Source organism: Sorangium sp. So ce1014 (assembly GCF_051521505.1).
GTDB lineage: Bacteria > Myxococcota_A > Polyangia > Polyangiales > Polyangiaceae > Sorangium.
Genome location: NZ_CP150356.1, coordinates 1,440,157 through 1,497,827, shown reverse-complemented (window position 1 = coordinate 1,497,827; position 57,671 = coordinate 1,440,157). Strand labels below are relative to the sequence as shown.

Below are 57,671 nucleotides of genomic sequence, written 5' to 3'. Positions count from 1 at the left end.
CCTGCTCGCCCTCGCCGCACACGGCGCGCGCCGGGATCTGGCCGGAGCCGGACCAGGTCGATCCGTAGGACATCCAGGTCATCTGGACCTTCCCGGCGCCGCCGAGGTCGTGCGTCGCCCTCAGGAACACGTTGAAGCGCTCGAGCCGCTCCGGATTGAGGAACGGCCCGTCGTTCCGGTAGACCTCCGCCGCGGCCACCGCGCGCCAATCGTCGCCGAGATCCGGCGAGGCGATCACGAGGCCGCGCAGGATGCCGTACTGCCCCACGCTGAGCTGCGCGGTGCTCTCGTCGAGCTTCTCGGCGAAGCGGAGGTTGACGGCGCCCGCCGTGCCGAAATCGCCGATGCTCGCGTAATAAGGCCCCTTGTAGCCGTCGAGCCCTGTCACGAGCTCCGGGATCATGAAGTAGAGGTCGGTGAAGCCGTGCCCGTGGCCGTGGCTGACCAGGTTGACGGGCACCCCGTCGACGAAGAAGGCGACGTCGGTCCCGTGGTCCGCGTCGAAGCCGCGCAGAAAATACTGGTTCGCCTTGCCGCCGCCGGCGTGCTGCACGGCGAAGAGCCCGGGGACCGCCTCGAGGAGGTCGCCCGGCCGGAGCCTCGGCCGGAGCTCGAGCTCGCGGTACCCGACCGAGACGCGCGAGGCGGCCTCGCTGCCCGGCTTCTCCGCCTGCACCGTGACCTCGAGCGCGCCCCCGTCCGCGGGCGCCTCCGGCGGCTCGACCTCGGCGCGCGCCGGCCGCGCGGTGGCCAGCAAGAGGGCCAGTGCGGCCATCCGACCGAGCGGATGGCGGTGTTCGTGACCGATCGTGACCGTCTCGCGGAGCATTCGTGTCCTCCTTCGCTGCCATCGCGCGGAGCGGCGGCGGGCCGCTCGTGTCGAGCTCCGCGAGGAGGAAAAGGCGAATCCGGCGCGATGCGCTGGACCGACCCTCGCCCCCACGGGCGACCAGGAGGCATCGCGGGGGGCGGTTCGGGATCCGGGACGTGCGCAGAGATGCACCGGCTCGGACCTAACCGCCTCCCTCGAGGCTCCCAGGTCGAACCGGCATCGGATGTCTCCCCGTCGCCGGGCGCTGGCAGGTCTTCGGGCTCGCGAGCGCTCCGGCCGGGCCGGGTTCCTACTGTCCACCGCTTCCCAGCCCTCGCGGGCCAGTGCTTCGTGGGAGGTCGTTCTCGCTTACCGCTGCGGGGCAGCCCCGGAATTTCACCGGGTTCCCTATTCAGCCTGGGCAGGCGCCCAGGCACCAGCGCGGGCGCACCCTACGGTGGCGCCCCTCCGGCTGTCAATCGCTCCCGCTCACCTCGCCCGCTCGGCTCGCAGCGCTCGCGTCGCGGGCGGGCCGAACGTTCGAGCTCTAGCGAGGATGGGCTCGCTCCTCCGTGGAACGCGTGCTAAACGGCCGCCGCTGTATATATGCCGCGTAATGACCTCCGCAATATCGCCATCGTCGCCCACGTCGACCACGGGAAGACGACCCTCGTCGATCACATGCTCCGCCAGTCGGGCGCCTTCCGGGAAAACGAGGTCGTGGCCGAGCGGGTCATGGACTCGAACGACCTCGAGCGGGAGCGCGGCATCACGATCCTCGCGAAGAACACGAGCATCCGGTACCGCGGGGTCAAGATCAACATCGTCGACACGCCCGGCCACTCCGACTTCGGCGGCGAGGTCGAGCGCACGCTGATGATGGCCGACGGGGCGCTGCTCCTCGTCGACGCCGCCGAGGGCCCGCTGCCGCAGACGCGGTTCGTGCTCTCGAAGTGCCTCCAGCGCGGCTTCCCGATCATCGTCGTCATCAACAAGATCGACCGGAGCGACGCGCGCGCCCACGAGGTGCTCTCCGAGGTGTTCGACCTCTTCTGCGATCTCGAGGCGAGCGACCCGCAGATGGACTTCTCGACGCTCTACGCGGTCGCGAAGTTCGGCCAGGCCAAGCGCGAGCTCGAGCACGAGGCCACGGACCTCGTGCCGCTCTTCGAGACGATCCTCGAGCGGGTCCCCGGCCCCTCCGGCGACCCCGACGGGCCGCTCCAGGTCATCGTCTGCAACACGACCCACGACGACTACGTGGGCCGGCTCGCGGTCGGCCGCGTGGTCCGGGGCACCGCCCGGTCCGGCGCCGACGTCGCGCTCCTCGGCGAGGACGGGCAGTCGCGCGGCTACGTGAAGATGCTCTACGCCTACGAGGGGCTGAAGCGGGTCTCGGTCGAGAGCGCCGTCGCGGGCGAGGTGGTCGCCATCGCGGGGCTCGATGCGGTCACGATCGGCGACACGATCGCGGATCCGGCGAGCCCCGAGGCGCTGCCGCGGATCGTGGTCGAGGAGCCGACGATCAAGATGAAGATCGGCGTGAACACGTCGACGTTCGCCGGCAAGAGCAAGCAGTCGAAGTACCTGACGAGCCGTCACCTGAAGGAGCGGCTCGAGCGCGAGGCGATGAAGAACCTCGCGATCCGGGTGGAGCCGACCGAGGTGCCCGACACGTTCGTGGTGCTCGGCCGCGGCGAGCTCCAGCTCGCGATCCTCGTGGAGACGATGCGGCGCGAGGGGTACGAGATGCAGCTCTCGAACCCCGAGGTCGTCACGCGCGAGATCAACGGCGAGGTGATGGAGCCGGTCGAGCTCGTGGTCGTGGACGCGCCGGACACCTACGTCGGCATCGTGACCGAGCGCCTCAGCGGCCGGCGCGGCCGGATGGTGAAGATGACGAACCCCGGCTTCGGGCGCGCGCGCCTCGAGTTCCGGGTGCCGTCGCGCGGGCTCATCGGCTTCCGTGGCGAGTTCCTGACGGCGACGCGCGGGACGGGCCTGCTCAACACGATGTTCGACGGCTGGGCGCCCTGGGGCGGCCCGATGATGCGCCGCCCGACCGGCGCCATCGTCGCCGATCGCATCGGCGTGGCGACCCCGTACGCGCTGCACCACCTCCAGCCGCGCGGGATGTTCTTCATCGTCCCCGGCGTCGAGGTCTACGAGGGGATGATCATCGGCGAGCACAACCGGCCGAACGACACCGACGTCAACGTGATCAAGGAGAAGAAGCTCTCCAACGTGCGCAACCACGGCAAGGACGAGAACGTCCTCCTGGCCAGCCCGCGGCTGCTCACGATCGAGACGGCGATGGAGTGGATCGACGGCGACGAGCTCGTCGAGGTCACGCCCGACGCGGTGCGCGTCCGCAAGAAGGTGCTCGCGTGCAACCGCCGGGAGCGCCGCGAGGACGCGATCGAGCAGTCGCAGGCGGTGGAGTGATCGGCCGGGGGCGCCCGGCGGCGAGCGCCCCTCCCCTGCCCGCCTGGGTGTAGGCTCCCGGGGATGAGAACGACGCTGCTTTCAGCGCGGTTGGCTTCGCTCGTCGCCCTCGCGGGGGCGAGCGCCTGCGGCGGGAGCGTGGTGGTCGACGGCTCCCCGGACGGCGACGACGGCTCCGGGGGCGCGAGCGCGACGTCGAGCGCGAACGCGACGTCGCGCCAGAGCGCGGGCGTGGGCCCGCAGACGGCGAGCTCCAGCGGGACGGGCTCGGCCGAGTCCGTGAGGCCTCGTGCGATTTCTTCTGCGAGATCTTCGATGACACGGCGTGCCGGGAGCCCGGCTGTCGCGAGGCCTGCGTCGATCTGCTCTCCGAGCCGCGCCCCTGCAACGACCTGACCGCGCCGTACTTCGACTGCATGGGCGGGATCGTCCGCATCGGGTCGTTCATGACCTGCGAGGAGATCTCGGCGTGGCTCGATCCGCTCTTCGAGTGCCTGGGCTCCCGCGAGTCGGCGTGCGACACCGATTTCGTGCACATGGACTGCGCGCCTGCCTTCGAGGCGCACAGGGCCTGTCAGCTCGGCCAGGGCCGGTAGCCGGGGGCGCGCGTCACCGGGTCTCGCGCGGCCGCGCGCCGGGCCGCAGGGCGCCGCGCAGCGGCCCGAGGGCGTCGATGACGAACGCGACGAGCGCCTTGACGCGCGGCACCCCGCGTGTGTCGCGGTGCACCCCGAGCCACAGCGCGCGCTCGGGCGGCGGCGACGGCGGCGAGAGCAGGCGCAGCCCCGCCGTCGCGTCGCCCAGGGTGCGCGGCAGGCAGACGAGCCCGACGCCGGCGGCCCCCATGGTGGCCTGGGTCTCGCGGCCGTTGGTGCGGGCGGCGACGCGGGCTTTCGAGGCGACGGCGCGCAGCCATGACAGATCGGCGATGGCCGGCGGCTCGTCGTTCATCGTGACGAGGGCGTGGCCCTCGCACTGCCGGTCCCAGTCCGGCAGGCCGCGCTCGGCGAGGTAGGCCTCCGAGGCGTAGAGGCCGAAGGCGATCCGCGCGACCTCGCGCTGGAAGACCTCCTGGTGCTCGAACGCGGCGGGGCGAAGGGCGATGTCCGCCTCCCGCCGCGGGAGGCTGAGCCAGCGCGCATCCGCGATGAGGTCGACGGAGATGGCGGGGTGGCGCGCGAGGAAGGGAACGAGCAGCGGCCCGAGGACGCGGACGGCGAGCCACTCGGACGCGGTGACGCGGAGGTGGCCTCTCAGGCCTGCGTCGCGGCCGGAGGCGGCGCGCTCGGCGGCGAGCGCGCCCTGCTCCATGCGCTCGGCGTGGCCGAGCACGGTCTCGCCCGCGGCCGAGAGCGCGAACCCCGACGGCGAGCGCTGAAAGAGCTTCGCCCCGAGGCGCCGCTCGAACGCGTCGATGCGCCGCCCCACGGTCGGCTGGGTGACCTTGAGCGCGCGCGCGGCGGCCGAGAGGTTGCCGTGCCGCGCGACGGCGAGGAAGTAGCGCAGATCGTCCCAGTCGAGCATGACTCCCGCGCGCGGGGCGCGGCGGCCCGGGAGCGCGCCGCGCCATGCAAGGATGCATGGCGAGTATACGGCGATGGCGGATCGCCGGGCAACGGCGGAGCGCGCATGCTCTCCTCCACGCATTCGCGCGCTCGTCTCCGGCGCGTCTTCGCGTGCCCTGGCGCATAGTCGCCTCCTCTCCGCGTGGTTCCGCGTGGTTCCGCGTGGTTCCGCGTGATTCCACGTAATTTCGCGCGCTTCACATCGGATGATCCGATCGAGGACAGCATGCATTCGAGTCGTCGTGAATTCCTCAACCGCGTGGCCGGGACCGCCGCGACAGGCATCCTGGGCTCGGCCCCGCCGGCCATGACCGCCTCGTGCGTCGCCGAGCGCTGGCCGGCGCCGCCGCGGCCGGCGGCGGGCCCGAAGATCAGGGCCATCGCCTTTGACGCCTTTCCGATCCTCGATCCGCGGCCGATCGCCGCGCTCGCCGAGGAGCTCTGTCCGGGCAAGGGAGCCCTGCTGAGCGAGGCCTGGCGCACCCGGCAATTCGAGTACACGTGGCTCCGGGTCGCGGCCCGCGAGTACGCCGATTTCTGGCAGGTGACGGCGGACGCGCTGGCGTTCGCCGAGCGGGCGCTGCGGCTCGATCTCGGCGAGGACAAGCGGGCGCGGCTCCTCGGGGCGTATCTCGATCTCGAGGCGTGGCCGGACGTGCCGCCGGCGCTCGAATCGCTGCGGCGCGCGGGCATCCGGCTCTCGTTCCTGTCCAACTTCACGCCGCGGATGCTCGACGCCGCGATCGAGCGCTCCGGCCTGGGAGGCCTGTTCGATCACGTGCTCAGCACCGACCGGGCGCGGACGTACAAGCCGGATCCTCGCGCGTACCGGATGGCGCTCGACGCGCTCGGCCTCGATCGCGAGGAGATCCTCTTCGTGCCGTTCGCCGGCTGGGACGCCGCGGGCGCCCGGTGGTTTGGCTATCCCACGTTCTGGGTCAACCGCATGGGCCTGCCGGCCGAGGAGCTGGGCGTGAGCGCCGACGCGATGGGAGCGACCCTGACCGATCTGGTGGACTTCGTGACGGCGGGGGCGTGAACGACATCAGGGCGATGGCGGAGGAAGGTCGGCCCGCTCTCTGCAAACCACCCTGGCGCGCCCTTCGGCGCTGTCTCGGCGGCCGCGGGCGGCGCCGGCGAGCGCGAGCCCGAGCAGCGCCGCCTGGGCGAGGCAAGTCTCCAGCGCGGGGTAGATCCCCAGCGCGGCGAACCGAGGGAGGGGCAGCCCGTGGACCGGCAACAGCCCGCAGAGCTGGAAGGCGGCCACGCCGCGGCCGGCGAGCGGCACGCACAGCAGACAGGCGAGCCAGCCCGGAAAAGCCGCCCGGCGGAGCGCGGCCGTCCGTCTCACGCGGGTGGCCAGCGCCGCGCCGACGACGAGCAGCGCAAGCGCGACCAGGACACCGGCCACGGCGGGCGGCGCGACGGAGAGGGACACCCCGAGCGCCGCACCGAACCCCGAGAACGCCGCGCCAAAGCCGGCCAGCAGCGCGGTCGCGAACACGAACGCTCGGTCGTCCCGCGACGGATCGGGCGAACGCGCCTGCCGCGCGTCGCGCCGCCAGCCGAGCACCGCCGCGCCGGCGACGGCCGCGACCGCGAGCGAGGTCGTCGCGCCTGCCGCGAGCGTTCGCCAGAAGCCGGCCATGTGCCGCAGCGCCGCCGCGTCCCACGCGGCGAACGCGAGCAGCAGCGCCGCGCCCGACGCGACGTGGACGACACGCCTGCTCCGGGACGACGCGCCGGCGGCGAGCGCGGCGAGGAAGAGCGCCGCCGCGGCGAGCTCGCGCAGCAACAGGCGGCTCGAGACCTCGGCGACGAGCCGATCCGGCGCGCGCCCGGATCGCGCGAGCGCCACCTCGGCATAGGTCGCGTCGCGCAGGAGCGTCGCCGTACCGGCGTCCAGCGCCTCCGTCGTCGCGCCGGCCGAGAGCGCCGCTCTCAGGGCGAAGGCGCCGTCGCCGAGGTCGTTCGCGAGCGCCTCCTTCACGGTGGCGACGCTCGCCTCGGCCGCGTCGATGCCGTCGAGCTGGGCCGTGTCGAGCGCCTCGCGCGCGTCGACGGTCCGGCCCTCGCGCAGCGCGGCGCGCCCCCGGTCGAGGGCGGCGCGCGCGATGGAGAGGGGGTGCGACGCAGCCTCGGGACCGTAGGCGACGCGCCGCCGGAGCTCCGCGAGGAGCGCCCCGTGCCGCTCGGCGGGGATCCCGCGCGCCGAGAGCTCGACGCGGAGGTCCGCGTCGGAGCGGACCGCGAGCTCGACAACGGAGTAGTCCGGCCGATCGAGCGGCTGCGGGGCGGCGCCGGGCTGCGGGTGGTGGAGGGCGGCGACGTGGAACGCGAGGTCCCAGCGCTCGCGGGCGGAGAGAAAGGTGAACGGCACCATGGCCGTGCCATTGACGCCGAATCGAACGGCGGACTCGACACCCACCGGCGCGAGCTGCTCGGCGATGACCGCATCGTGGAAGTTCGCCGGGTGCGGGACCAGGCTCGCCGCCCGCCGCGTATCGGCGTGCCCCGTCGGGCCATGGCAGATGGCGCAGTTCTCCTGGTAGAGGGCCGCGCCGCGCTCCGCGTCGGGCCGCGAAAGCGGCGCCTCCGCCAGCCGGAAGCCGGCGGCGACCCGGTCGCGCGCGGCCCTGGCCGACAGGGCCACCTGATCCGCAGAGACCTTTGCCTCGACGAGCGCGCGCACGCCGGCGATGCCCTGCGCGAGGTCGCCCGCCCCGCTTTCCAGCGCGGACGGCTGGATGCGGGTGGCGATGTGGATCGCCTCGCCGAGCAGCGCCAGCTGCTCATCGTACTCGATGGTGCTCGTGACGGCGCCGTTCGCCACGCAGCCGCCATAGTCCATGGCGACATAGCCGAGCATGTGAATGAGGCGGCGCGCCTCGACCTCGGCCGGCTCCCCCACGTCCGCCAGCGCTGGTCGCTCGCCGACGAGCAGGACGGCGGCGACGATGGCCATCACCGTGGCCGCGCGGGCCGCCGCCGTCATGCGCCAAGACTCCGCCCGGAGAAAGAGAAATCGGAGCGACACATTCCCCTCACACAATCGAAATAGGTTTCATGGTAGCTTCCCGCGATTGTGCCGCGACCTCTTTGCTCGACGACAATGGTTTGAGGTCCTCCAGAATGTGCTCGCGCCGTGGGGCGCTACGGGTCGCTTTACCGCCTGGCAAGGAGCAAGAAGCCTGTGAAGGTTGACCTGCCGCTGCCGCTCGAGGCAACCCCGCGGCGAAGCCCCGGGGCCCATCCTCCAGGCGAAAGCAAGCCGACGCAACAGGGCGCAGGCCCACGGAAGCCCGATCGTCAGCACCGGATGACCGGGTGACCGGGTGACCGGGTGACCGGGTGACCGGGTGACCGGGTGACCGGGTGACCGGGTGACCGGATGCGCGCTCGAGCGCGTCACGTCCGCTCAACAGGTACGACGGAATCGCGTCGTGCTCTAAACACGCCCCGACTTCCCTCCCGCGTCGTGCAGAGACCGGAGGTGGCGCCGCCGGGTCGGAGCTCTCCGATTTCCGATGATTGCTCAACTGTGTTTGCGATAAGGTGGTAGCGGCGCGTTCACGTCCGATGCGCTGATCGCGCACGGTCTCATGCGCGAAGCGATCGCCGGCGTGACCGCGCCAGGAAGGCGCTCGGCTCGCCTCGTGGCGGGCGTTCGCTGGAGGCAAAGCGGGATGAATCAGGACACACGGAGGGTGAAACAATGAAATTGAACCCCGGACATCTGGCCGCAGCGTCGGTCGCGGTGACGATGGCCTGGGCCGGCCAGGCGGCCGCTCAGTCGGTGGTGAGGCAGCCTTATCTGCAGTCGTTGACGCCCAGCTCGGTTTACGTCGTGTGGACGACCGACGCGGGCACGAACAGCCGCGTGCGCTACGGGACCGATCCAGCGGACCTGACGCAGGCGGTGGACCTCGGCGCGATCGTGACCCAGCACGAGGTGCTCATCGAGGGCCTCGCGCCGAACACCCGCTACTATTACAGCGTCGGCACATCGAGCGCGGTGCTGGCCGGCGGCTCCTCCTCCTTCTACTTCGAGACCGCGCCGCCCGTGACCGCGCCGAAGAAGTTCCGGGCCTGGATCATCGGCGACACCGGCTACAGCGGCAGCGCGCCCTGGGCGACGCGGGACGCGATGCTCAACGCCGTCGGCGCGTACCGTCCCAACCTGTTCCTGCACATGGGGGACATGGCCTACAACTTCGGCACCACCGACGAGTTCACCAACGGCTTCTTCACTCAGTATGCCGCGATCCTTCGCAACACCGTCGTGTGGCCGACGTTCGGCAACCACGAGGGCCTGAGCTCCGACTCGCCGACGCAGACCGGTCCTTACTACACGGCCTACGTGCTCCCCGCTGCCGGGCAGGCCGGCGGGGTCCCCTCCGGGACGGAGGCTTACTACTCCTACGACTACGCGAACGTCCACTTCGTCGTCCTCGACGGCTACGGCTCCTCGCGTTATTCGACCGGCGCGATGGCGGCCTGGCTCACTGCCGATCTCGCCGCGACGGACCAGGACTGGATCGTCGCGTACATGCATTTTCCCATGTACACGAAGGGCACCCACGACTCCGACGAGGACTGGCTGATCATCGAGCACCGGGAGTACCTCGCGCCCATCCTGGATGCGGGCGGGGTCGACCTGGTGCTCGCCGGCCATTCGCACAACTACGAGCGCTCGTTCCTCGTGGACGGCGCGTACGACACGCCGACCACGGCGGACGGGCACATCATCGACGGGCACGACGGCAAGCCGCTCGGCGACGGCCCCTACGTGAAGCTCCCCGGAAAAGGGAGCCACGAGGGGGCGGTCCACGTCGTCGCCGGCCACGGCACCTACGTGGGCGGCTCGGGAGGCCACCCGCTCATGTATTTCAGCGAGCAGCAGAGCGGCTCGTGCCTCCTCGACGTCGAGGACAACCGGCTCACGCTGTCCAACATCCGCTACGATGGCGTGATCAGCGATCGCTTCGCCATCGTGAAGGGGATCGCCCTCGACGTCGCTGCGCCCGACGGCGGAGAGCGCCTGCCGCCGGGCGGCATCTACCCGATCCGCTGGGCGACGTCGGGGAACATTCCCACCGTGCGGATCGAGTACACGACCGACGACGGCGCGACCTGGACCACGATCGCGAGCAACGTCGCCAACACGGGCCGCTACAACTGGACGGTCCCCTCCGTCGACACGACGAGGGCCCTCGTGCGCGTCTCCGACGGCGAGAACGCGCTGCTCTCCGACGAGAGCAACGCCGGCTTCACGATCCAGAGCGCTCCCCGCACGGCGATCTACTTCGGCGATTACTGGGTTTACGACGACCTGGGCGTCGATCGGGGCACCGCCTGGCGAAGCCTCGCGTTCGATGACTCCTCGTGGCAGGGAGGCTGGGGACAGCTCGGCTACGGCGACGGCGGGGAGAGCACGACCCTCTACCAGGCCACGCCGTCGTACCCCACCGCCTACTTCCGCAAGATCATCCCGATCGACGGGCCCGTCGCGCAGGCGACCCTGAAGCTGATCCATGACGACGGCATCCTCGTCTGGCTCAACGGCGCCCAGGTGGCCTCGAAGCGCGCGACCGGCACGGCCTACGCTGACTATGCAGCAGCGGAGTCACGCGAGGACGAGCTCACCACGGTGACGCTCTCCCCGAGCTCGTTCGTGGTCGGAAGCAACATCATCGCCGTGATGGTCAAGCAGTCGGCCCCCAACTCGACCGACCTGTCCTTCGACATGGAGCTGACGCTCACCTACGCGCCGCCCGGCGGCGGCAGCAGCACGAGCAGCAGCAGCAGCAGCAGCGCGAGCAGCAGCACCGCGAGCAGCAGCACCGCGTCCAGTACGAGCGCGTCCAGCACCAGCGCTTCCAGCGCGAGCAGCAGCAGCACCAGCGCGTCCAGCACCAGCGCTTCCAGCGCGAGCAGCAGCAGCTCGAGCACAGGCAGCGTCATGATGGGCAGCTCGATGAGCGCGAGCAGCGCGGGGTCGGGCGGGGCTGGCGGCGCCGGCGGCGCCGGCTCGGGAGGTACGCCCGTGTGCAGGACCGTGCAGCGCGGCGTCTTCGGCACGGTCTGGGACGCGACGCTCTGGTCGGGCTCGCCGACCTACACGGACGGGGCGTACTTGTCGTTCTACACCGGCGGCGGCGGTACCGGGGGCTTCCGTGCGGCGCTGCTCTGGTTCGACCTCTCGTTCATCCCCGCAGGCGCGCCGGTCTTCTCGGCCACCTTGACGATCAATCAGGTGTACAAGATGCCGCTGACCACCGTTCGCCTCCACGAGGCCCTCGCGCCCTGGGGCGAGACGACCGTGAGCTGGTCCAGCTACAATCAGAGCTGGGATTCGCTCAGCTTCGCGTCGATCATCTCCGGCAATGGCACCGGCGATCGGACCGCCGATCTCACGGACCTGGTAGAGGACTGGGTGAACGGCGTCCCGAATTACGGGCTCGTGCTGGAAGAGGACGCGACGGCTTCCACGCAATGGCGGGCCAGCGAAGACTCCACGGCGTCGCGCCGCCCGCGCCTCGAGGTCTGCTACGCCGAGTGACCGCGCCCGCGCTCTCCTTCCGCTCCCCCGGCGCGCGCGGCCTTCCGGTGGGTGTGGCCGCGCCCCAGGGTGAAGGGGCACCGCTCGCCCGCACCCCGCGTGTCGACCCGCCCCCTCGCGAGGCCGCGCCGGCGCGTCGCGACCTCCCCGCGCCCCCTCCGAGGCCGTCCCGCTCGGTTCCAGATCGACCCGTCCCCCCTCCGAGGCCGCGCCGGCACGTCGCGACCTCTCCGCGCCCCCTCCGAGGCCGTCCCGCTCGGTTCCAGATCGACCCGTCCCCCCTCCGAGGCCGCGCCGGCACGTCGCGACCTCCCCGCACCCCCCTCCGAGGCCGCGCCGGCACGTCGCGACCTCTCCGCGCCCCCCTCCGAGGCCGCGCCGGCACGTCGCGACCTCCCCGCGCCCCCCTCCGAGGCCGCGCCGGCACGTCGCGACCTCCCCGCACCCCCCTCCGAGGCCGCGCCGGCACGTCGCGACCTCCCCGCGCCCCCCTCGCGAGGCCGTCCGGCCCGGTCCGAGCTAGAGCCGCTCCCCCTCGCCAGGAGCGCCGAGGCTGAGGCATCCCCTCAAATCCTTCGGAAAATTTACAGGGAGGGGGAGGCGGGGAGGGAAATCTTCAAGGCGGACGCTACCGCAGGAGGGTCACCTTGCCGGCATGCCGATGGCGCGCGCCGGGCGGCGTCCTCGTCACATCCCGGGGCCGTCGTCGCTCTTCGCCAGCGTCGCGGCGTTGGCCTTCACCTGCTCGGGAGTCAACGGCGTGCCGTACACCGCGGCATACTGGATCGAGCCGAGAAAAGCGCGCCCGCCGCTCCGCCTGTTGCCGAGCACGAGATACCACGTCGGCTCCGCCCACGTGAAGACGTAGTCGGCGGGCGGCCGCGCCTGCATCACGTTCGTTCGCGCGTCGCCGTTCACGTAGAGATCGACGACGCCGTCGGCGGCGTTCAGCACGACGTGCAGGACGCATGGCCGCTCTATCTCCTCGGCGGGAATGAACCACTGCCCCACGAACTGCGCCTGGGAGCCGACGAAGATGTGGAACTGCAGCTCTCGGTTTCCCATCGCGTCGGGGTCGCCCGCGCTCAGCGAGTACTTCCCGAGCTCTCCGGTACCGGTCCCGACGTACAGAATGCGAGACGGCACGCCCTCGACCGCCGCGGCCGTCACGCTCACCACGGCCTCGAGCGTGAGCTCCGCCTTCGCGACGAGGAGCTTGCTCGGAGGCGTGGAGGTGGACGAAAACGCGGCCTCCACGCGCGCGTTGCCGCCGAGGGTCGACCAGTGGATGCCCACGCGCCCCGCCTCGCCCTCCAGCGTGAGCTTTTCTCCGTCCCGCACCACGTCGAGCGAGAGCCCCGGCTCCGGTCCCGAGTCGACGAGCCTGCCATCCGAGGCGTACGCGTCGAGGAAGTACCGCGCGATCAAGCCATCGTCGATGAGGCACGTCGAGATATGGCTCCCCGGCCCGGCGCAGCCCTCCTCCGGGGGCGCCACGCCGCAGCCGCCTCCCCCCTGCCCGCACGGCTCCACGCTGCCACCGGCGCTGCCGCTCGCTCCGCCCGTGCCGGGGACGACATCCTCGTAGCTGAAAAAGACGCAGCTACCTCCGGTGAGCGCGACAAGCGGGACGATCGGCGAGAGCGCCCAGCCCATCCATCTCCAAGACACGTTGCGCACCATCGGGAAGATCCCTCTCTTCGGAAACCTCACCAGCGCTTGCTGAGGACGAGCCCGCCCGGCATGGGGATCACCGACAGGCGGGTTGCCGTCGCGTCCCGCGCGTCGGGCTGCCCTGTCAGGAAGACGTACGCCACCGTGCCGAGCCCCGCCGCGCCCGCGGCCAGGAAGCTCCAGACCGCCGCGTTCGCGAGGTCTGCCTTGGCGTGTCCCAGGTCGTTGTACCCGCGCAGATCGAGCCCAGGGCAGCGCGCAGGGTCCGTGCAGGCGGGCCCCAGGAGGAGCTGCTGCGAGCTCGCCTTCTCGTTCGACATGAGCACGAACGCGGCGCCGAGCCCCGCCCCCACGGCGGTCGCGGCGAGCCCCGTGATCACGACCGCGGTGCTGCGCGAGCTCGGGCGCCCATCCGCCGCGTCGCCGCCCTCCTGGGCGCTGCCGTCGGCCGCGACCCGCCCAGGGCCGACCGGCTGCGGCTCGCCGCCCTCCCGGGCGCTGGCGTCGGCCGCGACCTGCCCAGGGCCGACCGGCTGCGGCTCGCCGCCCGCGCCGTGCTCGGGCCCGTCGTTCCAGATCCGCACCTTTCCGGCCGCCAGATCGATCTCGACCCGGGTCCTCATCCCCTCCTTGAGGACGATCTGCCTCGTCAGCCCGCGTCGTCCAGGCGCCCCCACGGCCAGCGTGTGGCTGCCCGGATCGCGCGCGACGGGCGTCGACGGCGGCACGTCCAACCCGTCGAGCGCCACCTGCGCGCCCCCCGAGCCCGCGCCCGTCACGGTGATCTCCACGGTGGGGATGCGCGACGCCACCGCCTCGAGCTCCGTCCTCGCCTCGGCCTGGGCCTGCTGGAACGCCTGCGAGGCGTCGGCCGAGAGCTGCTCGTCGACGATGAGCTGGTAGACCGAGCGCGCCTCGGTCAGGCGGCCGAGCTTGTGGCAGGAGCGCGCGACCATGATCAGGAAGGTCGGCGCATGCACCGTGGCCTCGGCGCGCCGGAAGGCCTGGAGCGCCTCCCGGTACCGGCGGGCCCGGTAGGCCGTCCACCCCTGGTTGGCGTACGTGACGGCCGCCTGTCGCGTCCTCGCCGACGGGGGCGGGGCCTGCGCCGACGCCCCCGCGCCGGCGAGCGTGACAAGGAGGAGCGTACCCATCACCGCGGCTCGGAAGCGCATTCCTGCTCTCTGGGGGCGCGGAGCCACCCGGCTAGAGTCCCCAGTCCGGCCCGCGCCCGCCGGACTTCTTGCGAGGAGCCGGTGGTGTCTTGCGCGGCGCCGGTTTCGGCGCGGCCCGAGCGGCGGCCGGGGACGTGGGGCGCGCGGGCGCGGCGCTCTGCGCCGCCGCCCCGGAGGGGACGGGCGATGCCTGCGCCGGCGCCGGGGAGGCGGCGTTCGGCGCGCCCGCGTCCGCGCCCGGGTCGAGCGGCAACGGGGCCGGCACCACCGCAGGCGCCGCCGCGGTGCGCGCCTCGGGGGCGCTCGGGCTGGCGGGGACCGCCGCGAGCCCGGCCGGCGCGTCGCTCGACGGCGCGGCGAGCGCGGGCGCCGAGTCGGCCGCGGACGCTCGGGTCCGGTCGCCGTCGGTCGAGGATCCGCTGAGCGCGGCGATGCCCAGGCCGACGCCCACGACGGCGATCGTCACCCCGATGGCGACGCGCCCCGCGGCCCGCGCGATGGCGGCGCGCGCCGTGTGCGGCGCCGACAGGTTGATCGCGTCGGTCAAGGTGCCCTGCGTCGAGGCGCGGACATCGTTCGGGTCCGAGCGCCGCTGGATGGGCATCGTCGTCAGCTGCCCGACCGGCGGGGTGCCGGGGTCGGCGAGCCCCGGCGCCCCGCCGGAGCCGCGCCCTGACCAGCCGGCGCCCAGCGAGGTGTCGCCCGCGAGCGAAAAGAACGGCGGCGCGCCCGCGACGCGCGCGAGCTCGTTGACCATCTCGCGCACGTTCTGGAACCGCTTGTCCCGATCGCGCGCCAGCGCCCGCATGAAGAACGCGTCGATGCCGCTGGGCAGCTCGGGGGCGATCTTCCTCGCCGACGGGACCGCGCCGAGGATGACCTTCGTGACCACGCGGCCGATCGCGTCGCCCGGGAACGGCAGCTGCCCCGTGAGCATCTTGAACAGGATGACCCCGAGCGACCAGAGATCGCTGCGCGCGTCCACGTCCCGTTCGCCATAGAACTGCTCCGGGCTCATGTAGTTGGGCGAGCCCATCACCTCGCCCGTGGCCGAGATGTCGGACGCGAGCGCCGCCGAGATGTCCTTCGCGATCCCGAAGTCGAGCAGCTTCACGATCTCGCCATCCTCGCCGTCGATGCGCGCCAGGAAGAAGTTGGCGGGCTTGAGGTCGCGGTGCACGAACCCCGCTTCATGGACGCTGCGGAGCGCCTTCCCGGCCTGGGCGATGATGTGCAGCGTCTCCGGGAGCGAGAGGCGGCCGCACCGCTGGAGGCGCTTGTTGAGATCCTCGCCTTGCAGGAGCTCCATGACGAGGTAGGGCACGTCATCCTCGAAGCCGAAGTCGTGGACCTGCACGATATGAGGACTCTTGAGCTGCGCGGCGGCGCGCGCCTCCCGCTCGAAGCGCGCGCGAAGCACCGGCAGCTCCGAGAACACGTCGCGCATGAACTTGACGGCGACGGGCGTGTCGAGCTGGACGTGCTGCGCCACCCAGATCGAGCCCATCCCGCCGTGCGACAGCTCTCTCTCCAGGCGAAATTTGCCGGCCAGAATGACGTCTTTCTCGAACTTCATACGCCAGCGCACCTCCCGAGGGGGGAACCGAGAGGATACCGGATCCCGGGCAGGACGCGAAGCTTCGCGTCGCGATCCGGCGCGGGGAGCAGTCCTCCACAGGACCGTCAGAAGGGGGCGGTATGCAAACGGGCGACACCGCGCCAGAGCGGGGCAACGGGGCCAGGACGACGCGCGCTGCGCCCGCAGGCGTGCCCGCGCCGGTCCGTACCCTGGGAAGGCGAGGCGACGCGCAGGACCTTCAGGAAGCAGCCAGGGGCACTGACGCGCCGCGACGCCACAGCCGCCGCAGCGGCGCAGTGGTGCGATAATGTGGCCCGCTGGCCGGCGCATTTCGGAGCGAGGCAGGTGCAATAGGCGCGCGGCCGGTGCGTCCTCCTCGGCGCGACACCCCAGCAGGAGACGGGCGATGGCGTGGGAGCTGCCGTATCCGGACGGCACCTTCGATCGCGTGGCGTCGAGCCTCATGTTCCACCACCTCGCCGCGGACGACAAGCGGCGGACGGCCGAGGAGATCCTCCGCGTGCTCCGCCCCGGCGGCGCGCTGCTCCTCGCCGACTTCGGGTCGCCGCGCAGCGCGCCGGGCCGCGCGGTCGTGGGCGCGCCAGGCGGCCGCGGCGGCGCGTTGCTCGGCCTCTCCGCCGCGGGTACAGTCGGTGACGCATGAGGGTCACGACGGTGCTCGAGCGCGAGGCCCTCTCGGTGCTCGACTACCGGTGCAGCGCCGGACCTGCCGACGCGCCGTTCGCCGAGCTGCACCGCGGCTTCTCGGTCTCCTACGTGCGCAAGGGCAGCTTCGGTTACCGCGTGCGAGGGGGGTCGTTCGAGCTCGTGGCCGGCTCGCTCCTGATCGGCCACCCCGGCGACGAGTACATGTGCACGCACGACCACATCCGCGGCGGCGACGAGTGCCTGTCCATCCACCTCGCGCCGGCGCTCGTCGAGGCGCTCGGCGCCCCGGCCGGGACCTTTCGGACCGGCGGCGTGCCGCCGCTGCCCGAGCTGATGGTGCTCGGCGAGCTCGCGCAGGCGGCCGCCGAGGGCAAGAGCGACATCGGCCTCGACGAGGCGGGGATGCTCCTCGCCGCCCGCTTCGTCGAGGTCGCCTCCGGGCGGGCGCGGAGGCCGCAGGAGGCCCTCCCGCGCGACCGCCGGCGCGCGGTGGAGGCGGCGGTCTGGATGGACGAGCACGCGCACGAGCCGATCGATCTCGAGGGCGCCGCGCGAGAGGTCGGGCTCAGCCCGTTCCACTTCCTGCGGCTGTTCGCGCGGGTGCTCGGCGTGACCCCGCACCAGTACCTGCTCCGCGCCCGCCTGCGCCGCGCGGCGCGCCTCCTGGCCGACGGCGCCCGGTCCATCACCGACATCGCGCTCGACGTCGGGTTCGGCGACCTCTCCAACTTCGTCCGCACCTTCCATCGCGCCGCCGGCGTCTCGCCCCGCGGCTTCCGCCGGGCGGCGCGGGGAGATCGCAAGATCTTCCAAGACCGGCTCGCCGCGCGCTCCTAGGATGGCCGCCGGACGCGGGCGCTCCGCCGCGCCGACCCCCCATGACGGCACACGGTTTCCTCCTCTTCGACACGGCGATCGGCCGGTGCGGCATCGCGTGGGGCACGCGCGGCATCACCCTCTTGCAGCTCCCGGAGGGGCGCGAGCAGGGCACGCGCGCGCGCCTGCTGGAGCGCGTCCCCGACGCCGCGCGCGAGGCGCCGCCCCCGCCCGACGTGCAGCGCGCGGTCGACGCGATCGTCGCGCTCCTCCGCGGCGAGGCGAGCGATCTGTCCGGCGTCGCGCTCGACCTGGAGCGCGTGCCGCCGTTCCACCGCCGCGTCTACGAGGTCGCGCGCACGATCCCGCCGGGCGCCACGCTGACCTACGGCGACATCGCGGCGCGGCTCGGGTCGCTCGGCGCGGCGCGCGCCGTGGGGCAAGCGCTCGGGCGCAACCCGTTCGCGATCCTCGTGCCGTGCCACCGCGTGCTCGCCGCCGGCGGCAAGGTCGGCGGCTTCTCGGCGAACGGCGGCGTCACGACGAAGCTCCGCCTCCTCGCGATCGAGAGCGCCCGGGCGGCCGGCGCGCTCCAGGCCGACGGCGGCGGCGGCGCCTTCGGCTTCGATCCGGCCGCCGCCGTCGAGCGCCTGCGCGCGTCCGACGCGGCCCTCGCGCGCGTCATCGATGCGGTCGGGCCCTTCGGGATGCGGCTCGACAGGACCTCGAGCCTCTTCGTCGCGCTCGCGGAGTCGATCGTCTACCAGCAGCTCACCGGCAAGGCCGCGGCGACAATCTTCGCGCGCGTGCGGGCGCTCTTCGCCCGCGCGCACGAGGGCCCCACGCCCGAGCAGATCCTGCGCGCCTCGGACGAGAAGCTCCGCGCCGCCGGCCTCTCGCGCGCGAAGCTCCTCTCGCTGCGCGACCTCGCGCGGAGGGCGCAGGACGGCGAGCTCCCCACGCTCGCCGAGGTCCACGGCATGGAGGACGAGGCGATCATCGAGCGCCTCACCCAGGTGCGCGGCATCGGCCGCTGGACGGTGGAGATGCTCCTCATGTTCCGCCTGGGCCGCCCCGACGTGCTGCCCGTGGACGACTACGGCATCCGCAAAGGTTTCGCGATCGCGTTCAAGCTGCCCGACCTGCCGGCGCGCAAGGACCTCGAGCGGCGCGGCGAGCGCTGGAGGCCGTACCGCACGGCGGCGAGCTGGTACCTCTGGCGCGCGGTGGATCTGGCGCGGGGCGATTGACCGGCGGCCTGCTCGCGCGCCGCTGCGGGGGCTCGCGGGCGGCGTCCCGAGCCGGCGCGGCGCGGCCGGGCGGCTCGCCCTGTCCCGGGAGAGCGGCCCTGCGTCGCGGTCGTCTGTCGGGCGCGCTCCGGCGCCGGGCGGCTGCAGAAACGCCACAGCGGGCTGTGCAGCATGGCGCGCGCCGGCGCGCGGGCCCTCGGGATGACACGCGACGGCTGGCCGGAGTCGAAGGTCGGGGTTAAGTTCTCGCCGGCCGCAGAGCGCCACGTGGAGCGCCGCACGACGTTGAACAAGCGGTTACAAGCGGTTGCCGTTCCGATGGCAACGAGAAGCTCACTGGAGGAGCAGGACAGTCATGTTGAAGAATCTCGAAGGGCAGCGCGTTCCGGATGTCACGTTTCGCACGCGGATCGACGGTCAGTGGAAGGACGTGACCACCAAGGACGTGTTCGCGGGCAAGAAGGTGGTGGTGTTCGCGCTGCCGGGCGCCTTCACGCCGACCTGCTCGAGCAGCCATGTGCCGCGCTACAACGAGCTCGCGGACGAGTTCAAGCGGCGCGGGGTGGACACGGTCGCGTGCGTGTCCGTGAACGATGCGTTCGTGATGGATGAGTGGTGCAAGAACCAGCACGCGGACAAGGTCCAGTTCCTGCCCGACGGGAACGGGGAGTTCACCGAGAAGATGGGCATGCTCGTCGACAAGGCGAACCTCGGGTTCGGCAAGCGCTCGTGGCGCTACTCGATGCTTGTCGACGACGGCGTGATCAAGAAGATGTTCATCGAGCCCGAGGTGGAGGGCGATCCCTTCGACGTGTCGGACGCCGACACGATGCTGAAGCACCTGGATCCGTCGTCGAAGGCGCCGCACGACGTGCTGCTGTTCACGAAGCCGGGGTGTAGCTACTGCACCAAGGCGAAGCGGCTCCTGGAGGAGCGGAATGTGCCCTACGAGGAGGTGGCCGCCTCGCCGCGCCGCCTGCGAGCCGTGAGCGGCAAGTCGTCGACGCCGCAGGTCTTCGTCGACGGAAAGTACATCGGCGGGGCCGACGATCTCGAAGCCTACCTCGCGAAGGCCTGATTCCCGACATCGCCCCTGAGGCCCGCTCGCACAAAAGGCCGCCAAGCCCCCTTCATCTCCCCCCATCTTGGCGGCCCCTCCCCTCCCCTCCCCCACTTCCGATCTGAACGGCGCCCCCTTCAGTCAGTGTACATCTGGTCGATTAGAGCGCGGAAGCGCTGCTCGATCACGTTGCGCTTCATCTTGAGCGTCGGCGTCATCTCGCCGTCCTGCACCGAGAACTCGCGGATGAGGACCGTGAACTTCTTGATCTGCTCGAAGCTGGCGAGCTCGGCGTTCAGCGCGTCGATGTGCACCTTCACCTGGCCGACCACCTCGGGGCTCGTGATCGCGGTGTCGCCGCTCAGGGCGCCGCCGCCCTTGAGCTCGGCGAGCTTCACCTCGGTCAGGGTGATCAGCGCCGAGAGGTACTTGCGGCCGTCGCCCACCATGCACACCTGACTGATGATCTCCGCCGCCTTGAGCTTCTCCTCGATCGGCAGCGGCGCGATCATCTTGCCGCCGGAGGTCTTGAGGATCTCCTTCTTGCGACCCCGGATCTTGAGCTGCCCGCGCTCGTTCCACTCGCCGAGATCGCCCGTGTGCAGCCAGCCGTCCTCGAGCGTCGCCGCGGTCGCCGCCTCGTCCTTGTGATAACCGACGAACACGTGCCGGCCGCGCGTCAGGATCTCGCCGTCCTCGGCCAGCTTGAACTCCATGCCAGGCACGGGCTTGCCCACCGTGCCCGCGCTCTCGACGCCCGGCTCGGTCATGCAGATGACGCCCGTCGACTCGGTCTGGCCGAAATCCTCGAGGATCTCGAGGCCCAGCGCGCGGAACCACGTCGAGATGTGCGGCGCGAGCGCCGCCGCGCCCGAGGCCAGGATCTCGGCCTTGCCCAGGCCGAGCGCGGCGCGCACCTTGCTCAGCACGAGCTTGTCGGCGAGCTTGAGCTGCAGGGCGTCGAGCGGGCTCGGCGCCCGCTTCGCGTACTTCGCCTCGGCCACGCGGGCGCCGACGGCGAGCGCCCACTCCGCGAGCTTCTTCTTGGCGCCCTTGCCGCCGCGCACCTTCGCCATCACGCCTTCCATCATCTTCTCCCAGAGCCGCGGCACGCAGAGCAAGAGCGTGGGCTGCACGTCGGGGAGCTCGACCGAGACGTTCTCGAACTTCGAGCAGAAATTGACGGTCGAACGCTGGGTGATACCGACCCCGACGTTCTGCAGCTTCTCGGCGATATGGCAGAGCGGGAGGAACGAGAACATCGAGCCATTCGCGAACGGCAGGCCCCAGTACTTCGCCGCGACGTCGGACGTGTAGGCCAGGTTGTCGTGCGAGAGCATCGCCCCCTTGGGGTTGCCCGTCGTGCCCGACGTGTAGATCAGGAACGCGCCGGCCGTGGGATCGATCTTCGCCAGGTAGTCGGCGTAGGTCTTCGCGCCCGGCCGCTGCGCGAGCGCGCGGCCCTCGGCCAGCGCCTGGTCATACGAGATCGCCTTCGGAGAGATCGACGTGTCGCCGTCGAAGACAAGGATCCACCGCACGCTGTCAGGGACAGCGACCTCGCCCTTCTCGCCGGAGATCTTCTGAAAATATTCCTTGTTTTGCACCGAGAGCAGCGTCGCCTCGGTGTGCGCCAGGATGTACTGGATGTCTTTCGCCGTGGAGTTCGGATAGAGCCCCGCCGACTTGCCCCCGACGAGCAGCGCCGCCAGATCGGCGTGCACCCACTGCGGGCAGTTGTACGAGAGAATCGCGCCGATCTGGCTCGCGTCGAAGCCCTTCGACTCGAGGAACAGCGCCAGATGGTGGACCCGGTCACGGAAGTCACGCGCGGTCAGCGCCTTCCATTCACCCTGGGATTTGTAGCGCTGGGCCGGCGCGTCAGGAGATTCATTGGCCCACTGATCCAGACGATGGAGAACGGTGCTCATGGCATCTTCCTGCGGCCCAGGGCCTCTCGGGGGTGATCGGAGCCCAGGATGCGGGACCCGCCGGGGCATTGTCAATCAGCCTCGAAGAGCCCGGGGAGGCCGCGCTTCACGGTGGCCGCCGTGCGCCACGACCTGATACGGTGCCGATACGGGACCTCACCTCGCGTAGCCCTCCATGCCGCATGTCCCCGAGCGCTTTCAGATCGTCCGGCGGCTCGGGGCAGGTGGCTTCGGGATCGTGTACGAGGCGCTCGACCGCGAGCGCGGCGAGCGCGTCGCCCTGAAGACGCTGGCGCGCGTGAGCGCATCGGCGCTGTACCGCTTCAAGAGGGAATTCCGGGCGCTGGCCGACATCGCGCACGACAACCTCGTCCGGCTCCACGACCTCGTCGGCAGCGGAGACGCGTGGTTCTTCACCATGGAGCTCGTCCACGGGGTCGACTGGCTCACGTACGTGCGCGGGCAGGACACCGCGGGCGGCGCCGCCCCGCCGCCCAGCCTGGCGAGCACCGCGCCGCCGGACGAGGGGATCGATCTCGACGCCACGCAGGAAGAGCTGGAACTGGAACTGGAAGGAGAGAGCGCGCGCTCTCCCGCATCCATCGATGTCCGCGCCGCCCGCCCGGGAGCGCGCGCCGATCTCGAGCGGGTGCGGTCGTCGCTCGTCCAGGTCGCGCGGGCGCTCGAGGCCGTGCACGAGGCGCGGCTCGTCCACCGCGATCTCAAGCCCTCGAACGTGCTCGTCACGCCCGAGGGGCGCGCCGTCGTCCTCGACTTCGGCATCGCCTCGCGCCTCTCGCACAGCGGGCAGAACGCGACCGACGCCGAGCAGCTCGTCGGGACGCCGCGCTACATGGCGCCGGAGCAGGTGGGCGCGCGCGCCGTCGCGCCGAGCGCCGACTTGTACGCCCTCGGCGTGATGCTCTTCGAGGCGCTGGCAGGCCGGCCGCCCTACACGGGGACGCCCCTCGAGGTCCTCGCCGAGAAGCAGCGATCCTCGCCCCCCCGGCTCCGCGACGTCGCTCCGTGGGCGCCGGACGACCTCGAGCGCCTCGCCGCCGATCTGCTGTGCGCGGCGCCCGAGCGGCGCCCCTCCGGCCCCGAGGTCATCCGCCGCCTCGGCGCGACGGGCGAGCCCGCGCCGGCGCCCCCGGCCCCGACGGCGGCTCCGGGCGGCCGCGGCGCGGGTGTCGCGGGCGCGGCGCGCGCGGCCGCTCCGATACGCGCGCGGCGCGCGCCGGAGCTCGACGCGATCGCCGGCGCGCTCGCGCGGGTGCGGGAGGACGGGCGGCCCGGCCTCGTCCTCGTCCAGGGCGCCGCCGGGGCGGAGGCGGAGAAGAGCGCGCTCGTGCGCGCCTTCCTCGACGGCAGCGCGGAGGACGCGCTCGTCCTGGAAAGCAGGTGCCACGAGCGCGAGCAGGTGCCGTTCAAGGCGCTCGACGGCGCGATCGACGCGCTCAGCCGCCACCTCGTGCGGACCCCGCCGCCGGACGCCGCCGCGCTCATGCCCCGCGGCGCCGCCGCGCTCGCCCGGGTCTTTCCCGTGCTCGCGCGCGTCCCGGCCGTGCGCGCCTCGCCGCGGAGCGCCGCCGACGACGAGAGCGAGCCGCGCCTCCGGGCGCGCGCGTCGGCCGCGCTCCGCGACCTGCTCGGGCGGCTCTCCGACCGCCGCCCCGTGATCGTCTTCATCGACGACGCCCACTGGGGCGACGCCGACAGCGCGGCGCTGCTCGCGGAGATCATGGCCCCGCCGGACCCGGCCGCGATCCTGCTGATCGTCGCCTACCGCGCCGAGGGCGCAGGACGCAGCCCGCTGCTCTCGACGCTCCGGGCCTCCCCGGCGACGGCCGCGGTGCGCACCGTCGAGATCGACCTCACCTGAACCCCGGCGCGAAGATCGCCGCGATGCGGGCGGGGTCCCGGATCCCCTGGCCCGCCATCCACGCGTCTGCGGCCTGGATCAGGGCGCGGCCCTCCTCGCCGCCGAGGAGCTGACCGCGGCGGCGGCGGGCGCAGGCGGCGAACAGGGCCATCTCGCTCTCGTCGAACGCGGCCGCGGCCGCCTCCAGGAGCGAGAGCGCCGAGGCGGCCTGGCCCCGCTGCGCCGCGATCGCGGCGCGCAGGGACATCGCCATCGGCGCGACCCACGGCGCGCCCTCGCGCGACAGCCGCCGCGCGTCCCGCTCCGCCTCGCCGAGGAGGGTCCGCGCGAGCCGGGCGTCGCCAGAGGCCTCGCGCGCGGCGGCCTCGAGCGCGGCGGAGGCGCGCAAATGATGAATCAATACGCGGTAGTACTGGAACCTCGGCAGGAACGACCCGGCGATCTTGCGCCAGCGCTCCCGGATCCGCTGCCGCGCCGCGAGCGGCGCCCCCACGTAGAGGTCGATGCGCCCGAGCGCCATGGTCTCCAGGCAATCGAGGTGGTCGAACGAGCGGCGGGGCCACCGCGCCATGGCGCCGAGCACCTCGTCGCGCGCGGCGTCCGGCCGGTCCGCGGCGAGCGGCACGATGTACGTGAGCCCCACCCGGAAGAAGGTGGCCGCGTAGAGGTCGCCGCGCGCGTCCGCGTCGGCGATGCGCGGCGCCGCCAGGCGGGCCAGCGCGTCGAGCTCGCCGCGATGGTAGTGGGCCACCATCATGAACCGGCTGGTGGTGCCGAGCTCCCAGGCGACGCCCGCGCACCGCGCGCGCAGGAGCTCCTCGGCCTCGCGGCAGAGCGCGAGGCCCTCGGCCCAGCGCCCGGAGAGGCACTCGACGACGCCGAGCATGCACTTGTTGACGCCGACGAGGTACGGATCGCCGACCTTCTCCGCGAGCGACGCCGCCGTGCGGTAGCGCCGGTGCGCGAGGCGGCGCCCCGCGGCGTGATCGGTGCCGAGGTGGCCGATCTCGGTCGAGAGGCCGCGGGCGAGGCGGTAGGGCTCGCCCGCGCGGAGCGCCAGGAAGAGGTGCCTCGCCTGGAAGGCGGCGCCCTGGAGGACGTCGGCCATCGCGAGCCCGACGGCGGCCGACCAGCAGATGTCGAGGCGCGTCAGGACCTCGGCCGGCAGCTCGCGCGCGTCGCGCTCCCGGAAGCGGAACCCGCGCAGGCGCAGGAGGAGCCGCCAGAACAGGAGCGAGAGCAAGACCGCCCACCGGCGCTCGACGAGCCGCATCCCCACGGTGGCGAGCACGCCCCGGAGCGCGCGCTTGCCCTCCTCGATGTGCCCGCTCACGAGCAGCTGCTCGGCGGCGCACCGCCGCAGATCGAGGCTCTCGTGCGGCGCCGCGCCCTCGGCCGCGGCGGCGTACGCCCGGGCCGCCTCCGCCCCGCGGCCGGCGTTGCGCAGGGCGAGGGCGAGCTTGACCCGCAGCGCGCGCGCCTCGGCCGCGACCCCCGGCGCCGCCTCGAGCGCGCCCCCCGGCGCCGCCTCGGCCGCGCCCCCCGGCGCCGCCTCGAGCGCGGCGGCGTAGTGCTCCGCGGCGCGATCGAACGCGAGCGCCTCGGCCGCGCGATCGCCCGCCTGGACCGCGTAGTGGGCCGCCTTGTCGATGCGCCCGGCGCGCCGGAAGTGCATCGCGAGCACGTCCGCCTCGGAGTGCCCCGACACCTCCAGGACGGCGGCGAGCCCGAGGTGGACCGCCGCGAGCTCCGCCGCGCCGACCTGCGCGAGCACCGCCTCGCGGATGCGGTCGTGGAAGGTCTCGATCTCCTGCTCGTCGCGCTGACCCCACGTGCGGATCGCGTTGCCGGCCCGGAGCGCCGCGAGCGCGGCCTGCTCCTGCGCGGGGGTGAGCCCGGCGGCCTCCCGGGCGGCGCGGCGGCCGAGCGGCTTGCCCGACACGGCGACCACCTCGAGCAGGCGCCTCGCCTCCGCGGGCAGGCGCAGGAGGCGGTTCGCGAGGACCGACCCCAGCCGGACGCCTCCGTCGCCGCCGCGCGACGAGCCCGGCGCGGCGCGCCCCTGCAGCTCGCGCGAGAGCTCGAGCACGAAGAACGGGTTCCCCTCGGCCTCCGCCGCGATCGCGTCGGCCTGCGCGGCGGCCCTGTCGCCGCGCTCACGCCCGAGGAACGTCAGCGCGAGGGCGCGCCCCTCCTCGGGCGTGAGCGCGCCGACGGCGAGCGCGCGCACGTCGCCCGCGTCTCCGTCGGCCGCGTCGGCGGCGTCGGCGGCGTCGGCGGCGTCGATCAACGCGGGCGGGAGCAGCCGCGCCACGAGCTCGCTCCGCGCGGCGTCCTCGCTCCGGTAGCAGAGGAGCAGCAAGAGCGCGGGCGCGTCCGGCTCGCGGAGGAGGTCGGTGAGGAGCGCGGCGCTGTCGGCGTCGTCGCCCCACTGCAGGTCGTCGATGAACAGGACGAGCGGCCGCCGGTCCGCGATCCGCGCGAGGATCTCGCGGAGGGCGGCGAACCCGCGCCGGCGGAGCTCCCGGGCGTCCGGGGGCTCGACCTCGCGCCGCGGCGCCCGGGCGATCACGTCGACCCGCCCGAGCACCGGGAAGAGGCGCACGACCGCGTGCACATCGCGCGGCATGAGCTCGGCGGCCGCGAGCCGGGGGAGGCGCGCGAGGTGGCGGCTGAGCGCGTCGATGAGGCTGTCGACGGCCTTGTAAGGGACGGACTCCCGCTCGTAGCACCGCCCTTCGAGGACCACCGCCTCCTCGGCGCGCGAGAGCTCGTCGAGGAAGCGCCGGACGAGGGCGGTCTTGCCCGCGCCCGAGGTGCCATGGATGTGCACGGTGGTCGCCCTGCCGCCCCTGGCCCGCGCGAAGGCGCCGCGCAGCGCGTCGATGTGCCCCTGTCGCCCGACGAACGGCGCGCCCGGGGCCGGCGCGCTGCTGCGGGCCCCGGGGCGCTCGGGCGCGCCGGCCTCGCCGCGGGCGCGGCCCTCGGCCTCGCCGCTCGGCGGCAGCAGCCGCCGGAGCACCTCGTGCGCCGGGGGCCGCTCGTCGGGCTGCGACCGCAGGAGCTCGGCGCAGAGCGCGTCGAGGTCCTCCGGGATCCCCTTCGCGAGGGCGCTCGGAGGCGGCGGCAGGTCTCGCTGCTTCTGCACGATGACCTCGAGCGCCCCGCCCTCGAACGGCCTCCTGCCGGTGAGCGCCTCGTAGAGCATGACGCCCACCGCGTACCAGTCGCAGGCGGGCGACAGGGATCCGCTCCTCGCCTGCTCCGGCGCCATGTACGCCGGCGTCCCCGCGATGTGGCTGCCGCTCTGGTCGATCGAGCCCGTCGAGAGCTCCGTGACGAGGCCGAAATCGAGGATGACGACCCGGCCCTCGCGCGTCACGAGCACGTTCGACGGCTTCAGGTCGCGGTGGAGCTTGCCGGCGGCGTGGAGCGCGGCGAGGCCCTGGGCGAGCTGCAAGAGCGCGCTCCGCAGCGGCCCCCAGCGCGGCGGCGGAGCGGCGGCCGGGCCGCGCTCGGCGTCGCCGGCGGCGGCCGGGTCGCGCTCGGCGTCACCGGCGGTGGTCAGCTCGGGCCACGTCGACGAGACGAGCGGCGCCGTCTCGTCCGGATCGTCGCGGGCGGGGGCGCGCACCGAGGCGGTGAGCTCCGAGGCGGTGAGCTCCGAAGCGATGCGCGCCGGGGCGCTGCGCACGGAGGGGCCGCGCACCGAGGAGAGGAAATCGGTGCCCTCGATGAGGTCCATCGTGAAAAACCACCGCTCCCCCTCGGAAAACAGCTCGTGGAGCGCGACGAGGTTCGGGTGAACGACCTCGGACAGCGCCCGGAACTCACGCTTGAACCGGTAGAGCGCGACGGGGTCGAGGCGGTGGAGCGACTTCAATGCAACGCGCGCGCCTCGCTCGCGGTCGTGCGCCTCGTAGACCACGCCGAACGCGCCCTCGCCGAGGCGGCGGCCGATCGTGAATCGCGCTGTGCTGGAGAACGTCCCCTGCATTCAATCGCTCGGCATTCCTGCCTGCGGGCGGCGAGCCTACCATGCGGCGTGTCGCGGTTCCTGCCTGTGCAAGGACCTTGCCTTTGCAATGCGTTCGGGGCCGAGCTCCTCGCGCCCCGCTGTGCTCCGTTGCGGTCCGTTGCGGTCCGTTGCGCTCCGTTGCGCCCGATACGCACGATGGCGCGCAACGGCGCACGACAACGGACGACGACGCGCCATGACGGACCATTCCGCGCCGGCCTGGAGCCTTGCGCGCGCTGGTGCCGAATGAGAGAGTCGGCCGCGAGAGGATGAGCGAGGCAACAGCGTCCTGGGGTCCGACCCGAACAGATGACGCGCCACGCGGGGCCGACGAGGGCGGCTCGTACCTGCTCGTCGTGCAAGGGAGCTCCTCCGCGGTGCTTCGCCTCCCGCGGAACGGCGTGGTGCTCCTGGGCCGCGGGCCCCGGGCCGACGTGCGCCTCCGCAACACCTCGGCGTCGCGCGAGCACGCGAAGATCGTGCTGCTCGACGGGCGCGCGCAGCTCGTGGATCTCGGCAGTCGGAACGGCACCCAGCTGAACGGCGTCCCCGTCGACGGCGCGAGGCCGCTCGGCTCGGGCGACGTCGTGTCGATCGGCGACACGGTCGTGGTGATGCGGTGCGCCCGCCCCGCGAAGAGCCGGCAGCTCCTCGAGATCGCGGAGCTGCGGCGCAGGATCGAGGGGGAGATCGACAGGGCGCTGCGCCACGACCGGCCGGCGACGGTGATCGCCATCCAGCTCGGGGCGGCCTCCGCCCGCGAGGTCGTCGCCGGCGCGCTGGAGCGGGAGCTCGCGGTGACCGATTTCGCCGGCTTCGAGGCCGACGATCGGCTCCTCGTGCTCCTGCCCGAGGCGGACGCCGCGGCGGCGGGCCATGTCGTGCAGCGGCTGCTCGACGCGGCGCACGCGGCGCACGCCGCCGGCGCGGCGGCGCCGAAGGCCGGCCTGGCGACGGCGCCCGCGGACGGGTGCGACGCGGACACCCTCGTCGCGTCGGCCCGCGCCGCGGCGGAGGTCGCCCTGCCCGGGCAGGCGGCGACCGCCGTGGAGGCGGTGACCACGCTGGAGCTCGGCGGGCAGCGCACGGTGCTCGCCGACGCGGCCATGGTGCGCGTGTTCGACCTGATCCGGCGCCTCGCGGCGACGGACCTCCCGGTGCTCGTCACCGGCGAGACGGGCGCTGGCAAGGAGAGCGCGGCGCGCGCGCTGCACGAGTGGTCCCCGCGGGCGACGCGGCCGCTCGTCACGCTCAACTGCGCCGCGATGCCCGAGAGCCTTGTCGAGAGCGAGCTCTTCGGCTACGAGCGCGGCGCGTTCTCCGGCGCGGTGGGCCCGAAGCCGGGCCTCCTGGAGCACGGGAGCGGCGGGACGGTGTTCCTCGACGAGATCGGCGATCTCTCGGCGAGCGCCCAGGCGAAGATCCTGCGCGCGATCGAGACCAGGAAGATCCTCCGGCTCGGCGACGTGCGCGAGCGCGACGTCGACATCCGCCTCGTCGCCGCGACGCACAAGGACCTTCAGGCAGAGGTCAAGGCGGGCCGCTTCCGGCAGGATCTCTATTATCGCCTCGGCGCGGCCACGGTGATCTTGCCCCCGCTCCGGGAGCGTCCCCGGGAGATCCTCGCGCTCTCGCGGGCGTTCCTGGCCGACGCGTGCGCGCGGGCGGGGCGCGAGGAGATGGTCCTGTCGACCGAGGCGACGGAGCTCTTCACGACCTACCCGTGGCCGGGCAACGTGCGCGAGCTGAAGAACGTCATCGAGTACATCGCGGCGACGGTGAGCGCGCGCATCATCGAGCGGGGGCACCTGCCCGCCCCGCTCGCGCCGGTCCCGTCGCGCCCCGAGAGCCTGCCGCCTTCCGTGGCGCCGGCCTCCGCCGCGGCGCCTTCCGCGAGGGGTCCCGGCCGGACGTTCCGGCCGCTCGCCGAGGAGGTGCGGGAGCTAGAGCGCACGCGCATCGCCGAGGCGCTCGCCGCGGCGGGCGGGGTGCAGACGAGGGCGGCGGAGGCGCTCCACATGCCGCTCCGGACCTTCGTGCTGAAGATGAACCGCTACGGGCTGGCGAAGCGCAGGCGGTGACGCCGCCGCCGGGCGCGGCTCCGGGCGGAGAGGGTGCGTCTCGGGGCTGCAGTCCCCCCTTCCGGCGTTCCGCTGGCGGAGCCGCGCTCGATCGCCGAGGTCCCTCGCCAAGATGACGAGGCCCCTCGCCGCGCGATGAAATATTTACTTGCGAATATATACACAAACATGCATATTCCACGCATGCCCAGCTCGGAACTGTTCGAAGTGCTGGCCGACCCGACGCGGCGTCTCCTCGTGGAGGCGCTGCTCGGCGGCGAGCGCGCGGTCGGTGAGCTCGTCGAGCTCGTCTCGATTCAGCAGTCCGGCGTCTCGCGCCATCTGCGCATCCTCGGGGAGGCCGGCTTCGTCGAGGTGCGGGCGGAAGGCACAAAGCGCCTCTATTCGCTGCGCCCGGAGCCTTTCCGACAGCTCGACGACTGGGTGGGTCGCTATCGGTCGCTCTGGGAGAAGCGCCTGGATCGATTCGGTGAGGCGCTCGAAGCGAGACGAACGGCGCGCAATAACAGCCCCAAGAAAGGATGAATTGAATGAACGCGACAGTCGAAAAAGCCACCATCCTCGTCGAACGCACCTACCCGGCCTCGGTCTCCGAGCTCTGGGAGCTCTGGGCGACCAAGGACGGCTTCGAATCCTGGTGGGGCCCGGAGGGATTTCGGGTCGAGGTCCACGCGCTCGAACCGAAGGAGAACGGGCTCCTCCATTACTCGATGATCGCCGACTCTCCGGAGATGATCGAGGCCATGAAGCGCGGCGGGCAGCCGACGTCCCACGAGGTGCGCGCTCGCTTCAGCGCCTTCTCGCCGCAGAAGACCCTCACCATCACGAGCGTCATCGACTTTCTCCCGGGCGTCGAGGCCTACGAGAGCTATGTCGACGTCCTCTTCACCCCGCTGGCGCACGGCGCGCACATGGCCGTGACGCTCCACGCGATGCACGATCCGCACTTCACGGAGATGCAGAAAGCCGGCTTCACCAGCCAGCTCAGGAAGCTCGACAAGCGCTACACGAAGTAAGGTTCCCCTCGCGGGACGCTCCCTGTGTGAGGGGCCCTGGCGCGACCCATCCCTCCGACTCGAGCAAACCGACGGTGGAACATCAGGACCGGCGCATGGCGGTGTCCGTGGGAGGATGTCGCAAAACGCTATTTCGCTTTTTGGGCCGTATGCCTGCGCGCTCAAGACGAGCCCGCGCCCTCGCTCTTGGTGCGCGCTGCACGCCGATGCGCACGGTCAGAAGGACCCGCTCCGTTGGATGATTCGGACCGGTATCGATTTCTCGCTGAGCATGCCCCAGAGCGAATCAGAGATCAGCGCTTCTCCCCGATCGTCGGCAAGAACGACCTCTCGAAAGGTCCACCTTGTCTGACCCATCGTACGGTCCTCAAACTCCATCGCGTATTCGATTGTAACGGCTGGATGCATGAGGACCGCACTTCCCTGCTGCACCGGAATTACGGTCGCTGTGCGCACGACGACAACAGGACCACCGACCTCCCTCGCTTTATCGACAAACGTTGCGCGATCGCTGATCTGAACAGCGTACATCTTACTGTCCTCCCGATGAGGGTTGGGGGTCCGTCACGTCGAGCGGGTCGACATTTACCTTCTCAAGTGATGCCTCGAAATGGGTGACGAGAAGCTGGAATGCAGCCGTCGTGCCCCCCCTCTGCCCTGCCGGAGCCGCGACTGAGACGACGTGTTGCGAAACATGGGCAAGCACCTTCGCCGCGAGGGCAACGATGCTGGGCGCGCCATCTAATGGCGAATAGAACTCGAAGCGAGTCTTTCCGTTCTCGTCAACGCGAAGCGCAATCGCCCCGGAGTCGGCAAGAATGACGTCCGGCAAGTTCGCTGCCGAATAGGTAGCGGCAACCGCCAGCAGCTGTGCCTGGGTCCATGACTTGAACTTCTCTGGACGCGTCGCCTCAGCGTCCCGCGCCCAGTTGACAAATTCGCTCCTGCGCTTGAGTCGATCCAATTGCGCAGAGTACTTGCATTGGTGGGCGCACCGAAGCAGAACAGCGCGGATAGCGCACCACCGCCGGTCAAGCTGCGCGCTTGACCAATCTGCTCCATCGCATCGAGGAACTTATCGCCCCTCTCGAGATCGCTCTTGGACTCGACCACGACCCGCACGGACGGCGCCAGGGTGATTGCGAGATCCCCAGTGCGCAAAACGGTCGGATAGTCCAACGTATCAACGACGAGCACATCTAGCTGATTCGAAGCCTTCTGGAGCTTACCGCTCTCGGTAAGAGCGATCGCTCCGGAAAGTATCTCAAATCGCCGGGGCACCAGCCCTCGGAAGAACTCGATTAGGGCAATCTCGCGTGCCGTCCCGACAATCGTGCCATGCGATGCGACCGCCGCGAACAGATCCGCTTGGGCGCGCAGACGATTGCGCTGGAGCTGCGCCAAATCAGCGGGATTGCTGGTCATGTCGCCGTCCTTGTGATTTTCGTCGCTTGCACATTTGCAATGTGTCCGGCCGGATAATTACCCGAACGGAAGGGAGATGGCAAGCACTTGCTCGCGCACCCGCCCGTCGAACGAGCACATCAAGTTCAGAACGCCACGGACCCGTCAACTGCGACGGTTTTCAACCGGCCGAACGCCCTTCCGGTCCGCCGCGGCGCGCAGTGCCGCCGGCAGCAGCGGCTTGTTGGGCGGGAGACAGCTAAAGAGAGAGTACACGGGGAGGCGGGGAGACGAGAGAGAGTACAGACAAGGGTGGGAGGCGAGAGATGTGGACCATCGTTCGAGCTCGCTCGGGGCCGGCTGCCGCCAGGCCGCTCGTTCGCAGCGCGGGTGCCAGGGACGTCAATTCCGCGCAATTGGGTCTGGTCCCGCGTCGACATAGGGGGATGAGCACGGAGTCGGCGATAGGGAGATTGTGGGATCTGTCCGCGCGGGTCCTCGGCGCGTGCATCGAGGTGCATCGCCATCTCGGCCCCGAGCTTCTGGAGTCCGCCTACGAACAATGCTTGTGCCATGAACTGTCGCTCACCGGTTTGAGCTTCGCCAGACAAAGGCCGCTGCCGATAACGACAATGGAGTCATGCTCGACTACGGTTATCGGCTCGACGTTGTCGTCGAGGACAAACTCGTGCTGAAACTCAATGCCGTCGAACACCTGCTGCCAGTCCATGAAGCTCAGGTGCTCACGTACCTGAAGCTGACGGACATGGACGTCGGACTGCTCGTCAACTTCAACACGCCGGTGCTCCGCCGCGGGATCCGCCGCCTGGTACGCCGCGGCGCGGAGGCTATCCAGCTCGCCCGGTTTCGCATAAGGCGACCACTACGGCACCACCAGCCACCCCGCATCGACGCAACCCGAAGCAGCCGGCGCTGAGACTGCTGGTTCGAACGACTGATCCCGGCTCTCGCCTTCCCGCCTCCCCGTGGATCTCGCCCTCTCCATCTTCCTCTCCGCCCAACGTCGCAATCAGTTGCGTCGCAGGGCCTAGCGGCGGGCTATAGCGACCAATCAGGTCGAACGCGTCGACCCCTTCAACGACAAATCGGCTCTCAACGGAAGCTACCTGAATGACGTGCGCATATACGAAAAGCCGGCTTCACTAGCCAGCTCAGGAAACTCGACAAGCGCTACACGAAGTATGGGTTCCCTCGCCGGACGCTCCCTGCGTGAGGGGACCCGGCGCGACCCGTCCCTCCGACTCGAGCAAACCGACGGTGGAACATCAGGACCGGCGCACGGCGGTGTCCGTGGGAGGATGGCGCCAAACCGACGTCCAGCGCGCCAGGCCCCAGCGACGGATGCGGGGCGCCCCGGAAGCTGCGAGCGGGCGAGGATCGACGCCGAACGGCGCGGGCACGCGGCCGTGGCACACCCGGGACGCGGATGTCAGTCCACGTCAGCCGCCGCGGCCTGCGCGCTGGCCGGAACGCGACGGGTACGTGCATTGCAGCGAGCGCTGGCCGGAGGAACGAGATGCCAAACACGAGATGGATGGTCGCAGCGCTCCTGCTGGTTGGCTGCGGCGGAGCCGACCTGCCCGGGGGCTGGGAAGACGCGGAGGCCATCGAGGGCCTCACCCAGAGCGAGTGCACGGCGAGCGCATACGACGAGACGGTGAAGGAGGCGCTCGTGGCGACGCCGGAGCGCGGCGCCGTTCGCCTCGAGTACCGCGCTGCCCACTTTCGCTGCGACCAGGAGGTGGAAGGGTTCGTCCGGAGGGCCGGCGACAGGGTGGACGTGCTCGTGCAGCCGGCGGACATGGATCCGGGCGCCGTGGCCGGGTGCGACTGCCGCTATGACGTCGGCATGGCGATCGAGGGCCTGAGCCAGGGGACCGTCAACGTCGAGCTGTATCGCCGCTGGGACAACCTCAACGAGCCGAACGATCCGGAGAAGGTCGGCTCCACCGAGGTGCAGATCCCCTGAGAAGTCCTGGCTGACAAATCCCCTGATTTCATGGCCGTTTCCAGCGAGAAACGGAACATGAAGGCGGGAAGGCAAGAAGATTTTTCCAGAGATTTTGCTTCCCGTCTTCCCGTCTTCATGTGAATTTCCGAAAATTTGAGGGGACTCCTCAGGTCAGCGACAACAAAAGGTCGACACTCTCCATGAAAAAAGCATTCATTCTTTTGGCTTTTGCCGGAACGTTATCCGCTTGTCAGCCAGATAGACCTGATGGTCCCGAAAAGCTGAAAGCAGTCATCGAAGCATATTTTGACTGCATCAGCCGAAAGGACTTTGCACGAATGAAAGCGCTGACAACCCCTGACTTTATCCTGTTCGAGAACGGAAAGGTCATAGACCATGACGGCCTGATCGATATCATCAAGAAGTCTCCGATAGTCAAAGCCGATTACTCATTCGACAATTTCAAAATCAACGTCGACAACAGCTCAGGAACCGCGGTCTATTTCAACCACGGTGAATTTGTAACAAGTGACGCAAGCCACCTCACGCGCGACTGGCTGGAGAGCGCGATTTTCAAAAAGGTTGGAAATGAGTGGAAGCTGCACTTTGCACATTCAACGGTCAGAAAATAGCCTCGACGCTTCGTGATCGAGACGAAGACCGCCTCCGGCGGCATGATCTCTGGAAAGGGTTTAGCGGTGACGCCTGCGCGCCGAGCGGAGAGCGGAGAGCGGAGAGCGGCGATCGAAGGTTCACTTCATGTCGCCGGCGTGGCTCGGCTTCATGGGCTCACTCCGGCAGGCGCATCGACAGCATGGCGTCGATCGCGTCGCGCGAGAGCCCGCCCGGCAGATCCGGGAGCAGCTCGGCGGCGGCCGAGGGGATCCGCTCGGGGTGGATGACCGCGACCTGGATCGCGCGCTGCGCCTCGTCGAGCAGGATCATGAAGTAGCGATCGCCGATGGGCCGACGCCACGTCGGACAGCCGTCCGAGCGCCCGCCGGCCTCGATGACGGGCCCCTTCTCGTAGGCCTCCTGCGCGCACGCGTCCACGACCTCCACGTCCTCGGCGAGCGCGTCGCGATCACAGCCGGCCCCGCAGACGCTGCCGCCGACGTGCCCTTCCTGGTACGAGCGGACGCCGGTGCTCATGAACTCGCGGTTGCTGTACTCGTTGCTGTCCATCACGACCTCGAAGACGTTGATCTCGCCGCAGCCGTCGCCGACCGTGCCCGTCTTCGAGTAGCAGTTGCAGAGCCCGTTCCACTTGCGGCCACCGTCGCGGATCAGCTCGGACGCGACGAACGCGACCCACGGGCCGGGGTGGCCCTGCCCGCCGCCGTCGCATTTCTCGACCTCCGCGTCGTCAAACGTCATCGAAGCGAGGAAGACGACGAGCTTCGAGCCCGCCCAGCCAAGGTGCATGATGCCCGGATCGTCGGGGCAGTAGTAGTCCTCGCCGTCACCGCACTGGAAAGGCTTGTCCTGCATGAAATACGTGACGCAGTCCTTCTTCGTGAGGTCGCCCGTGAAGTCGGCGGACGTGTTCTGCCCTTCCGTGACGAGCAGGTTCGAGCCCACGCCGCGCCTCGCGTCCCACGACGAGACCCTCTGCCAGGCGGCCGGCTCGCCGCCGGGCTGGTAGACGGCGAGCTGCTTCACGCGGATGGCCTTCATGATGAGGGTCATCTCCTCGTCGAACGGAGCGAGCCTGTCGCTCGTCGTGTGATGCTCCGTCATGCAGCAGTGCCCGCCCCAGGTGTCGTCGCCGTCCTTGTAATCACACGCCGGATCCCCGGGCGCGCGGTCGATGCGGCGAGGCCACCCGCCGGGCGCGCCGATGTTCGTGAACGTCATCGTCCCGCCGCGCGTCGGCGCGCTCGGCTCGGAGACGTGGGGGCCGAGACCTCCGCCGGCGCCCGTCGCGCTGCTGGACGCGCCTCCGCCGCCGCCCGTCGCGCTGCTGGACGCGCCTCCACCGGCGCCCGTCGCGCTGCTGGACGGGCCTCCGCTCGCCTTGCCTCCGCCGCCGCCCGCTCCTCCGAGATCGCCGCCGTCACCGCAGGCGCACGCGAGGAGGACGAGAGCAGCCTGCGCGAAAAACGAGGAGCGCTTCATGTCCGTGAGTGTTTCCGGAGCGCGCTGGTTCCGTGATGAAAAACGGCGGAGTCAGCGCCGTTAGGTCATCGCAAGGCCCACATCGGCTCCGACCGGCCCCGGCTTGAGCAGGTCGAGCGCAAGCAGCTTGGGCGGCGAGGTGGTAGGCATCCGTTCAACTCACCTCGCTGGACATCGAGAGAGCCCCTCGCGCATCGTCCGCATCGCGCTCTCGATCTCCTCTGGAGAGGATGGCGCCGGGACGCCGCCGAGAGGCTCGCCGCCGCGCGCGGCGAGAGGGCGCCCGCCGGGTGCAGGAGTTACCGGCATCACGTAAGAGTTACCTGGCCCGGTCGTGCAAGAGTTGCACGAGCCCGCCAGGAGGGCGCGCCACGCCCGGGAGAGCGCGCTGCGCCCGGCGGCGCCGGCGCAGGCACACAGGCTGCTAGGACGACGAGGCCCGAGCGTCTCGCTGGATCCTCGAGCCACCGAGGATGGAGCGAGGCGCCGAGCGGGTCACGTCCGCCGCTTCCGCTTCTCGCCTCTCCTCTTCCGCCTTGCGCGCGCGTGCCCGCGCGGACGCCAGGTGAAGACGAGAGATGGGAGAGCGCTCCCTGCTGGCAGCCCGAGGAGATCTGCTTGCTCAACTCCAATCTGACGACATCCCTTCTCACCTCCGCGCTCGTCGGAGAGGTCCAGCCACTCCGATCCATGATCGCCGCGCTCACGCCGGTGATTCGCGCGCGGGTCGGACGGGCGCTCTACCGGCGCTGCGCCCGCTTCGGAGGCGGCGCGGCCGACCGCATGGACGACCTCGTACAGGACGTGTTCGTCGAGCTGTTCCGCGACGGCAGCCGGGCGCTGCGCGCCTGGGATCCAGCCCGCGGCCTGAGCCTCGCCAACTGGGTCGGCCTCATCGCCGACCAGCGGGTAGCCGCGGCCTTCCGCCGCCGGCGGCGGTCCCCGGACGCCGCGGCGCTGCCGCTCGACGAGGCGCCGGAGGAGGGCGCGCGGTCCGACGACGATCCGGAGGCGAGGGTGCTCGCCCGCGACCAGCTGGAGCGCCCCCTCGGCCTGCTCCGCGCCGAGCTCAGCCCCCTCGGGCTGGAGCTCTTCGAGGCGCTCCTCATCGAGGAGGAGCCGATCGCCTCGGTGTGCGCGCGCAAAGGCATGAGCACCTCCGCCGTGCAGGCCTGGAGCAGCCGCCTCAAGCGGCGGCTCGCGGAGCTCGCCGCCGGGGACGGCCGGCACCAGCCGAACCCGCACCGGAGCGGCAGAACGTCGCCTCACCGCGGGAAAGGCAGCACGACGACGAGGCGGCTGACCTGATCCGCCGTACGCCGGCGCGGCGCCGAGAGCGCGAGCATCGAAGAAGACGAGATTCGATGTCAGCCGTGTCGCCCGCCGCGCATAAGCATCCATCGACAACGGGGAGGCGCCCGGGGCCCGCGGGCCGGGAGCAGCGGCGCGCCACCTCACCACAGCCAAGGGAGAAGACATCATGTTTCACAAGACGGTGCTGCGCTCGATGAAGGTGGACCTCATCTCGCTCGTCGCGGCGACCGCGGCGACCGCGGCGCTCGCAGGGCTCCTTCCCGCGTGCGGCGCCCCGCCCGCGGGCGACCTCGATCACGCCGAGGAGGGGGCTCTCTCCGCGCAGGCGGACGCGATCGTGGGAATCCCGAGGGGCCGCGACGCCTGTGCCGGCGTCCGCTGCAAGGATGGGTTTCTCTGCGAAGCGCAGGGCGGGAGCCCCGTGTGCGTGGCCGCTCCGCCGCCAGCCTGCCAGAGCGACGCCGATTGCAGCCTTGTCGCAAATTACTGCGGAGGCTGCAACTGCAACGCCGTCCCCTCGGGCGAGAGCGAGAGCCAGAGCGAGCCAAAGTGCCTTGAAGGCGAGGTGGCTTGCCTGGTCTGGCCGTGTCTCGGTCTCCAGGCTTCCTGCCAGTCCGGGACGTGCGTGGTCGCGAACGAGCTCTGATCGACGATCCGGGGCAGGCGCCGCCCGCCTCGCCCGACGCGGCGCCGCCCGGCTCGCCCGACGCGGCGCCGCCCGGGCCCTGCGCCTCGCGCGGGTCGAGCCGCCGTCGCTCAGCTCACCCCGGCTCGCGCCCCGGGATCTCCGGCCGCACGCGCACGCTCTTCCACCGCGCGAGCTGCACGAGCCCGGCAGGGGCGCCGCGCGGCTTGCTCACGTCGGCGACGCGGCAGACGTGGACCTCGACCTTGGCGGCGCCCCGCGCCTTCGAGTACCACGCGGCAGCCGCGGCGGCGCGCTCGACCACCTCGCGCGGGACCTCCACGCGCTCCGGATTGCGCACGATCACGTGGCTGCCCGGCGTGCCGCCGGCCACGTGCAGCCAGAGGTCGTGCGGCTCGGCGACCTCGAAGGTGAGCGCGTCGTTGTCGTCGTCGCCGCGGCCGATGAGCACCTCGAAGCCATCGATCGTGAGCGTGCGGTACGGCCGCCCCTTGCTGCCCATCCCGGCCCTCCGCCCTCAGCCGGCCGCGGCGCCGGCGCCCGGCCGCGCGGGCCGCGCGGGGGCGGCCGCCTCGGTCTCCACCTCGGCGGCGAGCCACGCGAGCAGGTCCCGCACGACCTCCTCGCGGTTGATCTCGTTCAGCATCTCGTGCCGCCCGCCGGCGTAGAACCGCGGCGTCACCCGGCGGAGGCCGGCGGCGCGGTACGCCTCGATCATCTGGCTGACGCCCCTGAGCGGACCGCCGACCGGATCGCGGGAGCCGGAGAAGACATAGAGGGGCAGATCCTTCGGGATCCGCGCCTGCCGCTCGGGCCGCGCGATCTCCACCATCGCGTCGAGCACGTCGACCCACAGCGACGTCGTCGCGGGGAAGCCGCAGTGGGGATCGGCCATGTACCCGTCGACCTCGGCGCGATCGCGAGAGAGCCAGTCGAAGGACGTGCGCGTCGGCGCGAACTGCTTGTTGAAGCCGTCGAAGCTCATCGACTGGAGGAGCTGGCTCTTGCCGCGCTCGCCCAGGCGCCGCCGCTCCGCCCGCGCGAGGAGCCGGCCCGCGTCCACGAGCGCGCTCGGCTTGCCCGAGGCGCCCGAGAGCACCGCGCCCTGGATCGCGCCCCCGTGCTCGATCAGGTACTCCTGCGCGAGCGCGGAGCCCATGCTGTGGCCGAAGAGCACGGCCGGCCGGCCCGGGTGCGCCTCCTGCTCCCCGGCGATGAGCTGCGCGAGATCGCGGACGACCCGCTGGAAGCCGCCCTCGCTCGCGAAGAAGCCGAGCTCGCCGCTCCCGCGCGCCGTCCTGCCGTGGCCGCGGTGGTCGTTCGCGTAGACGGCCCACCCGGCGGCGCAGAGCGCCTGCGCGAGGCGCGCGTAGCGGCCCGCGTGCTCGCACATGCCGTGGGCGATGTGGAAGATGCCGCGCGCGCCCTCGTCCGGGAGCCAGCGGTACACGAAGAGCTCTCGACCGTCGTCCGCCTGAAACGTGAAGGTGTCCGCGGGCATCGGGAGCGGACCCTACCACCGCTCCGCGCGCGACTGACCACGATTCTCGATGCTTCCGCGCCGAAAGGAGTTTTCGGTACGGTCCTCCGTGGCATGAGGTTCGCACGACGCTCCGGACCATGTCCGAGCGCCGATCGTTGCCCGTGCTCTCGTTGCGCGACACCGTGCTCTTCCCTGGGATAGCGACGCCCATCACGGTCGGACGGCTGAAGACGCTCCGCGCGGTGGAGGCCGCCCTCCGGATGGAGGGAGAAGACAAGCGCATCTTCGCGGTCGCCCAGCGCGACGCCGCCGAGGAGCCCACCACGGGCGGCCTCTTCTCGATCGGCGTGGTCGCCCGCATCACCCAGGTGCAGCGCTTCGGCTCGGGCCTCCAGCTCGTGCTCTACTGCGAGCGGCGAGCGGCCGCGCCCCGCTACACCGAGGCCGACGGCGTGATCCGCGCCCCGGTCATCGAGCTCGCCGATCTCCCCCTCCGTCCAGAGGAGGAGAGCGCGCTGGAGGCGCTCTCCCGCGAGGTGCGCGAGCGCGCCGTCGAGTACGGCCGCCACCGCGGCGCGCCGGAGGACGTGCTCAAGCAGTTCGCCGGCAGCATGTACGGCCCGGCCGAGCTCGTGAACCACATCGCCTTCTATCTGGACCTCCCCACCCCCGAGAAGCAGGCGCTGCTCGAGATCCTCTCGACGGAAGAGCGGATGCGCAGCCTCGCGCTGCACCTCTACCGGCAGATCGGGATCGTGGAGACCCAGGAGAAGATCCGGACGACCGTCGAGGAGGAGCTCGGCGAGCGGCAGCGGGAGCTCTACCTGCGCGAGCAGCTGCGCGCGATCCAGAAGGAGCTCGGCGAGGAGGACGACGAGAACACCGCGGCACGTCTGGAGCACAAGCTGCAGCGGGCGAATCTCCCGGCGGAGATCCTGCAAGAGGCCCGGCGCGATCTGGCGCGGCTGCGGCGCATGGGACGGGAGACATCGCCCGAGGCGCAGGTGCTGATGACCTGGCTCGAGTGGGTGGCCGATCTGCCCTGGAACCAGCGGACTGACGACCACGTCGATCTCGATCGGGCGCGGGCGATCCTCGACGAGGATCACCACGGCCTGGGCGACGTGAAGGACCGGGTGCTCGAGTTCCTGGCCGTCCGCAAGCTGCGCGTCGAGCAGGCGCGGGGCGAGGGCGAGCGGAGCCGCGCGGTGTCCCGCGGCCCGATCCTGCTCTTCCTCGGTCCGCCCGGGACCGGCAAGACGTCCATCGCGGAGTCGATCGCGCGCGCGCTCGGGCGCAAGTACGTCCGCGTCTCGCTGGGCGGGGCGCGCGACGAGGCGGACATCCGGGGCCACCGTCGCACCTACGTGGGCGCGATGCCGGGCCGCATCCTCCAGGGGATCAAGCGCGTGGGCTCGAAGAACCCGGTGATCGTCCTCGACGAGGTCGACAAGCTCGGCGCCTCTTTCCAGGGCGATCCTGGCGCCGCGCTGCTCGAGGTGCTCGATCCGGCGCAGAACGACGGCTTCGTCGATCACTACCTCGGCCTGCCGTTCGACCTGTCCGAGGTGCTGTTCATCTGCACGGCGAACTTCCGCGAGACGATCCCGGCCCCGCTGTTCGACCGGATGGAGACCGCGCTGTTCGCCGGATACACGGAGCAGGAGAAGCACGAGATCGCCCGGAAGTACCTGCTCCCCCGCCAGCGAAAGGAGTGCGGGCTGCGCGAGGATCAGCTGCGCGTGACGGGCGCCGCGCTCGGCGAGATCATCAGCGGATACACGCGCGAGGCGGGCGTACGGCAGCTCGAACGGACGCTCGGCGCCCTGGCGAGAAAGGCCGCGCGCCGGATCGCGGACGGCGAGAGCGAGCGGGCTGTGGTCGGCGCCGAAGCTGACGTGAAGGAATTGCTCGGTCGCGCGAAGATGCGCCTTGAGCGGAGATTGCAGCACGATCAGCCGGGTGTCGCGACCGGCATGTATTACACGCAGATGGGTGGTGACATCATGCACGTCGAGGCGAGCGTGATGCCTGGCAAGGGCGATTTCGTCCTGACGGGGCAGCTCGGCGAGGTCATGAAGGAGAGCGGCCGCGCGGCGCTGAGCTACGCGCGCGCGCACGCGGCGGAGCTCGGCGTGCCGCTCGATCGCCTCCTGCGGCGCGACGTTCACATCCACGTTCCGGCGGGGGCGGTGCCCAAGGACGGTCCGAGCGCCGGCGTGACGATCGCGGTGGCGCTCGTGAGCGCCCTGTCGGGCAGGCCGGTGCGGAGCGACATCGCGATGACCGGAGAGATCACGCTGCGCGGGACGGTGCTGCCGATCGGGGGAATCAAGGAGAAGGTGCTGGGAGCCCACCGGGCGGGGATCTTCGAGATCCTGATCCCGGCGGACAACGAGGCGGATCTCGACGATCTGCCCGCCGACGTGCGGAGCTCGCTGGAGTTCTACATGGTGAGCACGCTCGACGAGGCGATCGCGCTCTGTCTGCGGCTCCGCACGATCCGCCTGGAGCCGCCGGAGGAGATGCCGCACGCGCGGGCGTCCTGAGGCGCGGGCGGTGCGCGGGCGAGGCGATGGCGCCCCGGGCTCCGGCCGATGGAAAGCCCTCTCCTTGAAGCGCGCGTTCTGAAAGGGGCTCAGCGGCGGTCGGCGCTGCCCGCGCTGGCTGCAGCGGCTCCTCGCCACTCGGCCAGCCCGGCGGACTCCTCGACGATGGCCTGGAAGCTCCGCAGCTTCCCGGCGTCACGCATCCCCACACGGATGGAGAAGCCCGGATCCTCGGGGCGCCGGTAGAGCAGGAGGGCCGCGTCTTCCCGCTCGAACAGGAGGCAGCGCCGCGCATACGGGAGCCGCGTGAACCCCAGCCGCTCGAAGACCACGGCCGCGTCCTCGGCGCTCGGAGGCGCGCCCGCCGGCCCGTCCGCGGAGAGATGCTCGGCGCGGTGAGGGAAGGTCGGGAGGTGGACGTTCCTCATGGCCAGCACGAAGAGCATCTCCCGGAGGCTCACGAACCGCCGGGTGAGGCGCGTCTTCCACGTCTGCTCGCCGAAGGGAAAGCGGACCACCTGGCAGTCCTCGGCCCCGGACGGGGCGTCGAGATCGAGGAAATAGTGCTGCCCATCCGGGGAAGCGTCGCCGAAGACGTAGAGAAAGCGGCGCGGCGGCATCCACGGGGCCAGCTCATAGAGCTCCGCGATCCTGGAAGGATGGTACTCGTGAAGGCCCTCGAGCATCGACCCGCCGTCGGCGCCCATCGCCAGCGCAAAGGATCGGTAGAAGCCCGGGCAAGGGCGGCCGAAGCGGTCCTCGAGCTCGTCGAGCCGCCAGTCGTAGACGCCCTGGACCCGGCCGCGGTACCCCGGCGCATACCGGTCGAGGAGCGAGAGGAGCTCTTCCATCGCTCAGGCACACTCCGCGTGGTTATTACAGAGCATCTCCGGGACGAGCGCCTGGCAGGTCTCGCACGAGGGCACCGACTCTTCGTGCTGGAACTCCTGCACGCCCCTCGTGCTCTCTCCATCTTTCGTCTTCGTGTACGTGACCTTGACGAGCTTGCCCAGGGGCGAATACCACTTCTCCGACATCGTCTTGACCTTGTGTCCCCCCGCGCCTCCCGCCTGGAGGAGCTTGGGAGCGGCGCAGTCCCAGGCATTGCGGTCCATGTTCTCGAGCGCGCTCTTCTGCCGTTCGCTCTGCGTGAAGCCGTCGACGAGCTCGAATGTCCCGGTGGCCTCCACGGCGTCCTTGAAGCCGGGCGTGACCTCGCCGGAGGCGGCCGCGAGCATCTTGGGGCTCTCGTCGCATTTGCAGATGCACGCCCCGATCATATAGGACTTCGTGTACGTGCCGGATTTCTCGTCCTCACCGAGGACAGGGGACATCTCCGCGAGCTTCTTGTTGATCTCGCGGAGCTCCTTCGAGAAGGCCTCGGTCGCGATCTCTGCCTCTTTCCTGATGGCCTTGATCTCGCCTTCCTTCTTCAGGACCTCTTTGTTGGCGTCGTTGTAGGCCTTGCCGAGCCTGGCCTTGTCCTCCGCGAGCGCCCTCTGGAGGGCCACCAGCGCGGAGGCCGCGGTGCCCTTCAGCGCCTTCAACGTCCCGCTCTCGTTGTCGATCTTCAGCTCGAACACGGCTCGCTTCTTCCGCCGCTCCTCCAGGCAGTCGAGATACCTGCGCAGGAGCGCCTCTTGCGCGCGGAACCTGTCCCGGAGCTCCTTGAAGAGGGCGAGCAGGGTCTCCACGACAGCGCTCGTCTCGTGAACCCGGTGGTTGTCGAGCGACTCCCCGCACACGGCGCACGGCGCGTCGTCGCCATAGGCCAGCCCCGTGCTTCCGTTCGAGATGAACGCCGTGTTGAAGGTGTTGCCGTTGTGCAGGGTCGGGTCGAGGAAGCGCGCGACGCCCTTGCCCTCCACCTTCACGTCCATGCTCGACCCGCTCCAGGTCAGCTTGCCCTTGATCTTCGACGAGATGACGCCCCCGGCCGTCCCCGGCTCGTCGCCCGTGCTCGTGCTGAGCTCCGAGCTCTCCAGGGCCACGGGGTTGCCCGCGATGCTCGTCTGCTTGCTGCCCTTGGCGAGCATCGCGTCCTGCGCCGTGTTCACGAACGGCGTGGGCACCGGGCCGGCCGGCGTGGGCACCTTGCAGACGTCCGGCGGCGCCGCGATGTGCGTGAGGCCGTCGCCCTGATGCAGGACCAGCCGGCCATTCGCAAAGACGTTGCTCATCGCCCCTCTCCTCCGTCGGCGCCCCCGAAGATCGCTTCCACAACGCAGGCCCCCACGCGCCCCCCGCGGCCCCGCCCGCCGTCCGCGCTGCCGTACACGAGCGTGCGCGGCGCCCGCCCCGCCGCCCCCGCCGCCTGCGCCCGCCTCCGCCGCCGGTGGAGCGCCGCGGCCAGCATCACCGGCGCGGCGCCCGCCCCCGCGTCGCCCAGCCACTCGCCCGCCGCGCGCAGCGCGAGCGGCTCCGGCATCAGCGCGGCGTTGCGCAGGTACGCGCGCGAGAGCTCCGTCGCCCAGAATGACTCGCCCGGCTGGCAGCTCATCACCTCGTCCACGCGCCGCGCCCCCGCCGCCTCGTCCCCCCGGAGCGCGCGGAGCACGCCCGTGAGCCCGTCGGCCGCGCTCGGCACCCGCGACGCGAACGGCGCAGGCTCGGCCCCCAGCGCGACGCCCAGCACCACGCCCAGCGCCTCGAGGCCCATCGCCGCCGCGGCCCCGGGTCGCGCCACGACGACAAAACCCGCCGCCTCCCCCGGGATGCGCCCGTCGCGGTTCTGCGCGCAGAGGTGCAGCCGCGCCGCCGAGAGCGCCGAGAGCGAATCCGCGTCGCAGAGCGAGTCGACGGCGCCCACCACCGCCATGGAACCGACCCGGCCCGCGCGCAGGTCCCCGAGCGCCGCGGAGAGCGCCTCGAAGAACGCCGCGCGCCCGCCGTCGAACGCCCCGGTCAGCACGAGCGCGCCCCCCGCCTGCCCCGGCGGCGCGGCCTGGAGCGCGGCCAGGAGCGACTCGCGCGCCACCGGCGCGCCCAGCCCCGGCTCCGGCAGCCCGAGGTAGAGCGGCACCCGCCCCGTCGGGGAGGCCTTGAGCCGCTCGCGCACCCCGTCCAGCGCGGCGCGGCCGAGCGCGATCATCCGCTCCGTGCGGGTGGACGACGGATCGAGCGTCGAGAGCCGCGACGCGCGCACCGGCTCGCCGTGGGCGCCCCGCTCCGCGGTCTCGGCGAAGCGGGCGAGCCCCGCCCGCATCGACGCGAGCGTCATCGCCGCGGTCGTCCCGACCGGCGTGCACAGCCCGAGGCCCACGACGCGCTCGCCGCTCACGGCGCGTTCTCCCACGACTCCAGCAGGCGGACGGTGGTGCCCTCGTGCCCGGCGAGCTCGCGGTGGGCCGTGAACGCCGCGCGGTAGACGAGCGAGACGCGCCGCTCGTCCGGCTCCAGGTAGACAGCGTCGAGCGTCATCAGCCGCCGCTCCATGCGCCGCGCGAAGGCGCACTTCGCGACCACCCGGCACACGGGCAGCGAGAACGCGACCGGGCCGTCCGGCGAGACGCCGTCGAGGAGGACGGGCTCGCCGCCGCGGAGCCGCGGCGAGGCAGAGAGGCCGCGCGGCGCCGCCTGGAAGAAGCGCTCGTCGAAATCGGCAGGCCAGAGCGGGGCGCGCCGCTCGACCCACGCCGCGTCGTACGTGCCCGCGAGCCCGAGGCGCGGCTGCCAGCTCCGGGCCACCGGGCCGAAGCCGCACGGCGCAGGCCGGTCCGACCAGCCCTCGATGAGCGCGTCGGGGTCCTCGATGAACGGCAACGGGCGGCCCTGCGCGTCGCGCTCGCTCGCATGGAGGCCCATGCCCACCGGGTTGCGCGCGTCGTGCGCGCCGGCCGCCGCCCCGCCGAAGCTCTGCTCGTAGCGGAGCGGCATCGACCTGAAGGGCTCCGGGCTCGAGGGGGAGAGCCCCGCCCTGCCTCGCTGCCAGACGCGCGCGCCGAAGACGAGCGCCCGCTTCTCGAGCCGGCCCACCCGGACCGCGACCTGTGCCGTGGCCGCCCGCCTCCCGCCGGCGGTCCATGCATGGCCATGGAGCAGCACGTCCGTCATCGGGCGCGTGTACACGGCCTCCGATTCATAGCGAAGGCTCGACGCCCCGGGCTCGCCCCAGTACGCGTCGGCCGCGCGCGGCGCGGGCTGCTCGTCGCAGAGGCGCAGCGGCCCCGCGGCGGGCCGCCCCGGCGCGGGCAGGACGAAGCTGCCGGCGACGACGACGACGAGACATTCGGCGCCATCCCGGGTGAGCGAGGGGAAATCGGCGGCAGCGAGCGGGGTGAGGTTGTCGAGGGCGGGCATCCAGCCAGTGAGCGAGGATGGTTTCAGACTCGCCGGCCCACGACAAGCCGCTCGACACCGCCCCGCACGAACCATGTATCATCGGGCCGCTCGCGTGCGCGCGCTCCCGTGCGCTCGCCTCTCGGGAGGAGCGGGACCCGTGCACACATTCCAGATCGAAGGGGTCGACGGAGATCTCCGGGTCGTCCACTTCGAGGGGCAGGAGGCGATCTCCGAGCTCTTCCGGTTCGATATCACGCTCGTGAGCCGCGCGGGCGAGCTCGCCCTCGACAGCGCGGTCGGCAAGCGCGCGTCGCTCACCTTCAGCGTCAGCGAGGACGTCCGCCACGTCCACGGGATCGTCGCCCATTTCGAGCTGGGGGAAGAGGGGAAGAAGCTCACCACCTACAGGGCCGTGCTGGTGCCCGACGTCTTTCGCCTGCTCCACCGGCGCGACAGCCGCATCTTCCAGGAGCTCTCGGTCCCCGACATCCTGAAGAAGGTCTTCGACGCCGCCGGCGTCGCCCCGGGCGAACGCCGCTTCTCGCTCCAGAAGAGCTACGCGCCCCGCGAGTACTGCGTGCAGTACCGCGAGACCGACTGGGCGTTTGCCTGCCGGCTGATGGAGGAAGAGGGCATCGCCTACTGGTTCGATCACGACGCGAGCGCGCACGCGCTCGTGCTCTGCGACGCCCCCTCGGCCCACCCCCCGATCGACGGCGAGGCGACGCTCGTGTTCCGCCCCCCGCTCGGCGCGCTGGTCAGCGGCGAGCACGTCTCCCGCTTCCGCTACGCCGAGCAGGTCCAGCCCGGCAAGGTCACGCTGCGCGATTACAACTTCAAGAAGCCGGCGCTCTTGCTGGAGAGCTCCGAGCAGGGCGAGCGCGACGACGATCTCGAGATCTACGATCACCCCGGCGATTACGACGCGCCGGGCGCGGGCCGGGAGCGCGCGCGCGTCCGCCTGGAGGAGCTCGCGGCGAGGCGCCGCACCGCCGAGGGCGAGGCCGCTTGCCCCCGCCTGCTCGCCGGCCGCACGTTCACGCTCGCCGAGCACCGGCGCGACGACGTGAACCAGGCTTACCTCCTCGTCCGCGTCGAGCACAGCGGCCACGAGCCCGCCATGGAAGCCGTGGCGAGCGAGGACAGTCCGCCCTGTGAGACCCGGTTCCAGGCCATCCCCGCCGACGTCCCGTTCCGCCCGCCGCTCGTCACCCAGAAGCCCGCGATCAAGGGCATCCAGACCGCGATCGTCACCGGCCCCGCGGGCGAGGAGATCTACACGGACGAGCACGGGCGCATCAAGGTGCAGTTCCACTGGGACCGGCAGGGCAAGCGGGACGAGCGCAGCTCGTGCTGGATCCGGGTGAGCCAGACGTGGGCCGGCGGCGCGTGGGGCGCGGTCGTCCTGCCGCGCATCGGCCACGAGGTCGTGGTCGACTTCATCGAGGGCGACCCGGATCGCCCGCTCGTCGTCGGCAGCGTCTACCATGGCGCCAACGTGCCGCCGTACGCGCTGCCCGCCGAGAAGACGAAGAGCACCCTCAAATCGAACAGCTCGCCCGGCGGCGACGGCTTCAACGAGCTCCGCTTCGAGGACCGGAAGGGCTCCGAGGAGATCTTCCTCCACGGCCAGAAGGACTGGAACATCGTCGTTCGCAACGACAAGACCCAGGACATCGGCCGCGACGAGGCGCTCCACGTCGCCCGCGACAGGACGAAGCGCGTGGACAACGATCAGCGCGAGATCGTCGGCGGCCACAAGACCATCGACGTCACGAAGACGCACACCGAGAGCATCGGACAGGACGAGCGCCTCGACGTCGGCGGCGACCGGAGCGTCTCGGTGTCGGGCAGCCACGCCGAGTCGATCGGCAAGGACCAGTCGATCGACGTGGGCGGCGGCCAGAGCGTCTCGATCGGCAAGTCGGCGTCGATCTCGATCGGCAAGAGCAAGAGCGAATCGGTCGGCGAGGCGAGCGACGAGACGGTCGGCAAGAGCAAGTCGGTGAGCGTGGACGAGGCCTACGCCATCACGGTCGGCAAGGACATGACCGTCACGGTCAGCAAGAGCGCGCGCGACGAGATCGGCGAGAACAAGGCCGTCATCGTGGGCAAAGAGCTCACCCTCCAGGTCGGCGACGCGCTGATCGTGATCAAGCAGAGCGGCGATATCGTGGTGCAGGGAAAGCAGCTCGTCGTGAAGGCCGACGGCCCGATCCAGGTGCAAGGGCAGAAGCTCGCGGTGAAGTCCGACGGCGACGTGAGCGTGCAGGCCTCGGGCAACGTGAGCGTCAAGGGCGGCAAGATCGGGATGAACTGACGTGAACTGACGTGAACTGACGTGAACTGACGGCGTGTCCGATCGAGGCCGCGGGTCGAGCAGAGGAGAGCGCATGGCGAGGCGAGGGAGCGGAGCGGCGGCGGGCGCCGGATCCGGGGCGGCCCGGTGCAGATCGACGGACCGCGCAGGCGTCGGCGGATGAGCTCGACCCTGGAAGCCTCGCTGTGCGAGGAGCACGCGGACCAGGCGGCGTTCCTGTGGCTCCTCCGGGATCGCGCCGCCCGGAGCGCGGCCTACGATCTCGATGACCTGGCCGGGCTCGACGAGCGGCTGGAGGCGCACCTCGACGGGCTCAGGCTGGCGGGAGACGCGGGCTGGGAGGCGTGCCGCGCGCTGCTCGAGCAGGCCGAGGGGGGCGAGGTGTTCGGCGCGGCGGTCGTGGCGGTCCATCGCTGGGACCTGCGGGGGCTCGCGCGGGTCCTGGACGTGGGCGGCGGAGCGCCGGACGTGTCGCGGGGCATCGCGTCGGCGCTCGGGTGGACGTCGCTCGAGCGCGTGCGGCGCCTCCTGCCCGGGCTCGTCTCCGGCCGGTGCCCGCCGGCGCTGCAATGGCTCGGGATCGCGGCGTGCGCGGCGCACGGCGAGGACCCCGGCGCGCCGCTCGGCTACGCGCTGCTCGCGCGCGACGAGCGGCTGCGCGCGCGGGCGCTGCGGGCCGCGGGGCAGCTCGGGCGGGTCGACCTGCTCCCCGACGTGCGCGCGTCGCTCCGCGCAGACGACGAGGCGTGCCGCTTCTGGGCGGCGTGGGCGGCGGCGCTGCTCGGCGAGAGCGCGTCCGCGCCGGTGCTCTGGGAGCTCGCGAACGGAGGCGGGCCGTTCGCGGCCGAGTCCGCGAGCATGGCGATGCGGCGGATGGACCCGGCCGTCGCGTCCACCTGGTTGCGCGCGCTGGCGAGGTCCGCGCGGGATCCGCGGGCGCCGGTGGCGGCGGCGTGGGCGCTGGGCGACCCGGCGGGCGTGCCGTGGCTCCTGGAGGTCGCAGGAGATCCGGCCCTCTCGCGCCTGGCGGGTCACGCCATCGCGCTGATCACCGGGCTCGATCTGGCGGCGGAGCAGCTCGCGAGGAAGGCGCCGAGCGGCCTCCGCGCCGGGCCGACCGACGATCCGAAAGACGAGGTCGTGGCGATGGATCCGGACGAGGACCTGGCCTTTCCGGACGTCGCCGGCGTGGCGGCCTGGTGGCGCCGTCGCGCGGCGGAGTACAGGCCGGGGACACGGTACCTGCTCGGCCGGGCGATGACGCGAGAGGGGCTGGAGCAGGCGCTGCGGGAGGGCAACCAGATCGCGCGCCGGGCCGCGGCGGTGGAGCTGAGCTTGCGGGAGCGGGGGCGGGCGGTGTTCGAGGTGCGGGGGCCGGGCTTCGCGCAGCAAGAGGCGCTCGGGCGACGCGGATAGCGCGCGGCGGCCTGTCTCACGACGGCTCCTCCAGGCTGCGCATCGTCCTCGCGCCGGGAGAACGCGGCGTGGTACTCCCATGGACCGTGCACTCCGCTCGATGGCCTGTCGCGATAACGTCGCTCGGCCGCGCCTCGGTGGCGGCGCTTGTCTGGCGGCTGCGGGGGCAGCGGTTCGTGACCGCGGTCGTCAAGGCGACGTTCGGGCTCGTCGCCGAGGGCACGGTGACGCTCGGCGAGCCGGACCCGATCGTGCCCGGCGAGGTGCCGGATCCCTCGGGCGTGGGGCTGCGCGCGGCGGGGGATCTGGCGCCGTACCTGCGCGAGGTGGACGTGCTGCTGACCGGACACGCCGGGGTGCCTCCGACGGTCGCGGGCGAGATCCTGGTCCGGCTGGCCGTGGTGCAGGAGGGGGCGCTGCGGCTCGACCGTTGCGTGACGCTCGACGGGCCCGCGCCGGGGAGCGAGGGGCCGAGGCGCGTGCGGGTGGACGGGATGGGGCCGCTGTCGCGCCGCTGGCCACGGCGCGAGGCGCTGCTCGGGACGGCGGATCCCGGTCGGCTCGAGGGCGTGGCGCTGGAGGTGCCCGAGGGGCTCGACTGGGGGTACTTCCAGGCGGCGCCGGCCGAGCAGCGGATGGAGAGGCTGCGAGGGGACGAGTGGGTGGTGCTGGGCGGCATGTTCGCGCAGCGCCCGCGGCTGCGGACGCAGCTCGCGGGCGCGCGGGGCGTCGCGCGGCTGTACCGGCGCGAGGAGCGGGCGCCGCGCGAGGGAGCGCCGCTGTCGCTGCGGGCCGATACCCTGCAGATCGACGCGGATCGGCGGTGCTGCTCGGTCGTGTGGCGAGGGCACGCGGCCGTGGGTGACGAGGATCTCGCGGCGCTCCGGATCGTGGCCGGCGTGGAGCTGCCAGGCGAGGCGCTGCGGTGGGTCGACCCCTTTGTGCAGGAGGCGGGGCGAACGGCGTCGCCGCTCTCGGCGGCGTCCTTGCGCGCGACGCTGCGGCTGTCCGCCGGGGCAGCGCCGGTGGTGGGGCAGGTCGAGGACCATCCGCTCGAAGGGACGGTGGAGCCGCTGAGCGCGCGCGCGCGGAGGCCAGCGACGCCGTTCGAGTCCCTGCCCGGGCGCCCTCCGGCCTCGCTACCCGTCAGCCCGGCGCTGCCGCGGGCGCCCGTGCTCGAGGACCATCCGCTCAAAGGGACGGTGGAGGCGCTGAGCCCGCCCGCGCGCGGGCCAGCGACGCCGTTCGAGGCCCCGCCCAGGCGCCCTCCGGTCACGCTGCCGGCCAGCCCGGCGCTGCCGCGGGCGCCCGTGATCGAGGACCATCCGCTCAAAGGGACGGTGGAGGCGCTGAGCCCGCCTGCGCGCAGGCCGGCGACGCCGTTCGAGGCCCCGCCCGAGCGCCCTCCGGTGACCCCCGCGCCGCTCACGCCCGCGCCGCTCCCGGCCGCGCCCGCTGCTCCCTCGAGGCCCACCGCCGCAGCCCCGCCGATGCTGTCCCCGGAGCTCGCCGCCGAGCCCCCGGGTCTCGGCGACGCGTTCCTCTCCGCCATGGCCGAAGCGGGCGCCCTGCCGCCCTGACGATCGCGCGCCCCGCCCCGGCTCGCCCCTCCCGTCGGGGCCTTCCTTGCGCGAGGGCGGGCTGATACGCTCGCTCGAGCCCGGGAAGGAGCATGGTGGTTTGAAGCGGCTGCTATCGCTGGGTTCGCGGCGCTTCGCGATCGAGCTCTCCGACGGCCGCGAGGGCGGCGCTGACCGGCTCGACGATCGCGCGAGGGCGGCCGCCTCGCTGCGCCGGCTCTTCGCCGAGCCGCAGAACCGCCCGGCGCTCCGGCGGCTGCTCGACGACGCCGCGCCGGCCGGCGCCGTCCACCGCCTGGCCGACGCCGACGTGCTCGACACGCTGAGCCGGCTGCTGCTGAGCGGCCGGGTGCGGCTCCGCGAGGCGCCCCTCCCCGGGCTGCCGTCCTACGGCGGCGACGAGGCCAGCGTCGAGGACCAGGCGCCCGAAGACGCCGCCCCGCGCGCGCCGAGGACCGAGCTCACCTGGATCGAGATCCGCCTCATCGGCGAGGACGACAAGCCCATCCCGCGCGAGCGCTACCGGGTGGAGCTGCCCGACGGCTCGGTCCGGGAAGGGTCGCTCGACGCCGAGGGCCGCGCCCGGCTCGACGGCATCGAGGCGGGCGCGTGCCTCGTCACCTTCCCGGCGCTCGACGAGGAGGCCTGGGAGCGCGTGGGGTGACCGCGTAGACTCGCGCGGTGGCCACCGAAGCCGATCTCCTCCGCGATGTCCTCGCCGCGCCGGACGCCGACGCGCCGCGGCTCGCGTACGCCGCCTGGTGCGACGACCAGGACGACCCGGCCGTCGAGGCGCGGGGCAGCTTCATCCGCGCGCAGATCGCGCTGCTCGCGACCGACGAGGCCGCCGAGCCGGATCGCCGCTTCCGCCTCTCGTGCGAGGCCCGCGACCTCGAGGAGGCCCACCGCGCCGCGTGGATCACCCCCTTGTCGCCGCCTGCGCGCGATCCCGTCCTCGACCGCGGCTTCGTCGAGCTCGTCACCCTCGACGCCCGCGCCTTCCTGCAGCACGCTGGCGCGCTCCTCGCGCTCGCGCCGATCCGTCATTTCACGATCGCCGCGCTCGGCGACGCGGCCGAGGAGCTCTTCGCGTCGCCGCACCTCGCCCGCGTCCGCTCGCTCCGGCTCGATCGGGTGGGCCTCACCGACGACGACGTGGAGCGCCTCGCGGCGTCGCCGCACCTCGCCGAGCTGCGCTGGCTCTGGATCGGCAACAACCGCGTCACGCGCCGCGGCGCCGAGGCGCTCGCGGCGTCGAGGCGCCTCCCCGCGCTCGGCTACGTGGGCTTCGTCAACAACCCCTTCGACCCCTCGGAGCGCCAGGGCCACGATCAGGGCCTCATCGTCGACCGCTGGCTCCCGCCCGAGGGCCGCGCGCTGGAGGCGAAGTTCGGCGCGCTGCGCTGGCTCCGCACCGAGGCGCGCACGCTGATCGAGGTGGTCCCGGACCGGCTGCGCATGCCCGGCTGATCAGTACACGAGCTCGTCCGCCGCTCGGTACTGGGTGGTGAGCTCCGCGATCGGCGCGTCCCAGGACGGCTTCCAGCCCGTCCGCGCGAACTCGACCATCTTCTTGAGCTCGCCCTTGATCTTCTTCTTGAGCTCCTCGCGGTTCAGCCAGACATGGTCGAAGAGCGCGCGGTCGGTCTTCCTCACCGCCTCTCGCGCTTCCGCGATCTTTCCGGCCAGGACCTCGTCGCCGCCCACCTGGTTCGCGATGTTGTGGGGCATTTTGTTAAGAGTCGTGTCGAACTGCTTCCAGCCGTCGAACTTGCCCTCCCACCCCTCGGGCAGCCCCTCCGCCTGGCCGAGCGCGCGGCGAACGAGCGCCGCCTTGAGCTCGTCGAGCGTCACGAATCCGCTCTGCGCCTTCATCCGGACCTCGATGATCCTCCGCGCGAGATCGGCGTCCCCGAGGAGGGCCTCGAGCTCCTTCTGGGACATGGTGTTCACGTTCGTGTTCGGGGCCTTGCCGTTGTCGGGATCGAAGTAGCGATTGGCCTCCGCCACGTTGAGGGCGGAGAAGACGAACCCCACGAAGAGGATCCGCCCCTGCACGGGGAGCGTCGCGTGGTACTCGCGCATCTTCTTGACCGCGGCGTCCTCGGCGCTCACCAGCGCCGCGTTGCCGGTGGAGGCGGCGCCGAGCACGCGCACGGACTCGTCCTTTGTCTGGAGCCCGACCATCCGGCCGTCGGCGGGGGACGCGATGGGGACGAGCTCCAGCATGGCCGCGATCTTCTCGGCTTGCCCCACCTCGCGGATGTCCTGTCCTGCGCAGCGGATCACCCGATCGTAGCTCCCTGGGTCCTCGATCGCCTGCGGGGGCTCATACTTCTCGGAGAACGTGAAGGCGCCGGCCTCGAGATTGGACACCTGCTCGTCGTGATCGCGGATCAGCGCGCGGATGGCCTTCTTGCTCATGTCGGGCGCGTTCGGCACCTTGTCGTACTTCGCGTCGGGGCTCTGCTTGAAGGTGACCCGGAGCCGCGGCGCGGCCTCCGCGACCCGGTCGAGATCGCACCCCTGGCCGAAGCGCCACTTGGACCTCGCGGGCAGGATGACCGCGAGCTGATCGTCGCGCCCGTAGGCGAAATCATCCATCTGCATCGGCTGGCCGCGCCGCTCGCTCTCGCTGCCGGCCGGGTGCTTGAGCAGGATGTCGTTGCGGCCGATGGGAAACGACTCGTGGAGCGTCTTGGTCGCGAGCCAGTCGATCCATTTGTCCGTCTCCCCGGCGCGCTCCACCATGTTGACGCCGACCCCACCCCCGCCCATCACGCAGTAGCGCTCACCGATGCTCCAGTCGGTCTCTCGATAGAGCCCCTCGGTCCCGGAGAGGATCGCCCGCTGCTTCATCGCCTGGTCCCAGCGCTCGACCGGCTCCCAGAGCCGGGTGCGCACCGCCTCGTAGAGCTCCGGCGCCACCATCGTCTCGTCCACGGCGCGCGGCTTGCCGGCGCCGGTGCAGATATCGATCTTGTCGGCGTAGAGCCAGTGGAGGCTCGCCGTCGTGTCGGCGAGGAGCAGCCGGTAGCGCGGGAAATGGTCCGGGTACGGCCAGTCGAGCATGAAGTCGAGCTCGTCCTCGTCGATGCCCTCCCGGAGGATGGCGCCTCGGGTGCTGTCGTGGAGGGCCGTCACCCCGCGCGGCACGACGGCGAGGACGCACATGGCGAGGCGGAGCAGCTCCAGCGGGCGCACCTGCGGCCCGTAGGCGGTCGCGACCCAGACCCGCTTGTTCGCGCGCACGTGCTCCGCGATCCGCGCCCGCTCGGCGCGCGTGTCGGCGGCGAACCTCGTGGAATCGCGCGGCCCGGTGACGTCCTCTTTCCCGCCCTCGTCGGGCTTGCCGAGCACAGGCCGCTGCGCGACGCCGGGCAGGCCGAGCAGCTGGGGGAACTGCCCCATCTTGTGCTGGTTGTAATGGCTCCAGGGGTCCTCGAACCCGACGTGCAGGATCTCCGCCGGGGCGACCCGCGCCTTGCCCCACGCGCTCTGCCGCAGCGTCGTGTGGTTGACCGTCGCGGCCGTGCCGTCGCCGATGATCACGTAGGGCGGGATCGGCCTGCGCAGCGCGTTCTGCCCCTCCCGCTCGGCGTGGGCCTCCGCCTTGTAGCGGTCGTAGATCTCGGTGACGCGCTTGACGGTGCGGCTCTCCTTGAAGACGATCCCCCAGTCCTTCTCGAGCCCCACGGCGATCGACCGGAGGACGATCAGCAAGAGCTCGCTGCTCACGATCTTGCCGTGATAGACGATGCTCGCGGGCTTCGTCTCGCCGTCCCCTCCGACGATCAGCAGGCCCTTGTGGTCGCGCGGCCTCGCCAGATCGGCGCTGACCTTGTCCCTGGCGGCGTTGCCGGTGACGGAGCTGTTCTCGTCGGTGATCGTGATCTCGGTCCAGTAGATGTGCACGGCGCGCCCCTCCTCACTCCTCGTGCCTGCGCTGGATCTCCTGGAAGGTGTCGTCGTCCGGCAACGACGCATCGAGATCGTGCGCGGCCCGGAAGCGGGCCAGCGCGTCGGCGAAGGCGGGGCTCCGCTGCCCGTCGACCTCGCCGTGATAGAAGCCCAGGTTGGCGAGGCGAGACTGGATGCCGCGGAGCTCGTCCGAGGGCTGGAGGTGGCCGAGCGCGATCGTGACGATCTCCTCGCCGCCGGACAGGAAGAGCCGCGCCTGCCTGGCGTTGTTGGGGATGAACTCCTCGATGCGCCCGTCGCCGTCGGCCTTCTTGTCGTTCGGGCGGAGCTCGCCGTCGACCTCGAGGAAGTACCCCTCGTTCGCGCGGGGCCTGCCCTCGTGGTCGAGGAGCCGTATCCTCAGCTTGGCCGGGACCCCGCGCCGCCGGAAGGTGTGCAGCTTCGTGGTCTGGCAGCTCTCCTCCTTGAGCCGCGGATCCGGGACGACCACCTTGTCGACGCCGGGGACCAGCGTGAACGGGTCGCTCCGGACCTCGCGGAGCGCCTGGTTGTCCGGGTGATCCCAGAGCGTCTGCCAGAAGAACCCGTTCTCGTACGCGATGCTTGTGAAGCAGTCGCCCGCGCGGACGCGATGCGCCTTCATGTCCGTCCCCGCGCCGCAGGGCGCGTCGCCGGACGGCGCCCGGGCTCGGCGCCGCCCCTCACGCCCGCGCGCCCTTGACGGCCCATTCCGATCAAAAGACCCAATGTCCCCCGGGAAGTCAAGCGCCCGCCCCGCTGGGCCGCCGGGACGGGGGCGCGCGCCTCAGGTGGGCGGCCTGGAGGCCGGCGTGCCTTCGCCGCCGAGCGCGTCGGCCAGCGCGGCGGCGGCGGCGGCGGCGAAGGCGTCAAGCGTGGCGGGCTCGGTCCAGCGTGTGGCCTCGCGGGCGTCGAGCGCGTGGTGGGTCTCGACGAGGATGGAGGGCATCGAGGGGCGGCGCAGGACGAAGATCCGCTGTTCCTGGGGCCGCCGGTCGACGAAGACGCCTGGCTGGGCGATGTCCGGGGAGTACAGGCCGCTGTATCCGGCGCCGCTGTAGGGCAGGAGGCCTGCTTCCTCCATGCGCCGGGCGAAGGCGCGGGCGAGGGCGAGCCGGCGGGCGCCGAGGGCCGGGTCCCCCTCGTCGGACCAGAGCACGGCGAACCCCGGCGCGGCGAGGCTGAGCGGGCACGAGCGGCCTTGCGCGGGCGACCACGTGTCGATCTTGCCGCGCACGTCCGAGTGCAGGCTGACGAAGGCCTCGGCGCCCCACCGGGCGGCGTCCTCGACGCGCTCCGGGTAGGGCAACGGCCGGTCGACGGTCCTGCCCACGCGCGCCTCGAAGCGCCCCGTGGCGTTGAGCCGCTCGGCGAGCGCGTGCGCCGCGGAGAGCGTGAAGTCCTGCTCCTCGACGCAGAAGCAGGAGACGTTGCCTGTGTTGCCCGGGGCGCCGTGGCCCGCGTCGAGGTAGATGCGGCGGACCCCGAACTCGGGCGGGAACACGGCGGAGGGGGCGACGATGCGGGCTCCCGGGAAGGGCCACCCGCTCGGCGCGATCGGCAGCTTGAGGGCGCGCCGCGCCGCGGTGTCGCGCGGAGCGCCGGGCGCGAGCGCCCATGAAAGGGCGGCGGCGCCGGCGGCGCCGGCGAGACCGAGGACGAGCTTCCTGCGCGAGGAGATCACCGCGGCTCCGCTTGCTATCAAAGGCGGAGCGCGGCGTCAGGTTCTCGGCAAACCCGCCTGGACGAGGTGGCCGGGATCGCCGTGCGCGATGCGCGATGCGCGATGGCGATCGACAGCCCGGGATCGCCCCGGACGCCTGCACGATCGTGCCTTGGCGCGGCCCTCCGCACCTCGGCCGGAGCCCCCGCTACTGGCCCGACGTGTAGCAGACCTCGAGCTTCGGCCGGTTGGCGACGTTCACTTGCTCGCTCGACCGGATGTCGGTCCGGCCGCTCACATCCTGGAGCGCGATCCCGTAGTTCGGCTGGGATCCATCGACCCAGGTCTGGACGAGGGCCGCCACGTTGGCGGTCGCGACGGCGGCCGCGGCGACGGTGGGGATCGTGGCCTCGACGGTCGCGTTGTACCCGGAGAAGTTGCCGGCGTGGAGG

General features: G+C 71.8%; 43 protein-coding genes, 2 pseudogenes and 1 riboswitch (2 of these 46 only partly in view). Of the genes and pseudogenes, 23 read left to right on the top strand and 22 right to left on the bottom strand.

What is annotated here, in order from left to right:
* Positions 1-829 carry the 5' end (the start) of a TonB-dependent receptor gene (locus WME75_RS05655; RefSeq protein ID WP_437487079.1) on the bottom strand. It extends 1,322 nt beyond the left edge of the window, so the window shows 829 of its 2,151 coding nt (coding positions 1-829); the start codon lies at positions 827-829; its stop codon lies off the left edge, out of view.
* 244 nt (positions 830-1,073) lie between these two features.
* A riboswitch (cobalamin riboswitch) is annotated at positions 1,074-1,254 on the bottom strand.
* A 163-nt stretch (positions 1,255-1,417) separates the two neighbouring features.
* Between WME75_RS05655 and typA the strand changes: the two genes are divergently transcribed.
* Together typA and WME75_RS05645 are read left to right on the top strand one after the other, a co-directional pair.
* On the top strand, positions 1,418-3,256 hold the full coding sequence (gene typA, locus WME75_RS05650) for a translational GTPase TypA (protein ID WP_437487078.1): 1,839 nt from the start codon (positions 1,418-1,420) through the stop codon (positions 3,254-3,256).
* Between the two features lie 416 nt (positions 3,257-3,672).
* Positions 3,673-3,852, top strand: coding sequence for a hypothetical protein (locus tag WME75_RS05645; protein ID WP_437487077.1), 180 nt, complete (start codon positions 3,673-3,675; stop codon positions 3,850-3,852).
* A 13-nt stretch (positions 3,853-3,865) separates the two neighbouring features.
* On the opposite strand, the gene WME75_RS05640 is transcribed toward WME75_RS05645, so the two are convergent.
* Positions 3,866-4,780: a LysR family transcriptional regulator gene (locus WME75_RS05640; protein ID WP_437487076.1), complete on the bottom strand. Its 915-nt coding sequence runs from the start codon at positions 4,778-4,780 to the stop codon at positions 3,866-3,868.
* A gap of 267 nt (positions 4,781-5,047) precedes the next feature.
* Between WME75_RS05640 and WME75_RS05635 the strand changes: the two genes are divergently transcribed.
* Positions 5,048-5,860 (top strand): haloacid dehalogenase type II, encoded by an 813-nt coding sequence (locus WME75_RS05635; RefSeq protein WP_437487075.1) that lies wholly within the window; start codon positions 5,048-5,050, stop codon positions 5,858-5,860.
* A 6-nt stretch (positions 5,861-5,866) separates the two neighbouring features.
* Here WME75_RS05635 and WME75_RS05630 read toward each other — a convergent pair whose 3' ends face one another.
* Positions 5,867-7,816: a c-type cytochrome gene (locus WME75_RS05630; RefSeq protein ID WP_437487074.1), complete on the bottom strand. Its 1,950-nt coding sequence runs from the start codon at positions 7,814-7,816 to the stop codon at positions 5,867-5,869.
* A 720-nt stretch (positions 7,817-8,536) separates the two neighbouring features.
* Between WME75_RS05630 and WME75_RS05625 the strand changes: the two genes are divergently transcribed.
* Positions 8,537-11,383, top strand: coding sequence for a DNRLRE domain-containing protein (locus WME75_RS05625; RefSeq protein WP_437487073.1), 2,847 nt, complete (start codon positions 8,537-8,539; stop codon positions 11,381-11,383).
* A gap of 687 nt (positions 11,384-12,070) precedes the next feature.
* Here WME75_RS05625 and WME75_RS05620 read toward each other — a convergent pair.
* Genes WME75_RS05620 through WME75_RS05610 form a run of 3 tightly spaced genes read right to left on the bottom strand, consistent with a single transcriptional unit; the run spans position 12,071 to position 15,808 of the window.
* Positions 12,071-13,054 (bottom strand): LamG-like jellyroll fold domain-containing protein, encoded by a 984-nt coding sequence (locus WME75_RS05620; RefSeq protein WP_437487072.1) that lies wholly within the window; start codon positions 13,052-13,054, stop codon positions 12,071-12,073.
* 38 nt (positions 13,055-13,092) lie between these two features.
* Positions 13,093-14,232 (bottom strand): hypothetical protein, encoded by a 1,140-nt coding sequence (locus tag WME75_RS05615; protein WP_437487071.1) that lies wholly within the window; start codon positions 14,230-14,232, stop codon positions 13,093-13,095.
* 31 nt (positions 14,233-14,263) lie between these two features.
* A complete protein-coding gene (locus WME75_RS05610; protein WP_437487070.1) occupies positions 14,264-15,808 on the bottom strand; it encodes a serine/threonine-protein kinase in 1,545 nt (514 codons plus the stop codon).
* A gap of 310 nt (positions 15,809-16,118) precedes the next feature.
* On the opposite strand from WME75_RS05610, the gene WME75_RS05605 reads away from it, so the two are divergent.
* The 4 genes from WME75_RS05605 (at position 16,119) to WME75_RS05590 (ending at position 19,624) form a co-directional block, all read left to right on the top strand.
* On the top strand, positions 16,119-16,475 hold the full coding sequence (locus tag WME75_RS05605) for a class I SAM-dependent methyltransferase (RefSeq protein WP_437487069.1): 357 nt from the start codon (positions 16,119-16,121) through the stop codon (positions 16,473-16,475).
* On the top strand, positions 16,472-17,317 hold the full coding sequence (locus WME75_RS05600; protein ID WP_437487068.1) for a helix-turn-helix domain-containing protein: 846 nt from the start codon (positions 16,472-16,474) through the stop codon (positions 17,315-17,317). Before WME75_RS05605 ends, WME75_RS05600 begins: the two co-directional genes overlap by 4 nt.
* 41 nt (positions 17,318-17,358) lie before the next feature.
* The gene (locus WME75_RS05595) at positions 17,359-18,546 is read left to right on the top strand and encodes a methylated-DNA--[protein]-cysteine S-methyltransferase (RefSeq protein ID WP_437487067.1); all 1,188 of its coding nucleotides are present in this window, start codon (positions 17,359-17,361) and stop codon (positions 18,544-18,546) included.
* A gap of 355 nt (positions 18,547-18,901) precedes the next feature.
* Positions 18,902-19,624: a glutathione peroxidase gene (locus WME75_RS05590; protein ID WP_437487066.1), complete on the top strand. Its 723-nt coding sequence runs from the start codon at positions 18,902-18,904 to the stop codon at positions 19,622-19,624.
* Positions 19,625-19,743: 119 nt separating this feature from the next.
* Here the strand turns inward: WME75_RS05590 and WME75_RS05585 are convergent, their stop codons facing one another.
* Positions 19,744-21,537 carry an AMP-dependent synthetase/ligase gene (locus WME75_RS05585; RefSeq protein WP_437487065.1) on the bottom strand — a complete coding sequence of 598 codons (1,794 nt, stop codon included), beginning with the start codon at positions 21,535-21,537 and terminating at the stop codon, positions 19,744-19,746.
* A 175-nt stretch (positions 21,538-21,712) separates the two neighbouring features.
* On the opposite strand from WME75_RS05585, the gene WME75_RS05580 reads away from it, so the two are divergent.
* Positions 21,713-23,419, top strand: a complete 1,707-nt coding sequence (locus tag WME75_RS05580; protein ID WP_437487064.1) for a protein kinase domain-containing protein — start codon at positions 21,713-21,715, stop codon at positions 23,417-23,419.
* Here the strand turns inward: WME75_RS05580 and WME75_RS05575 are convergent.
* Positions 23,412-27,416 (bottom strand): serine/threonine-protein kinase, encoded by a 4,005-nt coding sequence (locus tag WME75_RS05575; protein ID WP_437487063.1) that lies wholly within the window; start codon positions 27,414-27,416, stop codon positions 23,412-23,414. The two genes, WME75_RS05580 and WME75_RS05575, sit on opposite strands and share 8 nt — an antisense overlap.
* Before the next feature lie 290 nt (positions 27,417-27,706).
* Between WME75_RS05575 and WME75_RS05570 the strand changes: the two genes are divergently transcribed.
* The 3 genes from WME75_RS05570 (at position 27,707) to WME75_RS05560 (ending at position 30,534) form a co-directional block, all read left to right on the top strand.
* Entirely contained in the window at positions 27,707-29,518 is a 1,812-nt protein-coding gene (locus WME75_RS05570) for a sigma 54-interacting transcriptional regulator (RefSeq protein ID WP_437487062.1), read from the top strand.
* Between the two features lie 183 nt (positions 29,519-29,701).
* Positions 29,702-30,043, top strand: a complete 342-nt coding sequence (locus WME75_RS05565) for an ArsR/SmtB family transcription factor (protein ID WP_437494753.1) — start codon at positions 29,702-29,704, stop codon at positions 30,041-30,043.
* A 5-nt stretch (positions 30,044-30,048) separates the two neighbouring features.
* Positions 30,049-30,534: an SRPBCC family protein gene (locus WME75_RS05560; RefSeq protein ID WP_437487061.1), complete on the top strand. Its 486-nt coding sequence runs from the start codon at positions 30,049-30,051 to the stop codon at positions 30,532-30,534.
* A gap of 216 nt (positions 30,535-30,750) precedes the next feature.
* Here the strand turns inward: WME75_RS05560 and WME75_RS05555 are convergent, their stop codons facing one another.
* The 3 genes and pseudogenes from WME75_RS05555 to WME75_RS05545 all read right to left on the bottom strand — a co-directional run.
* The gene (locus WME75_RS05555; RefSeq protein ID WP_437487060.1) at positions 30,751-31,065 is read right to left on the bottom strand and encodes a hypothetical protein; all 315 of its coding nucleotides are present in this window, start codon (positions 31,063-31,065) and stop codon (positions 30,751-30,753) included.
* Between the two features lies 1 nt (position 31,066).
* Complete coding sequence (locus WME75_RS05550) at positions 31,067-31,498, bottom strand: hypothetical protein (protein WP_437495106.1); 432 nt, start codon at positions 31,496-31,498, stop codon at positions 31,067-31,069.
* Between the two features lie 80 nt (positions 31,499-31,578).
* Positions 31,579-31,959, bottom strand: a pseudogene (locus tag WME75_RS05545) (DUF6602 domain-containing protein); the annotation flags it as partial.
* A gap of 425 nt (positions 31,960-32,384) precedes the next feature.
* Between WME75_RS05545 and WME75_RS05540 the strand changes: the two are divergent.
* The 3 genes and pseudogenes from WME75_RS05540 to WME75_RS05530 form a co-directional block, all read left to right on the top strand.
* Positions 32,385-32,770, top strand: a pseudogene (locus WME75_RS05540) (GxxExxY protein); the annotation flags it as partial.
* Between the two features lie 705 nt (positions 32,771-33,475).
* Entirely contained in the window at positions 33,476-33,928 is a 453-nt protein-coding gene (locus WME75_RS05535; RefSeq protein ID WP_437487059.1) for a hypothetical protein, read from the top strand.
* A gap of 182 nt (positions 33,929-34,110) precedes the next feature.
* On the top strand, positions 34,111-34,542 hold the full coding sequence (locus WME75_RS05530) for a nuclear transport factor 2 family protein (protein WP_437487058.1): 432 nt from the start codon (positions 34,111-34,113) through the stop codon (positions 34,540-34,542).
* Between the two features lie 157 nt (positions 34,543-34,699).
* Here the strand turns inward: WME75_RS05530 and WME75_RS05525 are convergent, their stop codons facing one another.
* Positions 34,700-36,028: a DUF2403 domain-containing lipoprotein gene (locus tag WME75_RS05525; RefSeq protein WP_437487057.1), complete on the bottom strand. Its 1,329-nt coding sequence runs from the start codon at positions 36,026-36,028 to the stop codon at positions 34,700-34,702.
* A gap of 690 nt (positions 36,029-36,718) precedes the next feature.
* Between WME75_RS05525 and WME75_RS05520 the strand changes: the two genes are divergently transcribed.
* Together WME75_RS05520 and WME75_RS05515 are read left to right on the top strand one after the other, a co-directional pair.
* Positions 36,719-37,336, top strand: coding sequence for an RNA polymerase sigma factor (locus WME75_RS05520; protein WP_437487056.1), 618 nt, complete (start codon positions 36,719-36,721; stop codon positions 37,334-37,336).
* Between the two features lie 172 nt (positions 37,337-37,508).
* Positions 37,509-37,988 (top strand): hypothetical protein, encoded by a 480-nt coding sequence (locus WME75_RS05515; RefSeq protein WP_437487055.1) that lies wholly within the window; start codon positions 37,509-37,511, stop codon positions 37,986-37,988.
* Positions 37,989-38,103: 115 nt separating this feature from the next.
* On the opposite strand, the gene WME75_RS05510 is transcribed toward WME75_RS05515, so the two are convergent.
* Both WME75_RS05510 and WME75_RS05505 read right to left on the bottom strand, forming a co-directional pair.
* A complete protein-coding gene (locus WME75_RS05510; RefSeq protein WP_437487054.1) occupies positions 38,104-38,490 on the bottom strand; it encodes an NFACT RNA binding domain-containing protein in 387 nt (128 codons plus the stop codon).
* 15 nt (positions 38,491-38,505) lie between these two features.
* Positions 38,506-39,489, bottom strand: a complete 984-nt coding sequence (locus WME75_RS05505; RefSeq protein ID WP_437487053.1) for a lysophospholipase — start codon at positions 39,487-39,489, stop codon at positions 38,506-38,508.
* A 119-nt stretch (positions 39,490-39,608) separates the two neighbouring features.
* Between WME75_RS05505 and lon the strand changes: the two genes are divergently transcribed.
* Positions 39,609-42,020 (top strand): endopeptidase La, encoded by a 2,412-nt coding sequence (lon, locus tag WME75_RS05500; RefSeq protein ID WP_437487052.1) that lies wholly within the window; start codon positions 39,609-39,611, stop codon positions 42,018-42,020.
* Positions 42,021-42,109: 89 nt separating this feature from the next.
* On the opposite strand, the gene WME75_RS05495 is transcribed toward lon, so the two are convergent.
* The 4 genes from WME75_RS05495 to WME75_RS05480 are packed head-to-tail and all read right to left on the bottom strand — an operon-like array spanning position 42,110 to position 46,319.
* The gene (locus tag WME75_RS05495) at positions 42,110-42,871 is read right to left on the bottom strand and encodes a hypothetical protein (protein ID WP_437487051.1); all 762 of its coding nucleotides are present in this window, start codon (positions 42,869-42,871) and stop codon (positions 42,110-42,112) included.
* Positions 42,872-42,874: 3 nt separating this feature from the next.
* Positions 42,875-44,200 carry a PAAR-like domain-containing protein gene (locus WME75_RS05490; RefSeq protein WP_437487050.1) on the bottom strand — a complete coding sequence of 442 codons (1,326 nt, stop codon included), beginning with the start codon at positions 44,198-44,200 and terminating at the stop codon, positions 42,875-42,877.
* Entirely contained in the window at positions 44,197-45,300 is a 1,104-nt protein-coding gene (locus WME75_RS05485; RefSeq protein ID WP_437487049.1) for a 3-oxoacyl-ACP synthase, read from the bottom strand. Before WME75_RS05485 ends, WME75_RS05490 begins: the two co-directional genes overlap by 4 nt.
* A complete protein-coding gene (locus WME75_RS05480) occupies positions 45,297-46,319 on the bottom strand; it encodes a DUF2169 family type VI secretion system accessory protein (RefSeq protein ID WP_437487048.1) in 1,023 nt (340 codons plus the stop codon). Before WME75_RS05480 ends, WME75_RS05485 begins: the two co-directional genes overlap by 4 nt.
* A gap of 139 nt (positions 46,320-46,458) precedes the next feature.
* Between WME75_RS05480 and WME75_RS05475 the strand changes: the two genes are divergently transcribed.
* The 5 genes from WME75_RS05475 (at position 46,459) to WME75_RS05455 (ending at position 53,087) form a co-directional block, all read left to right on the top strand.
* Entirely contained in the window at positions 46,459-48,621 is a 2,163-nt protein-coding gene (locus tag WME75_RS05475; protein ID WP_437487047.1) for a type VI secretion system Vgr family protein, read from the top strand.
* 159 nt (positions 48,622-48,780) lie between these two features.
* Positions 48,781-50,037, top strand: coding sequence for a TIGR02270 family protein (locus WME75_RS05470; protein ID WP_437487046.1), 1,257 nt, complete (start codon positions 48,781-48,783; stop codon positions 50,035-50,037).
* 86 nt (positions 50,038-50,123) lie between these two features.
* Positions 50,124-51,617 (top strand): DUF2169 domain-containing protein, encoded by a 1,494-nt coding sequence (locus WME75_RS05465; RefSeq protein WP_437487045.1) that lies wholly within the window; start codon positions 50,124-50,126, stop codon positions 51,615-51,617.
* A 100-nt stretch (positions 51,618-51,717) separates the two neighbouring features.
* Complete coding sequence (locus tag WME75_RS05460; RefSeq protein ID WP_437487044.1) at positions 51,718-52,281, top strand: hypothetical protein; 564 nt, start codon at positions 51,718-51,720, stop codon at positions 52,279-52,281.
* A 17-nt stretch (positions 52,282-52,298) separates the two neighbouring features.
* A complete protein-coding gene (locus WME75_RS05455) occupies positions 52,299-53,087 on the top strand; it encodes a TIGR02996 domain-containing protein (protein WP_437487043.1) in 789 nt (262 codons plus the stop codon).
* On the opposite strand, the gene WME75_RS05450 is transcribed toward WME75_RS05455, so the two are convergent.
* The 4 genes from WME75_RS05450 to WME75_RS05435 form a co-directional block, all read right to left on the bottom strand.
* Positions 53,088-55,532 (bottom strand): hypothetical protein, encoded by a 2,445-nt coding sequence (locus WME75_RS05450; RefSeq protein WP_437487042.1) that lies wholly within the window; start codon positions 55,530-55,532, stop codon positions 53,088-53,090.
* Between the two features lie 13 nt (positions 55,533-55,545).
* On the bottom strand, positions 55,546-56,181 hold the full coding sequence (locus WME75_RS05445) for a peptidoglycan-binding protein (RefSeq protein ID WP_437487041.1): 636 nt from the start codon (positions 56,179-56,181) through the stop codon (positions 55,546-55,548).
* A gap of 162 nt (positions 56,182-56,343) precedes the next feature.
* Positions 56,344-57,240: an N-acetylmuramoyl-L-alanine amidase family protein gene (locus tag WME75_RS05440; protein WP_437487040.1), complete on the bottom strand. Its 897-nt coding sequence runs from the start codon at positions 57,238-57,240 to the stop codon at positions 56,344-56,346.
* 187 nt (positions 57,241-57,427) lie between these two features.
* A protein-coding gene (locus WME75_RS05435) for a DNRLRE domain-containing protein (protein ID WP_437487039.1) crosses the window boundary here: on the bottom strand, positions 57,428-57,671 show its end. It continues 989 nt past the right edge of the window; 244 of the gene's 1,233 nt are visible here — the last part of the coding sequence; its start codon lies off the right edge, out of view; it ends in the stop codon at positions 57,428-57,430.

What these genes read in the sequence shown, in the direction of transcription:
- WME75_RS05625 (WP_437487073.1), top strand. Translation starts at nt 8,537, where the DNA reads ATGAAATTGAACCCCGGACATCTGGCCGCAGCGTCGGTCGCGGTGACG.
- WME75_RS05645 (WP_437487077.1), top strand. Translation starts at nt 3,673, where the DNA reads ATGGGCGGGATCGTCCGCATCGGGTCGTTCATGACCTGCGAGGAGATC.
- WME75_RS05470 (WP_437487046.1), top strand. Translation starts at nt 48,781, where the DNA reads ATGAGCTCGACCCTGGAAGCCTCGCTGTGCGAGGAGCACGCGGACCAG.
- WME75_RS05560 (WP_437487061.1), top strand. Translation starts at nt 30,049, where the DNA reads ATGAACGCGACAGTCGAAAAAGCCACCATCCTCGTCGAACGCACCTAC.
- WME75_RS05520 (WP_437487056.1), top strand. Translation starts at nt 36,719, where the DNA reads ATGATCGCCGCGCTCACGCCGGTGATTCGCGCGCGGGTCGGACGGGCG.
- WME75_RS05610 (WP_437487070.1), bottom strand. Translation starts at nt 15,808, where the DNA reads ATGAAGTTCGAGAAAGACGTCATTCTGGCCGGCAAATTTCGCCTGGAG.
- WME75_RS05605 (WP_437487069.1), top strand. Translation starts at nt 16,119, where the DNA reads ATGTGGCCCGCTGGCCGGCGCATTTCGGAGCGAGGCAGGTGCAATAGG.
- WME75_RS05510 (WP_437487054.1), bottom strand. Translation starts at nt 38,490, where the DNA reads ATGGGCAGCAAGGGGCGGCCGTACCGCACGCTCACGATCGATGGCTTC.
- WME75_RS05565 (WP_437494753.1), top strand. Translation starts at nt 29,702, where the DNA reads ATGCCCAGCTCGGAACTGTTCGAAGTGCTGGCCGACCCGACGCGGCGT.
- WME75_RS05595 (WP_437487067.1), top strand. Translation starts at nt 17,359, where the DNA reads ATGACGGCACACGGTTTCCTCCTCTTCGACACGGCGATCGGCCGGTGC.
- WME75_RS05590 (WP_437487066.1), top strand. Translation starts at nt 18,902, where the DNA reads ATGTTGAAGAATCTCGAAGGGCAGCGCGTTCCGGATGTCACGTTTCGC.
- WME75_RS05480 (WP_437487048.1), bottom strand. Translation starts at nt 46,319, where the DNA reads ATGCCCGCCCTCGACAACCTCACCCCGCTCGCTGCCGCCGATTTCCCC.
- lon (WP_437487052.1), top strand. Translation starts at nt 39,609, where the DNA reads ATGTCCGAGCGCCGATCGTTGCCCGTGCTCTCGTTGCGCGACACCGTG.
- WME75_RS05635 (WP_437487075.1), top strand. Translation starts at nt 5,048, where the DNA reads ATGCATTCGAGTCGTCGTGAATTCCTCAACCGCGTGGCCGGGACCGCC.
- typA (WP_437487078.1), top strand. Translation starts at nt 1,418, where the DNA reads ATGCCGCGTAATGACCTCCGCAATATCGCCATCGTCGCCCACGTCGAC.
- WME75_RS05570 (WP_437487062.1), top strand. Translation starts at nt 27,707, where the DNA reads ATGAGCGAGGCAACAGCGTCCTGGGGTCCGACCCGAACAGATGACGCG.
- WME75_RS05530 (WP_437487058.1), top strand. Translation starts at nt 34,111, where the DNA reads ATGAAAAAAGCATTCATTCTTTTGGCTTTTGCCGGAACGTTATCCGCT.
- WME75_RS05600 (WP_437487068.1), top strand. Translation starts at nt 16,472, where the DNA reads ATGAGGGTCACGACGGTGCTCGAGCGCGAGGCCCTCTCGGTGCTCGAC.
- WME75_RS05515 (WP_437487055.1), top strand. Translation starts at nt 37,509, where the DNA reads ATGTTTCACAAGACGGTGCTGCGCTCGATGAAGGTGGACCTCATCTCG.
- WME75_RS05490 (WP_437487050.1), bottom strand. Translation starts at nt 44,200, where the DNA reads ATGAGCAACGTCTTTGCGAATGGCCGGCTGGTCCTGCATCAGGGCGAC.
- WME75_RS05445 (WP_437487041.1), bottom strand. Translation starts at nt 56,181, where the DNA reads ATGAAGGCGCATCGCGTCCGCGCGGGCGACTGCTTCACAAGCATCGCG.
- WME75_RS05505 (WP_437487053.1), bottom strand. Translation starts at nt 39,489, where the DNA reads ATGCCCGCGGACACCTTCACGTTTCAGGCGGACGACGGTCGAGAGCTC.
- WME75_RS05580 (WP_437487064.1), top strand. Translation starts at nt 21,713, where the DNA reads ATGCCGCATGTCCCCGAGCGCTTTCAGATCGTCCGGCGGCTCGGGGCA.
- WME75_RS05630 (WP_437487074.1), bottom strand. Translation starts at nt 7,816, where the DNA reads ATGACGGCGGCGGCCCGCGCGGCCACGGTGATGGCCATCGTCGCCGCC.
- WME75_RS05615 (WP_437487071.1), bottom strand. Translation starts at nt 14,232, where the DNA reads ATGCGCTTCCGAGCCGCGGTGATGGGTACGCTCCTCCTTGTCACGCTC.
- WME75_RS05525 (WP_437487057.1), bottom strand. Translation starts at nt 36,028, where the DNA reads ATGAAGCGCTCCTCGTTTTTCGCGCAGGCTGCTCTCGTCCTCCTCGCG.
- WME75_RS05555 (WP_437487060.1), bottom strand. Translation starts at nt 31,065, where the DNA reads ATGTACGCTGTTCAGATCAGCGATCGCGCAACGTTTGTCGATAAAGCG.
- WME75_RS05495 (WP_437487051.1), bottom strand. Translation starts at nt 42,871, where the DNA reads ATGGAAGAGCTCCTCTCGCTCCTCGACCGGTATGCGCCGGGGTACCGC.
- WME75_RS05575 (WP_437487063.1), bottom strand. Translation starts at nt 27,416, where the DNA reads ATGCAGGGGACGTTCTCCAGCACAGCGCGATTCACGATCGGCCGCCGC.
- WME75_RS05640 (WP_437487076.1), bottom strand. Translation starts at nt 4,780, where the DNA reads ATGCTCGACTGGGACGATCTGCGCTACTTCCTCGCCGTCGCGCGGCAC.
- WME75_RS05585 (WP_437487065.1), bottom strand. Translation starts at nt 21,537, where the DNA reads ATGAGCACCGTTCTCCATCGTCTGGATCAGTGGGCCAATGAATCTCCT.
- WME75_RS05535 (WP_437487059.1), top strand. Translation starts at nt 33,476, where the DNA reads ATGCCAAACACGAGATGGATGGTCGCAGCGCTCCTGCTGGTTGGCTGC.